A 48,142-nucleotide genomic window follows, 5' to 3' on the forward strand; every position below is an offset into this window, starting at 1 on the left:
GCCGTGAACGTCACCACCTGGGCCGGGTTCGTGTTCGCCACGCTCACCGTGCACACGCCGCTCACGCAGGTGAGCCCGTCGCCCGCGACGCTGCCCTTCCCGATCCCCGTGGTCCGCGTCGTCACCGTGTACGTCGCCGGCTGGAACGTCGCGGTCACCGTCCTGGCGCTCGTCACCGCCACCGAGCAGACCGGGCCGGAGACGCTGGTGCAGCCGGACCACGACGTGAAGACCGAGCCCGTCTCCGGCACGGCCGTGAACGTCACCACCTGCGCAGGGATCGTGTTCGCCACGCTCACGGTGCAGACGCCGCTCGCGCAGGTGAGCCCGTCGCCCGCGACGCTGCCCTTCCCGATGCCCGTGGTCCGCGTCGTCACCGTGTAGGTGGCCGGCTGGAACGTCGCGGTCACCGTCCTGGCGCTCGTCACCGCCACCGAGCAGACCGGGCCGGAGACGCTCGTGCAGCCGGACCACGACGTGAAGACCGAGCCCGCCTCCGGCATCGCCGTGAACGTCACCACCTGGGCCGGGTTCGTGTTCGCCACGCTCACCGTGCACACGCCGCTCACGCAGGTGAGCCCGTCGCCCGCGACGCTGCCCTTCCCGATCCCCGTGGTCCGCGTCGTCACCGTGTACGTCGCCGGCTGGAACGTCGCCGTGGCCGTGCGCGCGCTCGTCATCGCCACCGTGCAGACCGGCCCCGAGACGCTCGTGCAGCCGGACCAGGACGTGAAGACGGAGTCCGCGCCGGGGGTCGCGGTGAGGGTCACGAGCTGCGCGGGCGTCGTCTTCGGCACCTGCACGGTGCATCCCTCGGACGATCCAGAGGCGCACGCGATCCCGAGGTCGCCCGCGACGCTGCCCTTGCCCAGGCCGGCCGTTCGGACGGTGAGCGCGTAGCTCGTGAGGGCGAAGGTCGCGGTGACGTCCTTCGCCGCGTCCATCGTGACGGTGCAGGTCCCGGTGCCCGAGCACGGGCCCGACCATCCCTGGAACCTCGAGTCGACGTTCGCCTCGGCGCTCAGCGTCACCGTGGCCGGCGCGTCGAACGTGGCGCTGCACACGGTTCCGCAGTCGATCCCGGAGGGCGAGGAGACGACGCGCCCACCGCCCGTCCCGGAGCGCGAGACTCGCAGGGGCGCATGCGTGGTCACGAGCGCCACCCGTGCGCGGGTCGCTCCATCCGACGGGGCCGAGCCGTCCCAGATGCTGTAGGGCACGAGGACGCTGCCGGGCGGGCCGGCAGCGATCCGAGCTACGAGGCCCTGCTTCGGCGTCGAGCCGATCACGAAGGGATCGGCGTCGATGGGCATCCCCGACTCGCCCACGCGGACGCCGACCAGGGACTCGCCGGTCGTACCTCGGCTCGAGCAGACGGCGACGTGGTTCTTGCCGTCGTACGCCACCCCCCACGTGCCACATCGTGGTTCGGAGGTCAGAAGGAGTCCGCCCGGATCCAGCACCGCCCCGTCCGCAGTGATCCGCGTCGCGTACACGTTTCCCGTCACGCTGTCGCCCCACGCGACGAGATGCCGGCCCCCGCCGAAGGCGAGCCCGCCCGCGCCCTGCCGACCCGCAAGCGTGACGATCGGGAGCCCCTGGGGATCGAGGACCCGTCCGTCGATGGCCACGCGCGCTCCGTACACGTCGGAGCCGCCGGTGTTCCTTTCGTCGGTCCAGACCACGAGATAGCTCTGGCCGTCGAAGGCGAGCGCTGGCCCCGTTTGCCAGCCGGCAGCGGTAGAGACGGCGAAGCCGTTCGGGTCGAGCACGGTCCCACCCGCGGACACGCGAGCGCCATAGACGTCCCAGACACCCCCGTTGCGCCCGTCCTGCCACACCACGAGACAGCTCGACCCCGCGCAAGCGATCGCCGCCCTCGTCTGGGCGCCCGCCGCGTTGCACACGGCGATGCCTCCGGGGTCGAGCACCACGCCGCCGGTCGATACTCGCGCGGCGCGAATGTTCCAATCGGCGGTCGTGCGATCCTCCCACACCACGACGTAGCTCGAGCCGTCGAATGCCACCGCGGGCGCGGACTGGTCGCCCGTCGCGGTGGCGATCGGGATCGCGATGTCGTCGAGGACGGCGCCGCTCGCGCTCACGCGCGCCGCGTACACGTCCGAGCCCGCGCCGCTCCGGTTGTCGTGCCAGACGACGAGGTAGTTGGTCCCGTCGAACGCGGCGCCGCCGACGATCTGCGTGTTCGCGCCGCTCGTGAACGGGGAGCCGTTGGGAGTCAGCACCTGCCCGGTCCCGTCGACGAGCGTGCCGGAGATCTCCCATCCCTTGTTCGTGTGCCCGTCGCCCCAGACGACGAGACCGGACGCGCTCCCCCACGCGATCGCCGGGGCCTCCTGGCCGAAGAGGCCCGGCGTGAGGGAGAGCCGATCGAGCACCGCGCCGTCCGCGCTCACGCGCGAGCCGTACACCTGCGACCCCGAGCCCCAGCCGAGATCGCTCCAGACGGTCACCCAGTCCGTTCCGTCGAACGACACGGAGGGCGCGTACTGGTTAGGGCTGGCGGAGATGAGGAGGCCGTCGGGATCGAGCACCGTCGCGGCCACGCGTGCGCCGTACACGTCCGAGCTTCCGGGACTGTTTCGCTCATCTACCCACACGACGAGCGCGGCCGATGGACCGGTCGCGATCGCGGCGTCTCGCTGGGCGCCCGGCGCCGCAGAGACGACCGCCTCGCTCCCCTCCAGCACGACGCCGGCTGCGCTCACGCGGACGGAGTAGATGTCCGTGTCGCGGGGATCGAGCCCGCTACGGCCGTCCGACCACACGACCAGGTAGCTCTCGCCGTCGAAGGCGATCGCCGGAGACTCCTGCGTCCCCGCAGCGGCCGACACCGGGAACTCGGCCTCGACCGCGAGCGCGCCCCCGCCGCTCGCGCGCACCGCGTGAACGCGCGGCATCCCGCCCTGGAGGTCGCTCCAGGCGACGAGGAAGCCCCCACCTCCCCCCGAGACCGCCGGGGAGATCTGGTCGCCGGTGGCCGCGGAGAGCGGAACCCCTCCGAAGTCGAGCACCTCCCCCGCCGGGCTCACGCGAGCGCCGTAGACGTCGGAGCCGCCACCGCGCGCATCCTCCCAGACGACGAGGTACCGCTCGCCGTCGAACGCGACGGCCGGGGCTCGCTGGTTCCCGGGAGCGGTGGAGATCGGGAATCCGTGCGGATCGAGCAGCGTCCCGTCCGCGCTGACGCGCGCGCCGTAGATGTCCGGGTCGACCCCGTTCCGCTCGTCCTCCCAGACGACGAGGTAGCTCGTGCCGTCGAACGCGACGGCGGGCGCCCTTCGAACCACGCTGCTGGCGCCCGGGACCGGAGCGTCCATCCCCACCGCTGCGCCAACGATCGGACCGAGCGCGGAGACCGTCGAGCCGTCGGCGACGCGACCGGCGCTCGGCGCGCCTGGCGAGTCGCAGCCGACGGCGAGCGCGACGAGGAGGACGGGGATGACCCGACGCATGGAAATCTCCAGGGATGGACGGACGGTGCGCCTTTGCCTGACGGTGAATTTCACCGTACGCGACTGCTGACGACGGACGCAAGGCGAAAGCCCGACCAGCGCCACACCTACATCCGCCGCGAGTGGAGCTCTCGCATGCGAGGCGACGAAGCGTCCCGCGCACCGGGGACATCGCCCGCGCGACGTGACGCTTTCGCGACCCCCCGACTCCCAGAGCCCGAGACGCACCACCGCTGGGCGCGCGCCGCGCGTGGCTCGCCGCGAAGGACGCCCGCTCCGCCGGTGACCACCCGAGGGCCGACGCGCGTGAGCGGCGATCTCAGCGAGCCTGCGGAAGCGCCGCCCGCTCGTGCTCGAGCAACCACCGCTTGCGCTCCACGCCGCCCGCATACCCGGTGAGCGCGCCGTCCGCGCCGATCACCCGGTGACACGGGACCACGATGGAGACGGGGTTCCGGCCGTTGGCCGCGCCCACGGCTCGCGCCGCCGTCGGCCGGCCCAGCCGGGCGGCGATCTCCCCGTAGGTCCGGGTCTCGCCGAACGGGATCTCGGCGAGCGCGCGCCACACCTCGAGCTGGAACGGCGTGCCGCGGGGGCGAAGCGGCAGGTCGAAGGAGGTCCGCTCGCCCGCGAACCACTCGGCGAGCTGCCGGCGCGCCCGCTCGAGCAGCGCGTCTCCCCGGCCGTCGCGCGCGGCGAGCTCCGGCGCTCCCTGATCCTCCATGTAGACCGCGACGAGCGCGTCCGACTCCGCCACCAGCCGGAGCCTGCCCACCGGGCTGTCCATCACGAGCTCACGGTACGTCATATGTCCGCTCCTCCCGCCACCAGGGTCCACAGGTGCATCACCGCGTAGGCACGCCACGGGCGCCACGCCTCGGCGCGCGCCTCGGCGGCCCGGCCGGAGGCTTCGCCCAGCGCGCGGAGCACGCCGAGGTCCGCGGCGGGGAACGCGTCGGGGTCGCCGACGGCGCGCATGGCGATCACCTCGGCGGTCCAGGGGCCCACGCCGGGCAGCTCGAGGAGCCCCGCCCGCGCGGCCTCGCCATCGGCGCCCCTGTGGAGAGCGAGACCGCCGCCGGCGACCGACTCCGCCAGCGCCAGGATCGTCCGGGCGCGCGCGCCGGGCATGCCGGCGCGGGCGATCGGGTCGACCCCGGCCGCGGCCACCGCCTCCGGCGTGGGGGCGAGCCGGTCGAGCCCAGGGAAGGGCGTCGCGACGGGCTCGCCCAGCGCCGCGGCGAGCCGCCCGCCGACGGTGGTGGCCGCGGCGACGCTGACCTGCTGCCCCACCACGACTCGCACCGCCGCGTCGAACCCGTCGAACGCTCCAGGGACACGAAGGCCCGGGTTGCGCCGGAGGGAGCGCGAGAGGACCGGATCGCGGCGCAGCCACGCCGCAACGGCGTCGGGTCGTGCGTCCAGATCGAACAGCCCTCGCAGCCGTGCCACGAGCGGCATGAGCGCCCCCGCCAGCGAGAGCGACACCTCGGCTCGAAGGGCCGGCCGCGCCGGATCGCGCGTCACCGAGACCCAGCCCGTCCGGCCGCCCAGGCGCACCGTCCGGCGATAGGCGCCGGCCTCCACCTGCTCCACGCGCGCCGTGCACCGCGCCGCGAGGAAGCCGAGCATGGCGTCCCAGTCCAGCGGGGGGCGGAAGTCGAGGCGGAGCACGAGCGACGTCGCCGGGGCGCCGTCGCCGTGCGCGCGCCGGATCGCCGAGGGTGCGCGGCCGAAGCGCTGCTGGAAGAGCGCGTTGAAGCGGCGCAGGCTCGAGAAGCCCGCCGCGAAGGCCACCTCGGCCATCGGAAGCGCGGTGTCGTGGAGGAGCTGCTTCGCGAGCGCCATCCTTCGCGACTGCGCGAGCTCGATCGGCGTGACGCCCAGCTCGGCGGCCACCGCCCGGCGCAGGTGGCGGGACGTGACGCCGAGCGCCGCGGCGAGGTCGTCCACCGACGCCTCGTTGAGGAAGCCCTCCCCGATCCGCGACGCCGCCGCGGAGACGAGGCGGGGGACGGCGTCGACCGGGCCGCCCCCGGGGGCGAGCTCCGGGCGGCAGCGGAAGCAGGCGCGGAAGCCCTCGCGCTCCGCCTCGGCGGCGCGCGCGAAGAACACGCAGCGGTCACGTCGCGGCGTGCGTGCCGGGCAGACCGGGCGGCAGTAGATGCCGGTGGTCCGCACGCCCACGAAGAAGCGCCCGTCGAAGCGGGGATCCCGCGCGGCCAGCGCGCCAAAGCAGGTGTCGGCGTCGAGGTTCACGCCCCCTGTCTAGCGGCTCGCGCGAAGCGTGTCTGGCCGTTTTCGGACCTGGGGGCCACGGCACGATCCCGGGGCCCGCGAGCTCCCGGACCGGCGCCCGGCCGGGCCGGGCGACGGGCACGCTCGCGTTCCTGCCACCCGCCGTGAGGCGATGTGGGCGGCGCACTGCGGCGGGACGGCGGGCCTTCGCTCCACCGAGGCCGCGCGACCGGGTTTTCCAACGATCGGTGGAGCGGATAGCATCCCCTCGTGACCAGCGACCCCGTCGTGCTCGCGCTCCGCGCCGCCATCGCCGCGAACGACTCCGCCGAGCTGCGCGCCGCGCTCGGAGAGCACCTGCTCCGGTCCGGCGCGCCGCGAGAGGCGCTCCTCGAGCTCGAGGCCGGGCTCCGGCTCGCGCCCGGCTCCGGCCCGCTCCTCGACGCCGCGGCGCGTGGCGCGGAGGCGAGTGGCGACCCGGGCCGCGCCGCCGCATACCGGCTCGCCGCGAAGGCGATCGCGGGCGCCTCGGAGGCGGCCCCGCTCTCGCCGCCGGCGCCGATCCCCGCCCCGCCGGAGGCGGCTCCCCGCGAGCACGACGCCGAGGACGACCTCGACGAGGAGGAAGACGACGAGGTCGGGGACGATGCGCCGGCCCGCGGCGAGCGGCTCGCCGGTGGACCGAACCTGCGCCTCCTCTCCAGCGAGGGCGAGCCGATCGATGACGACGCGCCCCCGCCCGTGGCGTTCGCAGACGTGGGCGGGATGGACGAGCTCAAGGCGCGGCTCGAGCGGAGCTTCCTCGGGCCGCTCCGCGATCCCGAGACGTACCGGCGCTTCGGCAAGAAGATCGGCGGCGGGATCGTGCTCTACGGCCCGCCCGGCTGCGGGAAGACGTTCCTCGCCCGCGCGCTCGCCGGCGAGATCGGCGCGCGCTTCACCGAGGTGGGCCTGTCTCAGGTGCTCGACATGTGGTTCGGCGAGAGCGAGCGACGGCTCCACGAGCTCTTCGAGAACGCGCGGCGCCGCGCGCCGACCGTGCTGTTCTTCGACGAGGTGGACGCCCTCGGGCAGCGCCGCTCGCAGCTGCGCGGCACCGCCGGGCGCAACCTCGTGAACCAGCTCCTCTCGGAGATGGACGGGTTCGCGTCGCGGAACGAGGGCGTGTTCTTCCTCGCGGCGACGAACCACCCGTGGGACCTCGACCCGGCCCTGCGCCGGCCCGGCCGCTTCGACCGGCTCGCCTTCGTGCCGCCGCCGGATGCGGAGGCGCGGCGGCGCATCCTGGAGCTGAAGCTCGGCGAGCGGCCGGTCGCGCCCGGCACCGATCTCACGCGCGTCGCGCGCGTGACCGACGGCTTCAGCGGCGCGGACCTCTCCGCCCTGGTCGAGGCCGCCACCGAGCTCGCGATCGAGGCGACCCGCAAGAAGAAGGCGGAGCAGCCCATCGACGACGGGCTCCTCGCGCGCGCCGTCAAGGACGTGAAGCCCTCGACGCGCGCCTGGTTCGAGGTGGCGCGCAACCACGCGATCTACGCGAACGAGGGTGGGGCCTACGACGACCTCCTCGAGCACCTCAAGGCGATCAAGCTCGCATGAGCGAACCCGGCTTCCAGGAACGGATCGAGCGGGCGCGCGCAGCGCTCGAGGTGGGTCGCCTCGACGAGGCGGAGCGCGCCGCGCGCGGCGCCCTCGCCGTGGATCCCGCCGCCGAGGAGGGCCACGCGCTCCTCGCGCGCGTGCACCTCAAGCGCGGCGCGCACGCCGAGGCGCTGCGGGCCACGGAGGCGGGGATCGCCGCGACGCCCGACTCCGAGTGGCTCCACCAGCTCCGCGCCCTCGCGCTGAGCGCGATGGGGCGCGGTGACGAGGCGCTCGCCGCCGCGGACGAGGCGGTGCGCCTCGAGCCCGAGCTCGCGCCGGCGCACTACGTGCGCTCCGTCGTCCTCGAGGCGATGAAGGACCTCCCCGAGGCGCGCGCGGCCGCCGACCGCGCCGTCGAGCTCGACCCGGAGGACGCCCGCTACCACGCGCAGCTCGGCGATCTCTGGCTCGCGAGCGACCCCGCTCGAGCCGAGCGGCACTACCGGGAGAGCCTCGCCCTCGACCCGGCGCGCGCCGACACCCTCAACAACCTCGGCGTCGCGCTGAACGGCCAGAAACGTACGCGCGACGCCGCGCTCGCCTTCCGCTCCGCCGTGATCCTCGACCCGACGCACAAGGTCGCAAAGCAGAACACCCATGCCTCCGTGCGCAAGCTCGCGGGCGGCGGCGTGCTGTTCGCCGTCGCCATGGGGGTGACGCAGGGCGCGCGGATCGTGGAGCGGCTCGGCCGGGACACGAGCGAGACCGTGCGCTGGGTCGCGCTCGCGGTCGTGCTCGCGGGCATCGCCGCCACCTGGGGGATCTGGTTCTGGCGACGCACGGCGGGGATCCGCAAGCTCGCGGAGAGCGATCCGCAGCTCCACGCGATCTACGTGAGGCTCGAGGCCGACCGGAAGGCGGGGCGGCTGCGGTAGCGGAGCGCGTGCCCGACGGCGGCGCCCCGAAGGGAGCGATGGCCCTTCCGTCCTTCCCGCCCGGAAGGCGTCCAACGAGAATGCGGCGGACGCCATGTCCAGCGACCCGATCGCACGCTGCGAGGAGCGCGTCGCTTCCCTCGCTGCCTCCTCGCTCGCGCGGGCGCGCGACGAGGGCGATCTCGCGGTCCTGCTCGGCGGGGTGTGGACGATCGTCGAGGAGGAGCTCGCGGCCGGCCGTCCCGCCGGCAGCCCCGCGCCCGCGTGCGGTCCGGGATGCGCGGCGTGCTGCACGGTGAACGTCGGGACGCTCGCGATCGAGGGGGCGGTCGCCGCGGCCTTACTCCGGCGAGACGTCCCGGCGATCGAGCTCCCCACGCTGGCGGCGACGCTCCGCGCCTTCCACGACGGCGTCCGGTGGCTCGAGGACCGGGAGCGCATCGCGGGCAGGATCGCGTGCCCGTTCGCCGATGCAGCCGGGCGGTGCGCCATCCACGCGGCGAGGCCACTCGCCTGCCGCAGCATCAGCTCGCTCGATCCGGCCGAGTGCCGCCGCGCGCTCCGCGAGCTCGCAGACGACGAGCCGGGCCTCGTGCGGATGGACTGGCTGCAGAAGGCCCTCAACGACGCGGCGCGCGTGACCCTCTCCGAGGCGCTCGCCGCCCGCGGCCTGGACGGGCGCTTTCGCGACGTGTCCGGAATGACGGCCGCGTTCCTCGGCGACCCGGGGCTGGTCACCGCGTTCCTCGCCGGGCGACGGCTCCCGGTCGAGTGAACGCAGGCGCCTCCGCGGAACCGTCAACGTCCGCGCTGCGAGGCCTTGGGACCCTGCTTCTCCACGAACGGATTACGCGGCTTGCCGATGCGCCGCTCGGTCTCCCTCGGATGGCCCGCGACGTCGGAACCCGCCGACGCCTCCGGTCCCGTGACCTCCGCGGCCGCAGGCTGTGCGCGGCGCACGGGCTTTCCCTTCTTCTTCCGCTTCGGGCTGACGGGCATGATCGTCTCCTGGTTTTCACCCTTGTAGACGGGATGGCCCCGAGGGGCACGCGCAATCGGAAGGCGGGAGCGAGGGGGCGACCCGAGGCGCGCCGAGGTCGCGGCCCTCCGCCGGCGAAGAGACCCGGCGATAAAACCCGCTTACCGCACGCAGGTTTGCGCTGCCTGGCAGGCGTCAGGCCCCCCTGCTACAACCCAGCGCTCGATGCCCGGCGCCGACTTCGTCCATCTCCACCTGCACACGCTCTACTCCCTCCTCGACGGCGCGATCCGCATCAAGGACCTGCTCAAGACCGTCCAGGCGAAGGGAATGACGAGCGTCGCCGTGACCGACCACGGCAACCTCTTCGGCGCGGTCGACTTCTACAAGAAGGCGAAGGAAGCCGGCGTGAAGCCCATCCTGGGCATGGAGGCCTACGTCGCGGGCGACAAGGGCCGCCACGACCGCTCCGAGCGCGTCGGCCGCCACCTCATCCTCCTCGCCAGGAACGCGGAGGGCTGGGCGAACCTCCGCTTCCTCTCCTCCAAGGCCTTCACCGAGGGCTTCTACTACGACCCGCGCATCGACAAGCAGATCCTGCGCGACCACTCGAAGGGCCTCATCGGCCTCACGGCCTGCCTCGCCGGCGAGGTGCCGCGCCTCGCCCGCCAGGGCGACATGGACGGCGCGCGCCGCGTCGCGCGCGAGTACCGCGACATCTTCGAGCCCGGCTCGTTCTTCCTCGAGGTCCAGTCGAACGGGATGCGCGAGCAGCTCGACGTGAACGCCAAGCTCGCGCAGCTCGGGCGCGACGAGGGCATCCCGCTCGTCGCCACCGCCGACGCCCACTACGTCTCCCGGCAGGACGCGAAGGCGCACGAGGTCCTCATGTGCATCGCGTCCAACAAGACGTTCCAGGATCCGAAGCGCCTGCGGCACGAGACCGACGGGCTCTTCATCCAGTCGCCCGACGACATGGTCGCGGCGCTCCCGGACTTCCGCGAGGCGATCGACAACACGCTCCGCATCGCCGAGATGTGCAACGTCGAGCTGCAGCTCGGCAAGTCCTTCCTCCCGCGCTTCCAGCTCCCCGACGGCGTCTCCGAGGAAGACTGGATCGAGAAGCTCGCGAAGGACGGGCTCGACGCGCGCTTCCGCGAGATCGACGGCAAGTACCCGCACGATCGCGACGCCTACCGGCAGCGGCTCGAGATGGAGCTCGGCGTCATCAAGAAGATGGGGTTCAGCGGCTACTTCCTCATCGTCCAGGACTTCATCAACTGGGGGAAGCAGCACCAGATCCCGGTCGGTCCCGGCCGCGGCTCGGGCGCGGGCTCCATCGTCGCCTGGTCGCTCCGGATCACCGACCTCGACCCGCTCCGCTGGAACCTGCTCTTCGAGCGGTTCCTCAACCCCGAGCGCGTGTCGATGCCCGACTTCGACGTCGACTTCTGCCAGAACCGCCGCGACGAGGTCATCGACTACGTCCGCGAGAAGTACGGCAAGGACAACGTCGGCCAGATCATCACCTTCGGCTCGCTCAAGGCACGCTCCGTCATCCGCGACGTCGTCCGCGTGATGGGGCTCCCGTTCGCCGAGGGCGACAAGATCGCGAAGCTCGTCCCGGACCCGGTGCAGGGCAAGACGCCGCCGCTCAAGGAGCTCGTGTTCGGCAGCGACAAGATGCCGGCGGAGCCCCGGCTGGAGGACCTCTACAGGAAGCCCACCGTCATCTCGCAGTGGGTCGACGAGAAGGGCGTCCAGCACACCGTCACGACGAAGGACCTGCTCGACATCGCGATGAGCCTCGAGGGCCTGAACCGCCAGGCCGGGCTCCACGCCGCGGGCGTCGTCATCGCGGACAAGCCGCTCTGGGAGTACGTGCCGGCGTACAAGGACGACAAGTCCGAGATGCTGGTGTCGCAGTTCGCGAAGGAGGAGGTCGAGGCGGCGGGCCTCGTGAAGTTCGACTTCCTCGGCCTCAAGACCCTCACGGTCATCGACGACGCGCTCCGGATGGTGAAGCAGAACCACCCCGAGATGAAGGACTTCACCGCCGCCGACATCCCCATCGACGACCCCAAGGTCTACGAGCTCATCAGCCGCGGCGACACGGCCGGCGTCTTCCAGATGGAGTCCTCGGGCTTCACCGAGATGGTGATCAAGATGAAGCCCTCGCGGTTCGAGGACGTCATCGCCGCGGGCGCGCTCTACCGGCCCGGCCCCCTCGACCAGAAGCTCGAGGACGGCCGGACCATGGTCGACGTCTACATCGACCGCAAGCACGGCCGCGAGAAGGTGGTCTACGACCACCCGAAGCTCGAGCCGGTCCTGGAGCCGACCTACGGCGTCATCGTCTACCAGGAGCAGGTGATGCAGATCTCGCAGGTCCTGGCGGGCTACTCGCTGGGACAGGCGGACCTGCTTCGCCGCGCGATGGGGAAGAAGAAGGCCGAGGTCATGGCCAAGGAGCGCGTCGGCTTCCTCGCGGGCGCCGTGAAGAGCGGCGTCGACGAGAAGGTCGCCGGCGGCATCTTCGACCTCATGGAGAAGTTCGCGGCGTACGGCTTCAACAAGTCGCACTCCGCCGCGTACGGGCTCCTCACCGTCCAGACCGCCTGGCTCAAGGCGCACTACCCGGTCGAGTTCATGGCCGCGCTCATCTCGAGCGAGGCTTCGAACACCGACAAGGTCGTGCTGCACATCTCAGAGGCGCGGGCGGACGGCATCGAGGTGCTGCCGCCGGACGTGAACGAGTCCTTCAAGGACTTCGGCGCGTTCGGGCCGGCGGAGGCTCGAGCGGCCGGCAAGAAAGCCATTAAGGGCCGGATCCGCTTCGGCCTGGGCGCCGTGCGCGGCGTGGGCGACTCCGCCGTGCAGGCCATCCTCGAGGCGCGCAAGGAGGGCGGCCCGTTCAAGACCCTCTACGAGCTCGCCTCGCGGGTCGACTCGAAGAAGATCAACAAGAAGGTGGTGGAGGCGCTCGTGAAGTCCGGCGCGCTCGACTTCGAGGGCGTGCCGCGCTGGCAGCTCTACGCCGGCATCGACTCGGCCTTCGCCGCCGGCGCCTCCGCGCAGGCCGACCGCGCCTCCGGCCAGGCGAGCCTGTTCGGCGCGCTCCCCGCCGCGCAGGTCGAGCAGAAGCCACGCTACCCGCGGCCGGGCGACGTCATCGGCGAGCTCACCGTCGAGGAGTGGCCGGAGCGCGTGCGGCTCGCGTTCGAGAAGGAGGCGCTCGGCTTCTACCTGACCGGCCACCCGCTGCAGGGGTACGAGAAGGAGGTCCGGCGCTACGCGTCCACCACCTGCGCCGCGGTCGCGAACAAGCGGCACGGTGACAAGGTCTCGGTCGTCGGCGTCGTCGCTGCGGTGCGCGAGCGGATGAACAAGGAGAAGGGCACGCGCTTCGGCTTCCTCACCCTCGAGGACCTCACCGGCACGGTCGAGGTCGTGTGCTGGGCCTCGCGCCCCGCGACCGGCCAGCGCCCCGCGCAGAAGGGCTGGACGGACTGGGAGATCTTCTGCAAGTCGGACGAGCCGCTGCTCGTGCACGGCGAGGTGCGGATCAACAACCGCGAGGAGGAGAACCCGCGCGCGGAGATCACCGCCATCGACATCGAGCCGCTCTCGCTCGTGCGCAAGCAGAAGACCTCGGAGATCGTGCTCCGCATCGACGCGGAGCGGCTCTCCAGCGAGCGCGCGGCGGATCTCAAGTCGCTCCTCGCGCGCCACCCCGGCGCCTGCGCCGTCACGGTCCGGGCGGTCATCCCCGAGCAGAGCGAGACGACGGTCTCCGTGCCGCTGAAGGTGCAGCCGACGGACGATCTGCTCGAGTCGGCGCGGCGGCTCGGGTTCGAGGTGGAGCTGCGCTAGCTCGCGCCGCTCACCTCCGTGCGGCGCCGGCGGTGGGCACTCCGCGAGGCGCGAGGATCAGATCTCCGGCACGGCCTCGCGGCGCTCGATCGGGATGACGCGCGAGGTGCCTCGCCCGCCGCGCTCACGGACGGCGGCGAGCCGCCGGCGCCCGCGCCGCCAGACGATCCCCCAGCCCGCGACGGTGAGCGCCTCCACCGCCGCGTCGGCGAGGTAGATGCGCCGGATCCGCCCGCGTGCGGCGTAGAGGCCGCCTCCGCCGCCGAGCGCCGCCGCCGACGCGGCCCCTAGGAACGCGATCTCCTCCGTCACGCGCCGGCGCGCCCCCGCGAGCACCAGCGTCGCTCCCACCGCTGCGATGAGCGCGCCGACCGTCTTCACGAGCCAGCCCGCCTGCTTCGGCCCCGTGACGACCTCGAAGCTCCGGAGGTGGACGATCGGCCAGACTCCGGTCGCCACCCAGTACGTGCCCTGGGCGAGCGCCAGCTTGCGTGGAAACGAGGTCGGCTCCATGAGGCCAACCTGCGCATCGACCCGGGCCGGGCGCCCGGCGCCCGGAGCGTCAGCGGAGATCGCGCAGCATGCAGACGCGGCCGGGGCCGTCGGCGATCGTGCCGCAGGCGTAGCCCTGCGGGCAGTCCGCGCTCGTCTCGCAGCGGATCTCGCAGGTCCGGAAGGTCGGTCTGCCCGGTCCGCAGCCGGCGATGCCGCAGTACTCGACGCAGCGCTGCCCGGTCGCGCACCCGGTCTCCGGGCAGGGCTCGTGCAGCCCGGCAGCGGAGGCCTGCCGCGTCTCGCTCGGCGCGGTGCCGCCGGGAACCGCCGAGCCGCCCGTCCCGCCGCGCCGCGCGCACGCGCCGCCGAGCGACAGGGACGCTACCGCCAGCGCGACCGAGACTGCCCGCGCGCCGCTCATCGCTCCCGCACCAGCACGGCCCGTGGGTACGCGCAGCGGAAGCCCGCCTTCTCGAGGGTTCGCTGCGACGCGGTCCCGGGCTCCGTCGCCGAGGCGGCGAGATCGCTGCCCAGCGCGGCCGCCCACGCGAGCCGAGCGCGCACGAGCGAGAGCTGGATGCCGGCCCCGCGCCGCTCCGGCACGACGCCCGCACCCGACAGCGTCGCCACGCCGCGATGCGCGGAGGCGAGCGCCACCCCCGCGAGCGCGCCGCGCTCGAACGCGCCGAACGCGACGTTGCCCGGGGCCCGGGGCATCGTCAGGAGCCCCTCGAGCATCGACGCGTACTGCGGCATCCGCCCGAAGTACGCGACCGCGAACGTCTCGGCCCAGAGGCGCTCCTCCTCCCGGCGGATGGGACGGACCTCCACGGCCGGCGCGTCCGGCAGCGGCTCGGGCGCGCGGAACCAGATCTGGTGGAACCGCTCGATCCGGTAGCCCCGCCGCGCCAGCTCCGCGCGGAGCGAGGCGTCGGCCGGCGCGGCGATCTCGATCCGGATCGCGCCTCCGCCGCTCCCGAGGTGCGCCTCGATGCGGTCCACTTCCGCCGCGGTCACCGCGCCCGCGAGCCCCACCCCGAGCGCCGCCGAGAACGGCGAGCCCGTCCCCTTCGACACCACGAGCCCGCCCCCGATCTCGAGCGCGCCGCTCGGCCCGGGCTCGCCTGTCCGTGCGAGCTGCTCCGCCTCGGCGCGCTCGATGCGCCGGGCCAGCTCGCGCAGATCTGGGGAGGACATGACTCGAGTCTCGGCGCGGATCCCGCGCGTGTCCAGCGCGTTCGCGGCCGCTCGCCCGCTCGATCTCTCGCGGTCACGGAGCGTCTCCCTGGCTGCGACAGATCGCACGCTGCGCTCGCCCGTACCCACGGTTGGTCCCCGTGGCCGACCCGCGCAGAGTCCTTGGGTCGCCGGACACGAAGGCCCCTGATCTGGCTTGTGAAAACCCAAATTAGCTTTCAACCGGCCCGCGTCGGGTGACCAGTTGTTTTCAAGCCTGTAGTATGTGGGACCTGTCTCCACACCGAGACGACAGGGGGTGCAGTGTCATGATGCGCGCGAACGTTCGGGTCCCCGCCCCGCGGGGCGCCGCGGCTCATTGCGAGGGCGACGCCATGCTCCGCTGCGACCGTCAGGCCGAAGACATGCTCCGCGTGTTCTTCCCGGAGGCCACCGACGGCGCAACCATTCCGAGCGAGCTTCGAGGCCTCACCGATGGGGCTCAGCAGGGGCCGCCGGGGATCCGCCGAACGCTCGTGATGGAGGGCCACGGCGAGCGGCTCCGGATCGAGGTCACCGCGGTCGGGAAGGGCAAGACGCAGCTGCACCTCTGGCGGGAGCCGCTGCCGGAGCCCGTGCAGATCGGGCCCGAGCCGGTGCAGGCGTCGCCGGGAGACGGGCTCACCCAGCGTGAACGCGAGGTGGCCCTGCTCGTCGCCGACGGGCTGCGCTCGCGCGAGGTCGCGGAGCGGCTCGGGATCGCCTCGCAGACCGTGAAGAGCCACCTCAAGACGATCTTCGACAAGCTCGGCGTGCGGAACCGCGTCGAGCTGGCCCGCCGCCTGGTCCAGCACTAGGCGACGAGGCGCACGCCGCGGTCGCGGGCGGTACGCGAGAGCGCACCCCGCCGAGGCCCCGCCGCGACCCCTCCGACGCGCGCGCCGTCGCCGCGTCCCCCGCCCTTGCGATCGATCGCCCGCGGGGGGTAGCGTCGCCCTCCCACATGATCACGCTCCAGGACGTCCAGGCCGCGCTCGGCCGGATCCGGGATCGCATCTACGTCTCGCCGTGCGCCCGCAGCGAGACGCTCTCCCGGCTGACCGGCACGAGCGCCCACCTCAAGCTCGAGAACCTGCAGATGACCGGCGCCTACAAGGAGCGCGGGGCGCTGAACAAGCTCCTCCTGCTCTCGCCGGCGGAGCGCGACCTCGGCCTCATCGCGGCGAGCGCGGGCAACCACGCGCAGGCGGTCGCCTACCACGCCGGCCGACTGGGCGTGAAGGCCACCATCGTGATGCCGGAGACGACGCCGATCACGAAGGTCGCGAACACCCGCGCGCACGGCGCGCGGATCGTCCTCCACGGCGCGAACTACGACGAGGCGTACGCCGAGGCGCGGAGGCTCGAGCAGGTCGAGGGCCTCACGTTCGTCCACCCGTTCGACGACCCCGCGATCATCGCGGGCCAGGGAACGATCGGCCTCGAGATCCTCGACCAGGATCCGGAGGTCGAGACGATCGTCGTCCCGATCGGCGGCGGCGGGCTCGTGTCCGGCGTCGCGGTCGCGGCGAAGGAGCGCCGGCCGGGCGTGCGCGTCGTCGGCGTCGAGACCGAGGCCCTACCCTGCATGATCGCGGCGCTCGACGCGGGGAAGCCCGTGACGCTCGAGCCGGCGAACACCATCGCCGACGGCATCGCCGTGAAGCGCGCGGGCGAGCTCACGCTCGACCACGTGAAGCGCTACGTGGACGACATCGTCACCGTCTCGGAGGAGGAGATCGCGAGCGCGATCCTGTACCTCCTCGAGCGGGAGAAGACGGTCGCGGAAGGAGCGGGGGCCGTCACGGTCGCGGCGCTGATGCAGCGGAAGCTGCGGGGGGTCGAGGGCCGGAACGTCGTCGCGATCGTCTCGGGCGGCAACATCGACGTGAACCTCGTCGCCCGGGTGATCGAGCGCGGCCTCGTGAAGGACGGCCGGCTCGTCCGCATCAGCGTCGCGCTCCAGGACAAGCCCGGCCAGCTCGCGAGGGTGTCGTCGATCGTCGCCCATCACCGCGCGAACGTGATCGAGGTCCACCACACGCGCGCGTTCGCCTACCGGTTCGGCGACACCACCCTCCAGCTCACCCTCGAGACGCGCGGCCCCGAGCACGTCGAGGAGCTCCTCACCGCCCTGCGCGAGCGGGGCTATCAGGTCCAGCGCATGGGGCTGTAAGGCATGGCGAGCCGGGCGGATCGGAAGCCGGAGGCGCTCGCTGCGGCGCGGCAGGGCGCGCGGCGGCGGGAGCGGGCGCGCGCGCTCCTCATCGGCGCGATCGTGGCCGCGATAATCGGGTTCGGCGCGGGCCTCCTCGTGCGGATGTGGAGCGACAGCTCGCCCGAGGAGCGTGCCCGCGACACCGTCGGCGAGCTCCGGGAGCGCGCGCGAGAGCTCGCCCACTGACGCGCCCACGTCACGTCGGCCGTGCCGCCGCCTCGGTCCCTGGGACCCCTCGTGCGACGAGGGCGACCCGGGGAGGACGAAATTGGGCAGCGTCGTGTGCGTTGAACGGATCCGGCCGGTCGGTCATGATCCCGGCCTGGTCGCCGTGCCCCGCTCGTGGGAGCCGGCGAGGAGGTCCGCGCGCATGAGGGACGACCGCGCCGGGGCGCTCATCGAGGACGGAGAGCTCCAGGCCGGCGCAGAGGCGGTCGTCCGCGACTACGGCCCCCAGATCCTGGGGTACCTCACCTCGATCCTGCGCAACGACGCGGACGCGGCCGAGGTGTTCTCCCAGTTCACCGAGGACCTCTGGCGCGGCCTGCCCGGGTTCCGCGGGGAGTGTCCCGTGCGCGTCTGGGCCTACCGGCTCGCCTGGCACGCCGCGGCGCGCCACCTGCGCGATCCCTACCGGCAGCGCGGCCGGCGCCTCGAGACCACGGAGCTGTCGCGCATCGCCGACGAGGTCCGCTCGAGCGTGCTCCTCGGGCAGCGCGAGGCGCGCCAGCGCGGCATCGACCTCCTGCGCGCGCGGCTGTCGCCCGACGAGCAGACGCTGCTCGTGCTCCGGCTCGACCGCGGCCTCTCCTGGCGTGAGGTCGCGACGGTGCTCGCGGAGGAGGGCGAGGGCGTGGACGAGGCGGCGCTGCGGAAGCGGTTCGAGCGCCTCAAGGAGCGACTCGCCCGGCTGGCTCGGGAGGAGGGGCTCCTCGAGTAGGAGCGCGCAGGTCCATGGCGGACGGGATCTACCCGAAGCCCATCACCTCCCCGGAGCTGGCCGGGGAGAGCGAGGCCCTGTCGTCGCTGCTCATGGAGCTCGCGAGCGCGCCGGAGCGGGATCCCGGCGACCTCCCTCGCCCGATCGCGGCGGGGCAGCGGGTCGGCCGGTTCGAGCTCCTCCGCGAGGTGGGCCGCGGCGGCTTCGGCGTCGTCTTCGAGGCCCGGGACACCGAGCTCGGGCGGCTCGTCGCGTTCAAGGCCATGCGCCCGTCGCTCGCGCAGCCGGCGCTGCTCGAGAAGCCGCTGCGCGAGGAGGCGGAGGCGGCCGCCCGGCTCAACCACCCGAACGTCGTCACGCTGCACGACTACGGGATCCACGAGGGCACGCCGTACCTCATCCTCGAGCTCCTCCGCGGCGAGACCCTCCAGAAGCGGCTCCGGCGCGGCCCGATGGCGCCGCTCGAGGCCGTGCGGCTCGCGCGGGACGTCGCGCGCGGGCTCGTCCACGCCCACGCGAACGGCGTCGTCCACCGGGACCTCACGCCGGGAAACGTCTTCCTCACGGACGAGGGCGGCCTCAAGATCCTCGACTTCGGCCTCGCCCGCCTGCTCGACCGCGCCAGCCTCGCCGGCGGCACCCCGGCGTACATGGCCCCCGAGCAGCTCCGCGGGGAGCCCGGGGACGCCCGCGCGGACGTGTTCAGCGCCGCGGTGATGCTCTTCCAGACGCTCGCCGGCCGGCTCCCGTTCCCGCAGATCGAGGGCCGGAGCGCGGCGCTCGATCCCGGACCGCCGCCGCCGCTCCCCCTGCACGACGCGCCGCCCGAGCTCCCCGCGCTGCTCGCGAGCGCCCTGTCGAAGGATCCCGCCGGGCGACCGCAGAGCGCGAGCGCGCTGCTCGCCGCCCTGCAGCGCGTGGAGGAGGCGTACACCGAGCGCGCCGCCGCCGCCTCCCGGGCGCTGCGCCACCACCGGCTGCGCCGGCTCGCGGCGGTGCTGGGCACGATCGCGATCGCCGCGGCCTCTGGCGCGGCGGTGCTCGCGCTCCGGGCGCGCGCCGAGGCCGAGCGAGCCCTGCGCGCCTCGCGCATCGCGAGCGCCGCGGAGGGCGCCTCCGATCCGCTCGCGGCCGCGCTCCTCATGTCTGAGCTCGGCGACGATCCGCCCCCGCGCGCGCTCGAGATCGCGCAGCGGATCCTGTCGGAGCCGATCCCCATCGCCGTCCTCGACCACCCGCCCGGCGGGCTCGGGCTCGCGGTCAGCCCCGACGGGCGTCAGGTCGCCGTGGGCGTCGGGATGACGGCAGCCGGCGACGGCACCCCGGCGGCGGGCGTCGCGATCTGGAACGCGGACGGCACCGGCGGCGCGCGCGTCCTCACCGCCCCGGGCATGCACACGACCGCGCTCGCCTTCACGCCCGACGGGGCGCGCGTGGTGGCCGGCGCGCACGACGGCGAGCTGCGCGTGTTCCGCGCCGACGGGAGCGGCCCGCCCCTCGTGCTGTCCGCCGGGTCGAGCCCGCACGCGACGCTGGCGGTCGCGCCCGACGGCAGATCCGCCGCGGTCGGCGCGCTCGACGGGCGCGCGTGGATCGTCCCCCTCGACGGCACGCGCCCGGCGCGCCAGCTCATGCACGACGGCGCGGTCCTGGCGCTCGCCTACGGGCCCGACGGCGCGCGGCTCACCACCGGCGGCGGGGACGGGCACCTGCGCATCTTCGACGCGCGCTCGGGCGCGCTCCTCGCCCGCGTGACCCTCCCCGGCGGCGCGCTCTTCGCGCTCGCCTGGGCGCCGGACGGCCGCTCGATCGCCACCGCCTCCGAGGACGGGGTGGCGCGCCTCTTCACCGGCGACGGCACGCCCCGCGCGGCCTTCGGCGCGCCGGGCGTGCCGCTCTCCTCCGTCGCGTTCAGCCCCGACTCGCGGCGGATCGCGATCGCGTCGCAGGACGGCTCGGCGCGGATCTACCCCGTCACGTCGCCCGCGCGCGAGGTGCGCCTCCGCGGCCACCGCGGCGCCGTCACCGACGCGCGCTTCAGCCCGGACGGCGCGCACGTCCTCACCGTCGGAGCGGACGGCACGGCGCGGGTGTGGGCGGCCGACGGCGAGGGCGCGCCGCTCGTGCTCCGCGGCCACACGGCCTTCGAGGCGACGTTCTCCCCGGACGGCACGCGCATCTTCACGCGTGGGAAGGATCGGACGATCCGCGTCTGGAGGGCCGAGGATCCGCGGGCGCGGGGCGTCCTGCGCGGCCACGGCGAGCTCGTCGACACGGTCGAGTGGACGCACGACGGCTCGCGCATCGTCACCGCGGGGCACGACGGCACGGCGCGGATCTGGCCGATCCACGGGGATGGCGCGCCGCTCCTCATCTCCGATCCCGGCCGCGTGCTGCACTCGGCGGACCTGGACCGTGACGAGCGGCGGCTCGTGACCGCGTCGGAGGACGGCACGGTGCGGATCTGGGACGCGCAGGACGGAAGGCTGCTCCGCGAGCTTCGCGGCCACACGAGCTCGGTGCTCTCGGCGGCGTTCAGTCCGGACGGCACCCGCGTCGCGAGCGCCTCGCTCGACGGCACCGTGCGCATCTGGCCCGCCGACGGGGGCGGCGAGCCGCTCGTGCTCTACGGCCACGAGAAGGGCATCACCTCCGTGTGCTGGACTCCGGACGGCCGCTTCGTGGTCTCCGCCTCGCAGCTCGACGCGACGGTCCGCATCTGGCCAGTGGACGGCTCGCCCGCGAGCGTCATCCGCGCGGAGCGGAGCGTCTTCCGCGCGACCGTGACGCCCGACGGGACGCGCCTCCTCGTCGCCGAGGAGAACGGCCCCCTGCACGTGTACCGGCTCGAGCCGCTCGAGGAGCTGCCGCCCATCGCGGCGCTGCCGGAGGGGCTCTTCTCGGCGGCGGCGAGCCCGGACGGCGACCGGATCGCGCTCACCTCGCACGATGGCATCGTGCGCGTGTACCCGGCCTCCGGCGTGGGCGAGCCGCTCATCCTGCGCGGGCACGACGGCAGCGTGGGCCACGCGGCCTTCAGCCCGGACGGCACCGAGCTCGCGACCGCGTCGATCGACGGCACCGCGCGCGTGTGGACCGTGTCGTGGGGGCGCGTGCTCGCGCTCCTGCGTGCCTCGACGACCGCGTGCCTGCCGGTCGCGCACCGGGTCCAGATCCTCGGGGAGGGCGCCGCCGAGGCGGAGCGGCGCGCCGCCGCGTGCGAGCAGCGCCACGGCCGGGCCCCGGAGCCGCGCCGGCCTCCACGGAGCCCGCCGGCCGCCGGGCTCCCGCCGCCGCCCTCGGCGCGAGGAGGATGAACGTGAGAGCCCGCGTCCTCGCCCTCGCCTTCGTCGCCGCGCTGGCCGCCGCGCCTGCGCGCGCCGACGCCCCCACCCCGCCGCGCCTCCCGCCCCCTGCTCCGCTGCCGCCGCCCGCCGGCTCCGAGCGGGTCGAGGTCCGCGTCACGTTCCCGCCGTGGCAGTACACAGGCAGGTTCCGGCTCGAGACGGCGTCCGGCGAGCTCGTCGATCAGGGGACGGCGCGGGACGACGGCGGGTTCGCGTCGCAGGCGACCGTGGAGCGCGTGCTCGAGGGCGCCCGCGGGACGCTCGTCCTCCGCGTGGAACGCAACGCGAAGGTGCCGCGCTTCCCGGCGCTGTTCGGGCGATGGACGGTCGTGCGTGGCACGGGCGCGTACGCCCGCGCCGTCGGCCGCGGTACGTTCACGAGCTGTGCGTCCGGCGAGGTGGGCAAGGGGAGCCCCTTCGAGCTGCAGACGCTCGTGGGCCACGCGCGCCTCCGGTGATCCCCCTGGCCCCGCGGTGGGTCCCCGATGGACCCGCGGCGGCTCGCGTCACGAGACTCCTTCTCGCCGCTCTTCATCCATGGGTGGCCGTATCGCCCTCGGAGGAGTGGATCATGACGAGCGAGAAGCACGACACTCTCTTTGCCGGGCTGCCGCGAAGGCGGCGTCTCGCTGGACTCGTCACGATCGCCCTCTGGCTGGGGATCGGCGCCGCCTTCGTGACGGACATGGTCCCGACCCGGTCGAGCATCGACTGGCTGTACGGGGTCGAGGCGCGGCGCGATGCGTACGCCCGCGTCCTCGCCGCGCGCGCCGCGCAGCAGACCCCCGCGCCGCGCCGCGCTGCGCGCGCCGTCCCCGCCGCCGCGGCGGCCATCACTCGCACGGCATCGCAGGCGCACGCGCCGGAGGCCGCGATCTGCCAGGCGCCGTGACGGGGGCGGCTCCCGCCGGGAGGCCTACCCGCGCCGGCCGAGGAGCCACAGCAGGAGCGTGAGGACGATCGACAGGACGACCGACGTTCCGAGCGGCAGGTAGAGCCGGAAGCCGTCTCGCTCCACCGAGAGGTCGCCCGGCAGCCGTCCGAGGCGCAGCCCGGGGAAGCGTTCGGCGAGGATGAGCAGGACGCCGGCGATCGCGATCACCGCGCCCGCGAGGACGAGCATCCGGCCGAGGCCTCCGAGGCCACCCGCTGGCATGAGGCGATCCTAGCGGGAGCGAGAGCGAGTCGCGAGAGGACGGCCGAGCCACCGCGCCCGCGCGCCCTGCTTCACCCCGTCGCGACCCCGGGCAGCACCTCCTCGAGCGCCGCGAGGAACGCGTCCACCTGCGCGTCCGTGTGCCCGGCGGTCAACGTGACGCGCAGCCGGCTCGTGCCGCGCGGCACGGTGGGGGGCCGGATGGCGCGCACGTAGAAGCCGCGCTCGCGCAGCGCCTGCGAGGCGGCGACGGCGCGGGCCTCGTCTCCGAGGATCACCGGGAAGATCGGCGCCGCCACCCGCGCCACGTCGAACCCGAGCCGGGTAAGGCCCGCCTTCATCCGCGCGACGAGCGCGGCGAGGCGGGCGCGGCGCTCCGGCTCCGTCGCGACGATCCCGAGCGCGGCGAGCGCCGCGGCGGAGGCGGCGGGCGCGGGGGCCGTGGTGAACACGAACGTGCGCGCGCGCGTGACGAGCAGCTCGACGAGCCGCCGCTCCCCGGCCACGAACGCGCCGGCCGCGCCGAGCGCCTTGCCGAGCGTTCCCATGTGCACGTCGACGCGGTCGGCGACGCCGAGCGCCTCGGCGAGGCCGCCGCCGCGCGGCCCGAGCACGCCCTCCGCGTGCGCCTCGTCCACGTAGAGCATCGCGCCGTGCCGGTCGCAGAGGTCGGCGAGCTCGCGGAGCGGCGCCGCGTCGCCGTCCATCGAGAAGATCGCGTCCGTGACGACGAGCTTGCGCCGCGCGCGCGTGCGCGCGAGGAGGTCCGCGAGCTCCTCAACGTCGCAGTGCCGGTAGCGCACGAGCTCGGCGCGCGACAGGAGGCAGCCGTCCAGGATGGACGCGTGGTTCAGCACGTCGGAGAAGACGGCGTCGTCGCGCCCGACGAGCGCCGCGGGGACGCCCGCGTTGGCGTGGTAGCCGGAGCCGAACAGGAGCGCCGCCTCCGTCCCGGCGTGCGCCGCGAGCGCCCGCTCGAGCGCGCCGTGCACCGGGAGATCGCCCGCGACGAGGCGCGACGCGCCGCTCCCCGCCCCCTCGCGCTCGGCGGCCTCGGCCGCGGCGCGCCGGAGGCGCGGATCGGCAGCGAGCGCGAGGTAGTCGTTGGAGCAGAGGTTCACGAGCCGGCGGCCGCCGACCTCCACCTCGGGCCCCTGGGGCGAGCCGATGGGCTCGAGGGCGCGCCGGAGCCCCTTCGCCCCGAGCGCCTCGAGCTCGCGATCGATCCAGTCGAGCGAGCCGCGCGCCATCGCCTACGCGCAGCCGCCGCGCGGCGCGCCGACGACCGGGAGCGCCCGCTTCCCGCCCGGCTCGGCCGCCCGGCGGTTCCACTCCGCGTCGCTCGGGGCCGTCCCGTCGAACGACCAGGCGCGGCCGGTGTCGGGCGGGCGGAGCGAGAGCCCCTGGCCCTCCACCATCTCGACCGTCTCGCCCGGCCCGCGGCCCGCGCTCGTGAGGTAGTTGCCGACCATGGTGCCGTTCGCGCCGGCCCGGAAGATGAGGTGCTGCCGCGCGCCGAGGTTCACCTCGCGGCCGCCCATCACGAAGATGTGCGCCGCCGGCATCATGAGCCGGAACACCGCGATCGCGGCGAGGCACTCCTCCGCCGTGATCGCCTGCACGTGCTCCATCGGCGTGCCGGGCCGCGGGTTCAGGAAGTTCATCGGCACGCAGTCGATGCCGAGCTCGCGGATCGTCTCGGCGAGCTCGACGCGCTGCTCCGGCGTCTCGCCCATCCCGAGGATGCCGCCCGAGCAGAGCTGCAGGCCCTGCCGCTTCGCGGCGCGGATGGTCTCGAGCTGCTCGTCGTAGGTGTGCGTGGTGCAGACCTTCTCGAAGAAGCTGCGCGCCGTCTCGAGGTTGTGGTGGTAGTGCATGAGCCCGGCGGCCTTGAGCCGGACGAGCTCCGGCTCGCGCACGAGGCCGAGCGACGCGCACGGCTCCACCGCCGTCTCGGCGCGCAGCTTCCGCACCGCCTCCTCGATGGTCGCGAGCTCGCCCTCCTTCGCGACGCGCGTACCGGAGGTCACGATCGAGAACTCGCGCGCGCCGGCGCGCTCCGCCGCCTTCGCCTGAGCGACGATCTCCTCGGCCGGGACGAGCGGATAGACCGGCGCGTCCGCCTCGGGGAAGTGCGCCGACTGCGAGCAGAACCCGCAGTTCTCCGGGCAGCGGCCGCTCTTCGCGTTCGTGATGCCGCAGAGCGCGACCTCGTCCCCGTGGACGGCCCGGCGCACGGCCTCGGCGCGATCGAGCAGCGCCTCGAGCGCGGGGCCGGAGGTGTGGCGGATGAGCGTGCGCGCCTCGTCGGCGCCGATGGGCGTGATGCCGGGCGGGAGCTGGGTCTCTGCGGTCTCGCACATGGGAGCCGCACGATAGAGGCCGCGGATCCGGTCGTCAACCGACCGGGCAGGCAGGGGTTTACGACGCGGCGCGCCGCCCGCGCGCGAGCCGGCGTGGGGGAGCCGGCGGCTGCGTCGCCTCCGGAGGAGTGGCTAGCTTTCGGATCGGGAGGGAAACAATGCTCTGGACGATCACGATCCTGCTCGTCGTGCTGTGGGCCATCGGCATGGTCTCCGGCGCGGCGCTCGGCTGGTGGATTCACCTGCTGCTCATCCTCGCGGTCATCTCGCTCATCTTCGCCGTCATGCGCCGCGGCTCCGCTGCGATCTGACCCGGGCGGCGGCGTCGTCCCGTACGGCCGGCGCCGCCGCGTCGTTCCCGCCGGTCGCTGACCGGCCAGGCGTACCAGCGCCAGCGCGGCCGTCGCCCGGCCGGGAGCCCCGCGCCGGCGTCACGCGTCGTTCGGCTGCGCGGCCACGGCCGGCTCTCTCCTGGCCAGCCCGGCCTTCTCGAGGATCATCTCGGCCGGGCAGAACCCGGTGAAGGCGCTCTGCAGCAGGTTCACGCCGACGAAGGCGGTGAGCCACAGAAAGCGCGCCGACACGAACAGGGGACTGCCTGCGACCCCCAGGACGAGAGAGGCGAGGACGAAGGTTCCGGCGATGACGCGAACGCCGCGATCCACGGTCATGCGTTGAGCTCCTTGGGACGTCGAGGCGGGACGCCCTGCGCGATCGGAGACGACGGGGCGCGAAAGGATTCCGGGCGTCCCGCGATGGTCAGAGCGGCGTGATAGCTGAACGCATGGCCCGCCCCGCCCCGAAGGCGAAGACCGTCTACGCCTGCGCCGAGTGCGGCCAGACGAGCCCGAAGTGGCTCGGCCAGTGCCCTGCCTGCAAGCAGTGGAACACGATGCAGGAGGAGCTCGCCGCCCCTGAGCCGAAGGGTGCCGTGCCACGCGGGTGGGGGGTCGCCAGCTCCGCGAAGCCGATCGCGCTCAGCGAGGTCGAGGCGCGCGACGAGGAGCGGCAGCGCACCGGCATCGGCGAGCTCGACCGCGTGCTCGGCGGCGGTGTCGTCCCGGGCGCGCTCGTCCTGCTCGGCGGCGACCCGGGCATCGGCAAGTCGACCCTGCTCCTCGCGGCGCTCGACCGCCTCGCGCGCGCCACCCCCGACCGGACGGTGCTGTACGTCTCCGGCGAGGAGTCGGCGCGCCAGGTGAAGCTCCGCGCCGACCGGCTGGGCGTCGGCGCCGGGAACCTCCGCGTCCTCGCGGAGACCGACGCGCAGAAGGTGCTGCACGCGGCGGAGGCGCTCGCGCCCGCCGCCGTGGCGGTGGACTCGATCCAGACGCAGTACCTGCCCGAGCTGCAGAGCGCGCCGGGCACCGTGACGCAGATCCGCGAGGTCGCCGCGCGGTTCATGGCGTACGCGAAGACGACCGAGACGCCGGTCTTCCTCGTGGGCCACGTGACGAAGGACGGCGCCATCGCCGGCCCGCGCGTCCTCGAGCACATGGTGGACACGGTCCTCTACTTCGAGGGCGGGGGCGCGCACCCCTACCGCGTGCTGCGGGCCCACAAGAACCGCTTCGGCTCGGCGAGCGAGATCGGGGTGTTCGAGATGAAGGCGGGCGGGCTCGCCGAGGTCACGAACCCATCGGCGCTGTTCCTCGCCGAGCGCCCCGAGGACGCGCCGGGCAGCGCCGTGACCGCGGTGCTCAACGGGACGCGCACGGTGCTCGTCGAGATCCAGGCGCTCGTGGCGCCGACCGGCTTCGGAACCCCGCGCCGCACCGCGCTCGGCATCGACTCGAACCGCGTCGCGCTCCTCGCGGCGGTGCTCGAGAAGAAGGTCGGGATGGAGATCCTGGGCTGCGATCTCTTCGTGAACGTCGCCGGGGGGCTCTCGGTGGACGACCCCGCCGCGGATCTCGCCGCCGTGGCCGCGCTCGCCTCGAGCTTCCGGGATCGCGCGCTGCCGCGGCGTACGCTCGTGCTCGGCGAGGTCGGCCTCGCGGGCGAGGTCCGCGCGGTGTCCCAGCCCGAGATCCGGCTCGCCGAGGCCGCCCGGCTCGGGTTCGAGCGCGCCATCGTCCCCGCCGCGAGCGCGCGGCACGCGGAGGTGCCGTCGGGGATCGAGATCGTCGGCGTGGACACGGTCGCCGACGCGCTCGACCGGCTGGGGTGACTGCCGCGCCAGCGCACCAAGCTCGTTCGACGAGGCACACGAAACCGGAGCCGAGGCGGGCTACCGCAGCGACGCGCGCCGAGGCGCTCCTTCGACGGAGCCGCGCACAGCGGCGCCTGGCAGTGCGCCGCAGGCGCAAGGAGCGAGGACGCCCGCCGCAGGCCCGGGATCGTGCGCCGCAGTCAAGCCGACTGGACGGCCTTGCGCCACTTCGCCAGATGCCCCTCGCGCTCGACCGGCTTCATCTTCGGGTCGAAGCGCTTGCCCACCTTCCACGCCTTCCGGATCTCCTCGCGGTCCTTCCAGAAGCCGGTGGCGAGGCCGGCGAGGAACGCGGCGCCGAGCGCGGTCGTGTCGATCATGCGCGGCCGCTCGACGGGCACGTCGAGCAGGTCGGCCTGGAACTGCATGAGCAGGTCGTTCTGCGAGGCGCCGCCGTCCACCTTGAACACCGGGTAGGCCTTGCCGGCCTCGGCGCGCATCGACTCGGCGAGATCGTAGATGAGGAAGGCGATGCCCTCGAGCGTCGCGCGGGCGAGGTGCGCTGCGGTCACGCCCCGGTCGATGCCGCGGATGACGCCGCGGGCCTCGGGCCGCCAGTGGGGTGCGCCGAGCCCGGCCAGCGCGGGGACGAACACGAGGTCGCCCGTGTCCTTCACCTGCTTCGCGAGCACCTCGACGTCCGGCGTCTTCTTGAAGAGGCCGAGCCCGTCCCGCAGCCACTGCACGGCGGCCCCCGCGATGAAGGAGGAGCCTTCGAGCGCGTACGTCACCTCGCCGGCGACGTCCCAGGCGACGGTGGTGAGGAGACCGCGCGACGACAGCACCGGCTCCTTCCCGACGTTCTGGAGCAGGAACGCGCCGGTGCCGTAGGTGCACTTCGCCTCGCCGGGCTGGAAGCACGCCTGGCCGAACAGCGCCGCCTGCTGGTCTCCCGCCATGCCCGCGACCGGGATCCCGTCCGGCAGGACCTTCACGTTCCGCGTGACGCCGTAGACGTGCGAGGAGGGGACGATCTCGGGGAGCACGTTGCGCGGCACGCCGAACAGGTCGAGGAGCTCGCGGTCCCACGCGCGCGTGCGGAGGTCCATGAGCAGCGTGCGGCTCGCGTTCGACACGTCCGTCACGTGGGTGGCGCCGTTCGTGAGCCGCCAGACGAGGTAGCTGTCGATGGTCCCGAACGCCGCCGCGCCGGAGTCCGCCCGCTCGCGCAGGCCGCGGACGTTGTCGAGGAGCCAGCGCATCTTGGTCGCGGAGAAGTAGGGGTCGATGACGAGCCCGGTCTTCTCGCGCACGCGCGGCTCGTGCCCCTCCGCCTTGAGGAAGGCGCAGACGTCGGTGGTGCGCCGATCCTGCCAGACGATCGCGTGGTGGAGCGCGCGCCCCGAGATCCGGTCCCAGGCCGCGGTCGTCTCGCGCTGGTTCGTGATCCCGATCGCGGCGATGTCGCGACCGGTGAGGCCCGCCTCGCGCAGCGCCCGCTGGACCGTCGCGATCGTCGACCCCCAGATGTCGTCGAGGTCGTGCTCCACCCAGCCCGGCTTCGGGAAGATCTGCCTGAACTCCTGGTTCACCCGGGCGCGGAGCCCGAGCCGCTTGTCGAGGACGAGGACGGTCGTCCCGGTCGTCCCCTGGTCGATCGCCATGACGTAGGAAGCCATGCTCACCTCGCGCGCGGGCGCCGCCCCGTCCCGCGCCGCCTCGTGCCACCGTCCTGCTCCCGCGTCCCGGCCCCGTCCTCACCGCGCGCCCTCCGTCCAGGCGCCGCCGAGCCGCGCGCGCCCGGCACGGGGAGGCCGGTCAGGAAGCGCGCGGTCACGTCCGCGCAGAGGTCGCGCTCCACGTCGATGCCGACGAGGTGCCAGCTGTCCTCGAGGATCACGAGCTCCGCCGGCCCGCTGCCGATGCGACGCGCGAGCCGCCGGGACCCGCCGACGGTCACGGTGTGATCGTGCGCCCCCGCCACGACGAGCGCGGGCGCGGCGATGCCCGGCAGCTGCCGGTCCACGTGCTCGGCGAGCGCGGTGAGCTCCGCGACCGCCGCGAGCGGCACGCCGCCGAGGGTCGGGCCGCGGTTGCGCTCGCGCATCTCGGGATCGTGCACGTCCGAGCCGGCCTCCTTGGGGACGACGAGCCGGGAGAGCGGACCGAGTCGCGCCAGCAGGGCGCCGAGGCGGCCGTGGAGCTGGAGCTCGAGCGCCGGCGCGAGGAGGACGAGGCCGTCGACACGCTCGGGGTGATCGTGGGCGAGCGCGCAAGCGACGAGCGCGCCCATGGAGCAGCCGACCACGAAGGTGCGCCGCGCGCCCTCGAGCCGGGCGAGCTCGCGGCGCGCCTTGGCGACCCACTCCGGCCACGGCACGCCGAGCAGCTCCCGAGCGTCGCCGCCGTGCCCCGCCATTACGGGCGCGAGGCAGCGCATGCCCGCCTCGGCGAGGCGGCGCGCGACGACGTGCATCTCGAAGGTGGAGCCGGTGAGGCCGTGCAGGAGCAGCACGGCGTCCGGGCCGCCGCGCAGCTCGAACTCCCTCCCGTGCTCGATCCCCGTGCGTGCCAACCGAACGATCGCTTACCCCTGGACGGGCCTCGTTTCAATGCTCCCGGTGCGGCGGCCCCGTCCAGGCAGCGCTCCCGGCGCCGGCATGCTAACACCGCTCCATGCCCGACAAGCCCGGCGCCCCGCCGCACGCGATCCAGCTCCAGCTCGAGATCGACCCCGTCACGGCGAACGGCGTCTTCGTGAACATGGCGATGGTGAACCACACCGAGACCGAGTTCACCCTCGACCTCGTCTACATCCAGCCGCAGGCGCCGAAGGCCACCGTCCGCTCGCGGATCATCACGACGCCCAAGCACATGAAGCGGCTCATGCTCGCGATCCAGGACAACGTCGCGAAGTACGAGGCGCGCTTCGGGGAGCTCGACCTCGGCGACACGCCACACTTCCCCCACGGCGGCGCGGTGGCGTAGTGCGGATCTCGTCGCCGCTCCTCGGCACGATCCTCGAGCTCCCGGAGCGGCCCGCGCGGATCGTCTCGCTCGTATCGTCGGCGACCGAGGCGCTCTTCGCGCTCGGCGCCGGCGCCGCGGTCGCGGGCGTCACGCCCTACTGCGCGCGGTACGTGCCGGGCCTCGCCGCGCCCGTGGTGGCCGACTACGTCTCCGCGGACCCGGAGGCGATCCGCGCCGTGCGCCCGGACCTCGTCGTCGCGACCGACGGCGTGCAGCTCCCGCTCGCGCGCCGGCTCGCGGCGGCGGGTCTCCCGGTCGCGCTCCTGCCCGTCCCGCAGAGCCGGTTCGGGATCCTGGAGAACACCGTCGCGCTCGGGGCGCTCGCCGGAAGGCTCGCCGAGGCGAGGGCGCTCTGCGACCGGCTCGAGCGCGCGTGCGCCGAGCTCGTCGCCTCCGCGCCGGCGCCGCGGCCTCGCGCCTACGCGGAGCTCTGGTTCGGGCGCCACGTGCGGCGCCCGGGCGGGCGCGCGTTCGTGCACGACCTGCTCTGGCTCGCCGGGCTCGATCCGGTCCACGGCGATCGGCCCGACGCGTACGCCCCGCCGGACCTCGACGAGGTGCCACGGCTCGCGCCCGACTGGGTGATCGTGTTCTCGGAGCCGGAGCACCCCATCGACGCCGAGGCGCTCGTGCGCGAGCGCGGCTGGGATCGGGCGTTCGCCCCGCGCCTGCTCGCGTCCACCACCGAGCGCGGGCGGAACCTCATCCACGACGGACCGTCCTTCGTCGACACCGCGCGCTGGCTGCGCGGCGCGATCGCCCGCTGAGCGGCCGCCCCGCGACCGCCGGGGCCGAGCCTGAACCTCCGTTCCGTGCTCGGCCCCCGTGCTGTCGCGGGGTTCGGACCGGCACGCGCGCTGCTCTCCAGCCGCCTCGCGCGCACGACCGCGCGCCCGAAACGGAACGGAGAGAACGATGAGCGACACGAACGACAAGGGTGGCGGCCGGAAGCTCGCCGTCTACGCCATCCCGGACAGCGCGAACGGCGAGCGGACCTGGTGGCCGAAGATCGGCGTCGCGTTCATGAACCGCGACGGGAGCATCGCGATCCTGCTCGACGCCCTGCCCCTCGGGACGAACAAGCTCCAGGTGCGCGAGATGCGCGAGGACGGCCGGCCCGCGGGGAACGGGGCGCCTCGCCGCGTGGGGCTCGAGACGGTCGAGGTGCGGCCGTGAGGCGCGCACTCCTCGTCGCGGTCACCGCCGCCGTGCTGCTCCTCGCCTCCCCCGCGCTCGCGGGGAAGAAGGCGCTCGCCCCGGGCGAGCGGATCGATCTCAACCGCGCGAACGTGGCCGAGCTCATGCGCCTGCCCGGCGTCGGCGAGAAGCGCGCCCAGGCGATCGTCGCTCAGCGGACCCGGCAGCCGTTCCGCCGGCCGGAGGACGTGCTCGTCGTGAAGGGGATCGGCCCCGCGTGGCTCGCAAAGGTGAAGGCGAACGTCACGGTCGGAGCGCCCTCGCCGGGCGCCGCGTCGACCACCGCGCGGCGCTGAGAGGTCGTGAATCAATCTCCGGACCGAGCGGGCGGACGAGACGCAAGCAGCGCGAGGCGCGACGACCGAGCATACCCGTAGGGTATGTGAGGGAGGAGCAACGAAGCGATGCGCCGCGGATCGTCCGCCGCGGCGACGGGAGGCGATTGGTTTACGGCCTCTGAACCCCCGCGGATCCTCGGGAACCCGGCCGGCGCCTCCACTCTCCGGCCGGGTCTCCGCGCGCGGCCCTGCGGGAGGCTGCTTGACACCCGGCGCGGGCGGGCGCTACTCGTGGCGTCGTTTCAAGCGGCACGGAGGACAGGGAAGCCGGTCGAAGTCCGGCGCGGTCCCGCCACTGTAGCCGGGTGAAGGTGCCTCGGAAGTCACCACTGCCGCAGACGCATCGCGGTGGGAAGGTGGAGGTACCGCGCGGAGCGTCCCTCCGCGGCCCGGGAGCCAGGAGACCTCCCTCCGAGCCTGTCGCGCATGGTGCGCGGCCTCGCCGTTCGCGGCGAGCAAAGATGCATCGGGTCCGGAGGAGACCCGACACTTGGGCTCGACTTCCCGTTCACCGGGGCGCCCGTGCGCCCTCATCGCCGCGCTGGCGCTCGTCCTCGCGCAGCAGGCGCGCGCCGACGGCGCCGCGCAGGACGCGGCCCCGCCCGAGGGCGAGCCGCCCGTGCGGCTCCCCGAGGTCGAGATCCGCGTGCCGCGCGCGGAGGTCGAGAAGGATCCGACCGCCTCCGCGACGGTCGTGTCCGCGAGCCGCTTCGAGGGCGAGGCGAAGGACGTGGCGCAGCTCCTCGCCACCGCCCCGGGCGTCTCGGTGACCCGCTACGGCACGCTCGGCCAGCTCGCCACCGTCTCGGTGCGAGGCGTCGCCGCCGACGGCGTGAAGGTGCTGCTCGACGGGCTCCCGCTCGGCACGGCCGGCGGCGGGGTCGATCTCTCGACCATCCCGCGCCAGTGGATCTCGCGCATCGAGGTGGTGCGCGGCGCGGCGGGCGCGCAGTTCGGGGCGGGCGCGCTCGGCGGCGCGGTGAACGTCGTGATGCGCCAGGGCGAGCAGGGCGAGCTCGCCGCAGAAGCGACCGCCGGCGCGTTCGGCACCTACGCGATCTCCGCCGACACCGTCGCCGCGGTCGGGCCGTTCTCGCTCTTCGTGGCCGCCACCGGCGAGGACACGCAGGGCGACTTCAGCTACCTGTTCGACGACCGGCCGTCGCTGCCAGGGAGCCCGCTCGAGGACCGGACGCGGCAGAACAACGGCGCGCGGCGCGTCGGCGCGATCGGGAAGCTCGGCGGGGTCGCCGGCGGCTTCCGCGTCGATGGCCTCGCGCAGCTCACGTCCGGGAGGCGCGAGCTTCCCGGCTCGCCCTACCAGCCGACGCCCGGCGACTGGGAGGAGGACGGGCGGGTGCTCGCGATGCTGCGGGTCGCGCGCGAGGTGCGCCCTCGCCTCACGCTCGCCGCTCGTGTGTTCGGCCGGCGCGACCTCCTCGACACGCGGCTCGCCGCGACGGGCCCGGACCCCACGCGGCAGCGCGGCGGCGCCGGCGGGCTCGAGCTCGAGGCGGGGCTCTCGCACGGGCCGGGCGTCCTCACCGCCGCCGCCTCCGCGGAGGTGGAGGGCTACTCGAGCGACGCGCTCGGCGGGACGCGGAACCGGGCCGGCTTCGCGGGCGCGCTCGCGGAGGACCTGCTCCTCGCCGGCGGCCGGCTGCGGATCGGTCCGTCGGTGCGGGCGGAGCGGACCGGCGGATACTCGGGCATCTCCGCGAAGCTCGGCGCGGCGTTCGAGCTCGCCCGCGGCCTCGCGCTCCGGGCGAGCGGCGGACGCACGTACCGCGTACCGAGCTTCGCCGAGCTGTACCTCGAGCAGGGGCTCCTCGCCCCGAACCGCGACCTGCGGCCGGAGACGGGCGCCGGCGCGGACGCGGGGCTCGTCTACGACGGCGCGCTCGGGCTCCTCTCCGTGGGCGGCCACGCGACCGTCTACGACGACATCATCACCTACGAGCCGGCGAGCGTCGGCAGGTTCCGTCCGTTCAACACCGGCCGCGCGTTCGTCGCGGGCGTGGAGGCCGAGGCGGCGACTTCGCCCTGGCGGCGCGCGCTCGGGCTCGCCCTCTCCGGCGCGTACACCTTCCTCCCGACGGAGGTGCTGCGGGGCAGCTCCGACGTGCTCGGGAACGCGCTGCCCCGCCGGCCGCGCCACCGCGTCTACGCGCGCGCCGCGATCTCGCCCGGCAGGCTCGGCGCCCACTTCCAGGTCGAGCACGTGCGCGACCAGTACCTCGACATCCGGAACCAGGCCCGGCTCCCGGATCAGACGATCCTCGGCGCCGGCGCCTCGGTGCGAATCCTTCGCGAGCCGCTCGTGGCGCTGCACCTCGAGGTCGAGAACCTCGGCGACGACCGGACGCTCCTCGACGGCTACGGCAACCCCCTCCCCGGCCGGACGTGGATGGTCACGCTCCGCGCGGGGACCTCTCGACGTGAAAGGACCCCATGACCCTCCGCTCCCCCCTCGCCGTCGCGCTCGCCCTCGCGCTCGCCCTCGGCTGCAAGAAGGACCTCGTCTGCCCCTCTGGCGAGGTCGAGTGCGGCGGCCGCTGCGTGTCGCTCCTCACGGACGCGGCGAACTGCGGGGCGTGCGGCGCGGCCTGCGGCGCCCTCGAGGTGTGCGGCGCCGGGAGCTGCGGCTGCGCGCCGGGCGTCGGCGTCTGCGGCGGCGCCTGCACCGACCTCGCCCGGGACGCGCAGCACTGCGGCGCCTGCGACGTCGCCTGCGGCGCGGCGGACTACTGCACGACGCAGGGGGACGCCACCGCCTGCACCGCGGCATGTCCCGATGGGTTCACGGCGTGCGGACGGTCGTGCGTCGAGCTCGCGACGGACCGCCAGAACTGCGGCGCGTGCGGCAAGGCCTGCGGCGCGGGGGAGTCGTGCCGCGACGGCGCCTGCCGCGCCGAGGTGTTCGTCGCCTGCTACGCGACGGGGGACGTGCGGCCGGTGACGGTCGACCTCGCCCCCGCCGGCGCCCCGCGCCTGTCGCGCGGCGGTCCCACGGCGCTCGCGATGGGCGCGGACGTGCTCTACACCGCGAACGGCTTCCCCGCCGGGGTGGGCGTCGTGCCCATCGACGCGAGCCTGCCGACGAGCCTCACCGTGCTCCCCGGGAACGACCTGCAATACCTGACGACGTACGCCGGCGCGGTGCTCGCCGCGAACTCCGGCGTCGGCACGCTCGTGGTCCTCGACGCGGCGGGCGGGGTGCTCGACGAGATCGTGCTCCCCGGCGACGCTCCGAACCCCCACGGGCTCGCCGTCGCGGGGACGACCGCGTACGTCGCGCTGTACGGCAACGGGCCCACGGGCGACCAGACCGCCCCGGTCGGCCAGCAGATCGCGAAGATCGATCTCTCCGGGCTCGCCGAGTGCGCGAAGCCGGATGCGCCGGCCTGCGGCGCCGGCGGCGCCTGCGCCGCAGGGCGCGAGTGCCGAGACGGCCGCTGCCGTGCGCGCTGCGGCGAGGTCAAGGGCACGATCGACGTCCTCGCGGTCCCGGGCAGCTCCGACGCCCCGGGCTACCCGTTCCCGAACCAGGTGGCGACGGTCGGAGGCCGCGTGTTCGTGTCGCTCCCGAACTTGAAGTTCGCGGACTTCGGCGGGGGCTTCGCCGGCTACTTCGCGCCGGCCGGCAACGGGCGGCTGCTCGTCATCGACACCGCCGCGAGCGACGCGACCTCGATCGTGGACCTCGGGCCCGGCTGCAAGAACCCGGGCGACGTCGCGGTGCTGGGCTCGACGGTGTGGATCGCGTGCGGCTCGTTCTCCTTCCCGACCGAGGCCCCGGGCGCGGTCGTCCCGGTCGACGTCTCGGGCGCGCCGAAGGTCGGCGCGGCGGTCGACGCGAGCGCCATCGTGCCCGGGAACCTGGCGTTCTGCGGCGGACGGGGCTACGTCACGGATCAGAGCTCGGGCAAGGTGCTGCCCTTCGACCCGGCGTCGCGTGCCACGGGCGGCGCGACCGAGGTCTGCCCGGTGAATCCGGACACGCACTTCGCCTGGGTGTCCGACATCGCATGCAGCGAGTGATCCGCGCCGCCACCCTGGCCCTCGCCGTCGCCGCGCTCGCCCCGTCGCGCGCGGCGGCGGACGATCCCCTGCGCCCGAGCGGCAAGGGCGCCGCGGAGGGCGGCGCGATCTGGGTGGGGCCGCGCCCGAAGGCGCCGCCCCGCCGGATCGTCGTGCTCGCGCCGAGCCTCACCGACGTCGTCGTCGCCCTGGGCCACGCCGACCGCCTCGTCGGCGTGACGCGGCTCGACGACTCCGCCGAGGTGAAGGACCTCCCGCGGGTGGGAGGGTTCCTCGACCCGAGCCCGGAGGCGGTGCTCGCGCTCTCTCCGGATCTCCTGCTGTGGGTGACGGACGGGGGCGCCCTCGGCGCGGTGCGGCGCATCGCCGAGCTGTCGGCCGCGTCGCGGCACCCTTTCCCCATCCTCGCCATCCCGATCGTGAACGTCGCCGACGTGCTCGCGACGCCGCGCCTCGTGGGCGACGCGCTCGGGGATCCCGCCGGCGGCGAGCGGCTCTCGCGATCCCTCCGCGCGGCGGTGGACGACGTGCGCCGCCGGGCGCGGGACGTGAGGCGGAAGCGCGTCCTCTTCGTCGTCGGGCGCGAGCCGCTCGTGGTGGCGGGCCCGCGGAGCTTCCCCGACGAGCTCCTCGCGATCGCGGGGGCCGAGAACGTCGTCCGCGGCGAGCGGCCCTGGCCGGTCTACCCGCTCGAGAAGGCGGTCGTGGACGACCCGGAGCTCGTCGTGGACGGCGCGGCGCGCGAGCCGGCGGAGGGCATCGCGCGCCTCTCCGCGATCCCCGCGGTCCGCCGCGGCCAGGTGTTCCGGATCCCGAACGACGATCTCCTCCGGGCCGGGCCGCGGATGGTCCGCGGCCTCGACGCGCTCTTCCGCGGGATCCATCCCGAGGCGAGCCGGTGACCGTGTCCCCCGCAGCTCGGCTCGCGCTCGCCCTCGCCGCCGGCGTCGTCGCCGTCGCCCTCGCGGTCGCCCTCTCCTGCGCGCTCGGCGCCCAGCCGATCTCCATCTCCGCCGCGCTCGCGGGCCGCGATCCCGACGCCGCGATCCTCCTCGGCCTGCGGCTGCCGCGCGCGGTGCTCGCCGCGCTCGTCGGCTGCGCACTCGCGGCCGCGGGCACCGCGCTCCAGGCGCTGCTGCGCAACCCGCTCGCCGAGCCGTTCGTGCTCGGTGTCTCCGGCGGCGCCGCCCTCGGCGGCTCGATCGTGCTCGTCGCGGCGGCGGGGCTCGCGCACGTCGCGGGGGGCGCGGGCGAGGCGCTCGCCGCCGCCCCGCCGGTCGCGGCCGGCGCGGTGCTCGGGGCACTCGCCTCGACCGCGCTCGTGTTCGGGCTCGGCCGCGTCGCCGGGCGGCTCGTGCCGGAGGCGGCGCTCCTCGTCGGCATCGTCTTCAACGCCTTCGTCGCGGGCGTCATCACGCTCATCAAGCTGCTCGTCCCGCCCGAGCAGGCGAGCCGGCTCATGTACTGGCTCGTCGGGGCGGTCGGCTACGAGACGTCCGGCACGCTCGCCGTCGGGGCCGTCCTCATCGCGCTGTCGGTCGGGGCGCTCGTCGCGCTCTCCGCGCGGCTCAACGTCCTCACGCTCGGGGATGAGGAGGCGGCCTCGCTCGGCGTCGACGTGAAGCGCGCCCGCGCGGCGGTGTTCTTCGCGGCGAGCGCGGCGACCGGCGCGGCGGTCGCGCTCGCCGGCATGGTGGGCTTCGTCGGCCTCATCGTCCCGCACCTCGTGCGCCGCGTGGTCGGCCCCGACCACCGCCTGCTCGTCCCGGCCTCGGCGCTCTTCGGCGCGGCCTTCCTCGTCCTTGCCGACGCGCTCGCGCGGCTCGCGTTCCTGCCGCTCGGCACCGAGCCGCCGGTCGGCGCGGTCACCGCCTTCCTCGGCGGGCCGTTCTTCCTGTGGCTCCTCCGCCGCACCGAGCGGCCGTCGGAGGCGGCGTGACCGCGCCCGCGCCGGGCCCCATCGTCGAGGTGCGCGGCGCCTCGTTCGCCTACGGTGCGCGGAACGCGCTCGAGGACGTCTCGTTCACCGCTCGCGCGGGCGAGTTCGTCGGGCTGCTCGGCCCGAACGGCGCCGGCAAGTCGACGCTCGCCCGGCTCGTCGCGGGCCTCGCCGCGCCCTCGTCCGGCACGGTCCGCCTGGCCGGGCTCGATCCCCACGCCGCGCCGCGGCGCGAGGTCGCACGGGTGTGCGCGCTCGTCCCGCAGGAGCCGCACGTCGGCTGGCCGTTCACGGTGCGCGAGGCAGTGATGATGGGCCGCACGCCGCGCCAGGGGCTCCTCGCCGTCGCGACGCGGCTCGACCACGGCGCCGTGCAGGGCGCGCTCGAGGCGTGCGACCTCGTCCACCTCGCCAGCCGCCGCCTCGACGCGCTCTCCGGCGGCGAGCGGCGCCGCGTGTTCTTCGCGCGGGCGCTCGCGCAGGAGGCCCGCGTGCTGCTCCTCGACGAGCCCACCGCATTCCTCGACCTCGGCCACCAGGTCGCGGTGATGCGGATGGCCCAGCTCGCCGCCCGCGGCGGCCTGTGCGTCGTCGCCGTGCTGCACGACCTGAACCTCGCCGCCGCCGCCTGCGACCGGCTGGTGGTCCTCTCCGGCGGCCGCGTCGTCGCGGAGGGCCGTCCGGCAGACGTCCTCACCGACGCGCGGGTGAGCGAGGTGTGGGGGGTGCCGGTGTGGCGCGGGGAGAACGGGGCGACGGGGAAGCCGATCGTGCTGCCGAAGGTGTGAGCGGCGCTCCGCGCCCCGCGCGCACGCCCGAAAAGCGGGCAAGACCCTAGGCGCAGCACGCCGCGCGCAGGGAGGGGCCCCGTCGCAAAGCGACGGGGAGGGATGCAATCCCTCCCGGCGGGGAACCTGCGCGCACCCGCGACAGCGGGCGCGCAGGTTCACGGGCCCCGCCGACAGGGGGTGGGGCCCCGACGACGGCGGTCAGCCGTCGGCGGGGCGGGGGACAGCGTCCCCCGCACTAATCGAACAGATAGAGCTTGAGGGAAGCCGCGATGGTCCTCGCCGACGTCGCGTCCAGGCTCTGCCGGTACCCCACGTCGAGCGCGACGCCGCCCCGCGTGACGATGCCCGCGCCGAGCGACCACCACGACGTGTCGATCACCTCGTCGCGCGCCCAGCCGGCCCGGAGCGGGACGAGGCCGCCGAGCAGCACCTCGGCGCCGACGCCGTAGCGGTTCTTGGTCGTCTCGGCGCGATCGAGGTCGGCGCGCCAGTCGGCGGTGACCTGGAACGCGCGATCGTTGCCGAGCGTGAGGCCCGCGCCGACGCCCATCGGCGCGATCGCCTCGTTCGCGATGGGCACGAGGTTGTAGCCGACCGCGCCGAGCGACAACCACTCGCCCACCTGCCAGAAGAGGCCGGCGTCGCCGGTCGCCGCGCTCACCTTGTCGTTCGCCCGGAGCGAGAGCCACTTCGCCGCGACCCCGAGGTAGAGCTTCTCGGCGATCGGGCCGGCGAGCGCGAGGTGGACGATGTTCCCCGTGTAGTCGCCGTCGATCGCGCGCAGGTACGAGACGCCCGCGGCCACCGGCGACGAGAGCGAGTCGACCACCGAGCCGCCGAAGAGCTTCGCGACGCTCGTGGCACCGCGCCGATCGACGAAGCCGCCCGTCTCGACCGAGTAGCGCCGGCGCGCCCCGATCGTCGCGGGGTTCACGAGGATCCCGTCGTTGCCCGCCGCCATCCCCACGCCGGCGGAGAGCGCGAGCGTACGCGGACCGGCGAGGTCGGGGACTCCACCCGCCGGAGGCAGCTCGGCGGCGGCGGCCTGGGCGGCGACGAGGAAGACAGCGAGGGCGCTCAGGGTTCGCGCGTGCACCGGGCGAGGATACGGGGAGGTCACGCCCCCGGCAAGGATGCTTGTGGCCGTTTTCGGGAACGCGCTACGGTCGAGTGGGACCCGCTCGAAGAAGGAGGACGCCCATGCGCAAGCGCGACACGGATCGCTACCGCGCGCAGCTCGAGGAACAGCTGAGCGCGCTCCTCGGGCAGTCCGAGCGGGCGGTCCACGAGATGTCGGGCGGCGAAGGCCGCCAGATCCCCGACCCGAACGATCGCGCCACGGCCGAGGAGGGCCGCAACTGGGCGCTCCGGCTGCGCGACCGCGACCGCAAGCTCATCTCCAAGATCCAGGAGGCGCTCGCGCGCCTCGAGGCCGGCACCTTCGGCCGCTGCACGTCCTGCGGACACCCGATCGCGTCCGCGCGGCTCCGTGCACGCCCGGTGACGGACCTCTGCATCGGCTGCAAGACCGAGGCGGAGCGGCTCGAGCGCTAGACGCCCGGCTGCGCAACCGCCCGCAGGCCGTCGCACCGCCCACCGCCTCGCGGCGTCGTGCGGCGTCGACGAGCGGGCGGTCGAGGTCGTCCCTCGACTCCGCGTCTCGGCTGACGCCGATACGCTACGCTCGGGATGAGCGGCCTTTCGGAGTCGAGGTCGGGTTCGCCGTTCGACGTCCGTGCGACGAGCCCGCCGGGCCGCCGCCCCCGATGGACCACAGACGGACTTCTGCCGCGCGCGGAGCGGGGCTAGATTGCCGGCACCATGGAGAATCGGACGATCCGCAAGGCCGTCATCCCCGCAGCGGGCCTCGGCACGCGCTTCCTCCCCGCGACGAAGGCGGTCCCGAAGGAGCTGCTCCCCATCGTGGACACGCCCACCATCCAGTACATCGTCGCCGAGGCGGTGGCGGCCGGCGTGCGCGACGTGATCCTCGTCGTCGCCCGAGGCAAGGAGTCGATCGTCGATCACTTCGACATCGCCGCCGAGCTGGAGGCGCACCTCGAGCGCACCGGCAAGCACGAGCTCAAGAAGCAGATGCGGTCGATCGCCCAGATGGCGAACGTCATCACCGTCCGGCAGCAGGAGCCGCTCGGCCTCGGCCACGCGGTGCTCTGCGCCCGGGACGTCGTCGGCGACGAGCCGTTCGTCGTGATGCTCGGCGACGACGTCATCGACGCGAAGGTGCCGGGCGCGAAGCAGCTCGCCGACTGCTACGCGCGGCACGGCCTCGGCACGGTGGCGCTCATGGAGGTCCCGCGCGAGGAGACGCCGATGTACGGCATCGCCGCCGGGAGCGAGATCGAGCCGCGCACCGTCCGGGTGGACCGCCTCGTCGAGAAGCCGAAGCAGGACCCGCCCTCGAACCTCGCGGTGATCGGCCGCTACGTGCTGCCGCCGCGCATCTTCCAGGTCCTCGAGCAGGTCCATCCCGGCGTCGGCGGCGAGATCCAGCTCACCGACGCGCTCGCGGTGCTCGCGCGCGAGGAGGGGCTGCTCGGCTACCGGTTCGAGGGAGACCGATATGACGCCGGCGACCGATTGGGGTATCTCAAGGCGAACCTCGCGTTCGCGCTGAAGCGCCCCGAGCTCGCGGGCCCGCTCCGCGAGCTCATGAAGGAGATGTCCCGTTGACGAAGCGCCTCCTCGCCGCCCTCGCCGTCGTCGCCATCGCGCTCCCCGCCGCCGCGTACGTCCTCCCGGTCTCCAGCATCCTCGCGCGCCTCGCGGCGAGGCGCGCCGAGCTCTCGCTCGCCTCGCTCGAGGCCCAGGGCACGTTCCAGGCGGAGGGCCCGGACGCACAGAAGCTCGCGCAGGCGGCGGGGGTCGAGCTCCGCGGCCGGGAGCTCAGCGTGCCGGCGCGCTTCCTCATGAAGGTGCCGGGCCGCTGCCGCCTCGAGCTCGCGCCGCTGGACGTCCCCGAGGCGAGCCGGCCGTACGTCGCGATCCGCGACACCCGCGTCGTCGGCTCGCGCGGCCTCGCCGAGCTCCCCGCCGCGGTCGCGCTCGTCCGCTCCACGTGCGCGCTCCTCGGCCCGTCGCTCGCCGGCGGAGGCGCCGGCGCGTACGCGAGCGCCCTCGGGCGCCGCGGCGTCTCGACCTCGGAGGTGTCGCTCGGCCGGTTCGACGGCCGCCTCGCCTACGTGGTCGGCGCGCGGGCGACGAGCAAGGACGCGAAGCCCGTCGCCTACGTGGACAAGGAGACGTTCCAGCCGATGCGGCTCGTCTCGGCCGAGGGCGGCGCCATGCTCGACGTCCGCCTCCTCGGCTGGGGCTCACCGACCGGCGGCGACTGGTTCCCGCGCGCCGTCGAGGTCTGGAAGGGCGACGCCGTCCAGCTCCGCTTCACGACCGAGAAGGCCGCCGCGAACCCGCGGCTCGCGGATCCGCTGTTTCCGTAGAAGCGGGGGCTGCGCCCCCGCCCCTGCTCGGCGGGGCCGTGAACGGTCGCGCCCGCTTCGCGGGTTCGCGACCGTTCCCCGCCGGGAGGGACTGCGTCCCTCCCCGTCGCTTCGCGACGGGGCCCCTCCCTGCTGAGCGCGTGCGGCCCGGCGCGGCGTGCGCCACCGCGGTGGCGGCTCCGCCGCGAACGCGGCGGCGCCCCGGCGGGCTCGCTTCGCTCGCCGCCTGCCTACCCAGCGACCCGATCCGCCTCGTCCGTCTCGCCCGTGTCCGGCTCCACGTCCGTGCGGTACTTGCGCAGCACGCGCTTGAAGTTGGAGCGGTCCATGCCGGCCTTGCGGGCGGCCGCCGAGATGTTGCTGTCGCAGTGGCGCATCAGCGTCTCGACGTAGCCCTTCTCGAACCGGCGCAGCGCCTGCTCCTTCGCGGCGGCGTAGGACATCGTGAGCCACACCGCCTCGTCCCCGCTCGCGGGCGCCTCGCGCACGAGCGGCGCGGTGCGGCCGGTCACGGCGGGCGGGAGGTCCGAGGCGCTCACCGCCTCGCTGCGGCAGAGCACGACCGCGCGCTCGATCGCGTTCTCGAGCTCGCGCACGTTGCCCGGCCAGCGGTAGCCGCAGAGGAGCTCGACCGTCTCCGGCGACAGCGTGCGCACGCGCTTGCCGAGCCGCTCCGCGTAGCGGCGCAGGAAGTGGTGCGCGAGCAGCGGGACGTCGTCGACGCGATCCCGGAGCGGCGGGAGCGGGATGTTGATGACGTTGAGCCGGTAGAACAGATCCTCGCGGAACCTCCCGGCCTTCACGAGCCGCGGCAGGTCGCGGTGGGTGGCGGCGACGACCCGCACGTCGACCCGCACCGAGTCGGCCGACCCGACGCGCTTGAGCTCGCCCTCCTGCAGCACGCGCAGGAGCCGGACCTGGGTCGCCATCGGGATGTCGCCGATCTCGTCGAGGAAGATCGTCCCGCCGTCGGCGGCGTCGAACAGGCCCTTCTGGTCGCGCTGCGCGCCGGTGAACGCCCCCTTCACGTGGCCGAAGAGCTCCGACTCGAGCAGGGTCTCGGTGAGCGCGCCGCAGTTCAGCGCCACGAACGGCTGGGCGCGGCGCGGGCTGCGCGCGTGCAGCGCCCGGGCGACGAGCTCCTTGCCGGTGCCGCTCTCGCCGGTGACGAGCACGGTGGTCGCGCTGTACGCCACGGCCTCGATCATCCGCACCACCTCGCGGATGGGCGCGGAGTTGCCGACGAGCCCCTCCGGCGCCGCGCCCTCCTTCTCGCGGAGCTGCGTCTCGAGCCGGCGGTTGCGGTCGAACAGCATCTTGCGCTCGGCCGCCTTGGCGACCGCGCGCGCGACGAGCTCGACGTCCTCGAACGGCTTCGTGAGGTAGTCGTAGGCGCCCGAGCGCACCGCGGACAGCGCGGTCTCGACCGTGGCGTGCCCGGTCATCATGATGACCTCGACCTCGGGGCGGCGGTGCTTCACCGCCGACAGCAGCTCGAGGCCGGAGAGCTGCGGCATCTTGATGTCGAGCAGCGCGACGTCGAAGTCCTCGTGGGCGAGGCGCTGCGTCGCCACGATGGGCGAGTCGAGCGCGACGACCGAGTAACCCTGCTGCTCGAGCAGGGCCTGGAGCGCGCGGAGGAGCGTCGGCTCGTCGTCGACCACGAGGACGCGTACGGGCTTGGTGTCTGTGCCATCGGCCATGGTGAGGTCCCCTCGGTTCAGTGCTTCGGCTGCGCCGCCGGCAGGTCGACCACGAAACAGGCGCCCCCCTCAGGGCTCGGCTCGACGCGGATCGAGCCGCCGTGGTCCTCGGCGATCTGGTAGCAGATGGAGAGGCCGAGCCCGGTGCCCTTCCCCTCCGGCTTGGTCGTGAAGAACGGCTCGAAGATCCGCTTCGCGATCTCCGGACGCACGCCCGGCCCGGTGTCGGCGATGGACACGCGCACGCGCCCGGGAGCTGCGCCGGGGCCGGCGGCCACGGTGAGCCGCCCCGCGCCGTTCATCGCCTGGATCGCGTTCACGGCGAGGTTCACGAAGATCTGCTGGAGCTGGTTCGCGTTCCCGAGCGCGGTCACCGGCCGGTAGTCGCGCACCACCTCGACCCCACCGTCCTTCATCTGCGGACGGAGCAGGAAGAGGGCGTCGTCGGCGACCTGCGCGAGCTCGACCGGGCCCTTCTCCTCGCCGCGCGGGCGGCGCGAGAAGCGCAGCAGGCTCTCGACGATCCGCTTGGCGCGCATCGCCGCGTCCTGGATGAGCTTCAGGTTCTCGAGGTCGGCCGGCGGCCGATCCTCGCGGCTCATGAGCTGCGCGAAGGCGAGGATCCCGCCGAGCGGGTTGTTGATCTCGTGCGCGACGCCGCCGGCGAGCTGGCCGATGGCGGACATCTTCTCCGCCTGGAACAGCCGCTGCGTCACCTCGCGCTCCTCGGTGACGTCCTTCATCACCACCACGAACGCGGCGTCCTCTCCCGTGAACGGGAAGGACCGGACGAGCCAGGTGCGATCGTCGTGGACGGCCTCGGCGCCGCCCGTCGCGACACGGCACCGCGACGGGCAGGGCAGCGCGCCGAACGCGTGGCCGGCGCAGCGCAGGCCGGGGAGCTCGTTCACGGCGACGCCCGCGGCGCGCGCGAACGCCGCGTTCGCGCGGACCACCTCGCAGCCGCCGCCCTTCACGATCACCACCGGATCGCCGAGCGCGTCGAAGCAGGCGCGCCATTCCTCGGCGGCGCGCACGAGCGCCACCTGGCGCGCCACGAGCCGCGCGTCGAGCTCGCGGTTCATCCGCTCGAGCTCTGCGTTGCGCGCGGCGAGCTCGCCGGTGAGCCGGTCGTTCTCCTCGATCGTCCAGAACTGGTCGACCGCGCTCCGCACGGTGATGAGCAGGTGCGCGTCGTCCCAGGGCTTCCAGATGAAGCGGGAGATCTCGGAGCGGTTCACCGCCTCCTCGATGGCGGCGGAGTCGGCCTGACCGGTGAGGAGGACCCGCTGGACCCGCGGCCAGCGCTCCTTCACCCTCCGCAGCAGCTCGATGCCCGACATGCCCGGCATCCGGTGATCCGAGACGACCGCCTGCACGGGCTCGCGCTCGAGGATCTCGAGGGCGGCCTCCGCTCCGGCCGCCTCCAGGATCCGGCAGCGCGCGCGGCGGAGGACGCGCTGGAGCGCACGCCGGACGAGCTCGTCGTCCTCGACGATGAGGAGGGTGCACTCCCGGCCGGGCCCGGGGTGCACGCGTCCCGCCGAGATGACCTGCGCGTCCATCACGGGGTGCCCCCACGGTGCATCGTCCGGTCCACGGGGGACGGACCCGGAGAGCAGTGTTTTCGCTGCGTTGAACGCGCTCGGACCCGGGTACCGGTGCGCTCCGGGTCAACGTATACCCTTACCCTGACAGTAACGCCACTTCGCGCTCAGTCGTTGGCGGGAGGGACAGGGGGCGGCGTCGAGCCGGGGGACTGGTAGAGACAGATGGTGTTCCGTCCGGCACGCTTCGCCTGGTAGAGCGCCTCGTCCGCGAAGCGGAGGAGGCGCTCGTGCGCGGTGACGTCCTTCGAGGGGAAGAACGCCACGCCGAGCGAGGCGGTGACGCGCAGCTCCGCCGGCCCGCCGGGCGCGTCCGCCGGGACCGCGTACGCCTTCGCGCCGAGCGCGCGCCAGATCCGCTCCGCGACCGAGAGCGCGCCGGGCAGGTGCGTCTTCGGCAGGATGACCGCGAACTCCTCGCCGCCGTAACGGCAGCAGATGTCCGGATCGCGGATCGACGCGCGCACGACGGCGGCCGTCTCGCGCAGCACCGCGTCGCCGGCCGGGTGCCCGTGCCGATCGTTCACGGACTTGAAGTGATCGAGGTCGATCATGATGAGCGACACCGGATCGGCGTAGCGGTGCGCGCGGCAGAACTCCTCGTAGAGCCGCTCGTCGAAGAAGCGCCGGTTCTTGAGACCGGTCAGCGCGTCGGTGACGGAGCGCTCCTCGAGATCGCGCTGGGCGCGGCGGAGCTGATCCTGGAGCGACTTGATGCGCAGCATCGCCGCGCAGCGGGCGAGGACCTCCGCCTCGGCGAACGGCTTCGCGAGGAAGTCGTCCGCGCCGAGCCGCAGCCCGGCCACCTTGGAGTCGACGTCGCACCTCGCCGACAGGATCATGACCGGGACGAAGGGCTCCTCCGGCTGCGCCTTGACGGTGCGCAGCACCTCGAGCCCGTCCACGTCCGGGAGCATGAGGTCGAGCAGCACGAGATCGGGCGGCTCCGCGCGGATGGCGCGGATCGCCTCACCGCCGTCGCGCGCGATCCGCACGCGGTAGCCCTCGCGCCGCAGCACGGACACGAGCCACTCGACCTGGCTCGGCGCGTCTTCGACGACGAGGATCTCCGGAGCTGCCACGCGGTGCGACTCTAGCCGAGATCCTTTGGCCCCCCAAGGATGGCCGGCGGCCCGCCCCCCGGTCCGTGCGACGCGGGCCCGCGCGCACACCGGCGCCGCGCGCACACCGCCGGATCCCACCCGGGCGTTTCCGCCGCCTCCGGCGCGCCCTAATCAAGTGACCATGAGCCGCCGCACGCGCCCCGACGCGCAGGAATCCATCCTCGCCGCCGTGCTCTCGCGGGCCGCCGCCGCGGCGCCCAGGGGCCTCGTCGTCCTGGACCTGGACTCGACGCTGCTCGACAACCGCCCGCGCCAGGCGCGCATCCTCCAGGACTACGGCCGGGTCGCGGGCCTGCCTGCGCTGCTCGAGGCGCGCCCCGAGCACTGGCAGGGCTGGGACCTGCGGCTCGCGATGGGCAACGCGGGGCTCACGCCCGCGGAGGTGGACGCGCACGCGGGGCCGGCGCGGCGCTTCTGGGCGGAGTGGTTCTTCACGAGCGCTTACTGCCGCCTCGACGGCGCGCTCCCCGGCGCCGCCGCGTTCGTCCGCGCGCTCGCGAGCACCGGCGCGCGCATCGCCTACGTCACCGGCCGCCCCGCCCGCATGGCCGGCGGCACGCTGCACGTCTTCCGGCGCGAGGGGTTCCCGCCGCCGGACGGCGCGGGAGTCCACCTGCTCATGAAGGACGACCTCGCCCTCGGCGACGACGCCTGGAAGGAGGTCGCGGCCGCGCGCGTCGAGCGGCTCGGTCCGGTGGTCGCCGCGTTCGACAACGAGCCCGCGCACGTGAACCTGTACGCGCGCCGCTTCCCGGAGGCGCTCGTCGTCCACCTCGACACCGATCACTCCGCGCGACCGATCGCGCTGCTCCCGGGGATCCCGGCGATCGCGGACTTCCGCTGCGCGATCACCGGCGACGCGGAGTCAGCCGCCGCGGGAGCCCCGTGACCGGGTCCTGGACGACAGTTCGATTCGCGATCTGCGGTCTCGCGAATCCCGCTGTCGTTCAGCCATGTTCTGACGGGGGCTGCGCCCTCATCATTCATCACGTCCTGAGGCTGCCGACCGTGCCCGCCGTTTCCGTTCGACGAGCGGCCCAGCGCGCAGGCCGGTGGGGCATCGACGAGGTGAGCTCGTGCGGCCCGGGAACGCGCCCTTCGGAGAGCGGTACGCGGGCGGCAAGCGCGCGGCGAGCGTTGACCGCGGGGACCCGGGCCGAGGGGTCGGACGCCTGGCGGAGGCGCGGCGCCGCGACGCTCCGCCCGACGGCAGCTGGAGAGCCGTCGCTCCGGCGCGCGGCCGCGCGAGCGCCGTCCGGGCGCCGCGTCACTCGTCCTTCGTTGGCGCGCGCAAGCCTCACGGCGCCCACATTCCCAGCTGCATGGCGGGACGCGGGGGCGCCCCGCCGGCGCACTCCAGCGGCGTCGGTCCGTCGCCCGGGTTGCGGCGGAAGCGCTCCATGTGCTCGCGTCCGAAGGTCCTCTCGGCGTGAAGAAGGTTATGAGCGCGGCAGGCGAGCCGTAGATTGTCGATCGTCGAGGGCCCCCCGAGCGCGGCGGGTTGGATGTGGTCGAGCTCGAGCTTCCAGCGGCTGTTGCAGCGGCACCCGTCCGGACCGACCCAGGCGCAGCGCCCGCCGTCGCGCTTCCACACCGCGCGGCGCACTATCGCTGGGATCGTGGAGGTCGCCTTCGGGGACGTCGCCGCGGTCGGCTCCGGGCGCTGCTTCTTCCGCTCCGGCGCCACCGCGCCCTTGCGCTTGCCGTGCTTGTCGATGGCGCAGCGGACCGCCTCGTGGAGCACCGCCGCCAGGTCGCCGTCCGGGATCTTGTGCGAGAGAAGGGACCGGAGCGTCTCGAGGTCCTCCTTGCAGGAGCGGTCGAGGGTGACGCGGAGCGACCAGTGGCTCTCGGTGACCGCCACGGTCTCCGGCCTGCGCCTCGGCCTCTCGCTCTCGACCTCGCGCGTGGCAGGCGACGTCGAGCGCGCATCGGGCACCGGC

Annotated in this window: 44 protein-coding genes and 1 riboswitch; of the genes, 26 read left to right on the forward strand and 18 right to left on the reverse strand. The window is 74.3% G+C overall.

The window, feature by feature from the left end; translation table 11 throughout:
• From MNY62_RS17570 to MNY62_RS17580, 3 genes are all read right to left on the reverse strand, one after another.
• A partial coding sequence (locus MNY62_RS17570; protein WP_242345496.1) for an InlB B-repeat-containing protein occupies window positions 1-3,476 on the reverse strand: 3,476 nt, incomplete at its 3' end.
• 319 nt (window positions 3,477-3,795) lie between these two features.
• On the reverse strand, window positions 3,796-4,284 hold the full coding sequence (locus tag MNY62_RS17575; RefSeq protein WP_242345497.1) for a methylated-DNA--[protein]-cysteine S-methyltransferase: 489 nt from the start codon (window positions 4,282-4,284) through the stop codon (window positions 3,796-3,798).
• Complete coding sequence (locus MNY62_RS17580; protein WP_242345498.1) at window positions 4,281-5,735, reverse strand: AlkA N-terminal domain-containing protein; 1,455 nt, start codon at window positions 5,733-5,735, stop codon at window positions 4,281-4,283. The genes MNY62_RS17575 and MNY62_RS17580 overlap by 4 nt, the downstream gene beginning before the upstream one ends.
• 249 nt (window positions 5,736-5,984) lie before the next feature.
• On the opposite strand from MNY62_RS17580, the gene MNY62_RS17585 reads away from it, so the two are divergent.
• The 3 genes from MNY62_RS17585 (at window position 5,985) to MNY62_RS17595 (ending at window position 9,008) form a co-directional block, all read left to right on the forward strand.
• Complete coding sequence (locus MNY62_RS17585; protein ID WP_242345499.1) at window positions 5,985-7,313, forward strand: ATP-binding protein; 1,329 nt, start codon at window positions 5,985-5,987, stop codon at window positions 7,311-7,313.
• Window positions 7,310-8,233: a tetratricopeptide repeat protein gene (locus MNY62_RS17590; RefSeq protein ID WP_242345500.1), complete on the forward strand. Its 924-nt coding sequence runs from the start codon at window positions 7,310-7,312 to the stop codon at window positions 8,231-8,233. Before MNY62_RS17585 ends, MNY62_RS17590 begins: the two co-directional genes overlap by 4 nt.
• A gap of 94 nt (window positions 8,234-8,327) precedes the next feature.
• A complete protein-coding gene (locus tag MNY62_RS17595; RefSeq protein WP_242345501.1) occupies window positions 8,328-9,008 on the forward strand; it encodes a YkgJ family cysteine cluster protein in 681 nt (226 codons plus the stop codon).
• A gap of 23 nt (window positions 9,009-9,031) precedes the next feature.
• Here the strand turns inward: MNY62_RS17595 and MNY62_RS17600 are convergent, their stop codons facing one another.
• The gene (locus MNY62_RS17600; RefSeq protein ID WP_242345502.1) at window positions 9,032-9,232 is read right to left on the reverse strand and encodes a hypothetical protein; all 201 of its coding nucleotides are present in this window, start codon (window positions 9,230-9,232) and stop codon (window positions 9,032-9,034) included.
• Between the two features lie 205 nt (window positions 9,233-9,437).
• Here MNY62_RS17600 and dnaE point away from each other — a divergent pair, with 205 nt between their 5' ends.
• Window positions 9,438-13,085, forward strand: a complete 3,648-nt coding sequence (dnaE, locus tag MNY62_RS17605) for a DNA polymerase III subunit alpha (RefSeq protein WP_242345503.1) — start codon at window positions 9,438-9,440, stop codon at window positions 13,083-13,085.
• A 57-nt stretch (window positions 13,086-13,142) separates the two neighbouring features.
• Here the strand turns inward: dnaE and MNY62_RS17610 are convergent, their stop codons facing one another.
• The 3 genes from MNY62_RS17610 to MNY62_RS17620 are packed head-to-tail and all read right to left on the reverse strand — an operon-like array spanning window position 13,143 to window position 14,777.
• Window positions 13,143-13,598, reverse strand: coding sequence for a hypothetical protein (locus MNY62_RS17610; protein WP_242345504.1), 456 nt, complete (start codon window positions 13,596-13,598; stop codon window positions 13,143-13,145).
• A gap of 49 nt (window positions 13,599-13,647) precedes the next feature.
• Window positions 13,648-14,001 (reverse strand): hypothetical protein, encoded by a 354-nt coding sequence (locus MNY62_RS17615; protein WP_242345505.1) that lies wholly within the window; start codon window positions 13,999-14,001, stop codon window positions 13,648-13,650.
• Window positions 13,998-14,777, reverse strand: a complete 780-nt coding sequence (locus tag MNY62_RS17620; protein ID WP_242345506.1) for a GNAT family N-acetyltransferase — start codon at window positions 14,775-14,777, stop codon at window positions 13,998-14,000. The genes MNY62_RS17615 and MNY62_RS17620 overlap by 4 nt, the downstream gene beginning before the upstream one ends.
• 374 nt (window positions 14,778-15,151) lie before the next feature.
• Between MNY62_RS17620 and MNY62_RS17625 the strand changes: the two genes are divergently transcribed.
• The 7 genes from MNY62_RS17625 (at window position 15,152) to MNY62_RS17655 (ending at window position 22,192) form a co-directional block, all read left to right on the forward strand.
• On the forward strand, window positions 15,152-15,613 hold the full coding sequence (locus MNY62_RS17625) for a helix-turn-helix transcriptional regulator (protein ID WP_242341451.1): 462 nt from the start codon (window positions 15,152-15,154) through the stop codon (window positions 15,611-15,613).
• A gap of 146 nt (window positions 15,614-15,759) precedes the next feature.
• Window positions 15,760-16,971 (forward strand): threonine ammonia-lyase, encoded by a 1,212-nt coding sequence (locus tag MNY62_RS17630; RefSeq protein ID WP_242345507.1) that lies wholly within the window; start codon window positions 15,760-15,762, stop codon window positions 16,969-16,971.
• A 3-nt stretch (window positions 16,972-16,974) separates the two neighbouring features.
• A complete protein-coding gene (locus MNY62_RS17635) occupies window positions 16,975-17,199 on the forward strand; it encodes a hypothetical protein (protein ID WP_242345508.1) in 225 nt (74 codons plus the stop codon).
• Between the two features lie 184 nt (window positions 17,200-17,383).
• Window positions 17,384-17,953 carry an RNA polymerase sigma factor gene (locus tag MNY62_RS17640; RefSeq protein WP_242345509.1) on the forward strand — a complete coding sequence of 190 codons (570 nt, stop codon included), beginning with the start codon at window positions 17,384-17,386 and terminating at the stop codon, window positions 17,951-17,953.
• 14 nt (window positions 17,954-17,967) lie between these two features.
• Complete coding sequence (locus MNY62_RS17645; RefSeq protein WP_242345510.1) at window positions 17,968-21,270, forward strand: protein kinase domain-containing protein; 3,303 nt, start codon at window positions 17,968-17,970, stop codon at window positions 21,268-21,270.
• Window positions 21,271-21,272: 2 nt separating this feature from the next.
• A complete protein-coding gene (locus MNY62_RS17650; protein WP_242345511.1) occupies window positions 21,273-21,758 on the forward strand; it encodes a hypothetical protein in 486 nt (161 codons plus the stop codon).
• A gap of 113 nt (window positions 21,759-21,871) precedes the next feature.
• A complete protein-coding gene (locus tag MNY62_RS17655; RefSeq protein WP_242345512.1) occupies window positions 21,872-22,192 on the forward strand; it encodes a hypothetical protein in 321 nt (106 codons plus the stop codon).
• Between the two features lie 24 nt (window positions 22,193-22,216).
• Here MNY62_RS17655 and MNY62_RS17660 read toward each other — a convergent pair whose 3' ends face one another.
• The 3 genes from MNY62_RS17660 to bioB all read right to left on the reverse strand — a co-directional run bounded on the left by MNY62_RS17660 (window position 22,217) and on the right by bioB (window position 24,819).
• Window positions 22,217-22,456 (reverse strand): DUF2905 domain-containing protein, encoded by a 240-nt coding sequence (locus MNY62_RS17660; RefSeq protein ID WP_242345513.1) that lies wholly within the window; start codon window positions 22,454-22,456, stop codon window positions 22,217-22,219.
• Between the two features lie 71 nt (window positions 22,457-22,527).
• Complete coding sequence (gene bioF / locus MNY62_RS17665) at window positions 22,528-23,706, reverse strand: 8-amino-7-oxononanoate synthase (protein WP_242345514.1); 1,179 nt, start codon at window positions 23,704-23,706, stop codon at window positions 22,528-22,530.
• 3 nt (window positions 23,707-23,709) lie between these two features.
• Window positions 23,710-24,819: a biotin synthase BioB gene (gene bioB, locus MNY62_RS17670; protein WP_242345515.1), complete on the reverse strand. Its 1,110-nt coding sequence runs from the start codon at window positions 24,817-24,819 to the stop codon at window positions 23,710-23,712.
• A 158-nt stretch (window positions 24,820-24,977) separates the two neighbouring features.
• Between bioB and MNY62_RS17675 the strand changes: the two genes are divergently transcribed.
• A complete protein-coding gene (locus MNY62_RS17675; protein WP_242345516.1) occupies window positions 24,978-25,130 on the forward strand; it encodes a lmo0937 family membrane protein in 153 nt (50 codons plus the stop codon).
• Window positions 25,131-25,250: 120 nt separating this feature from the next.
• On the opposite strand, the gene MNY62_RS17680 is transcribed toward MNY62_RS17675, so the two are convergent.
• A complete protein-coding gene (locus MNY62_RS17680) occupies window positions 25,251-25,490 on the reverse strand; it encodes a YgaP family membrane protein (RefSeq protein WP_242345517.1) in 240 nt (79 codons plus the stop codon).
• A 113-nt stretch (window positions 25,491-25,603) separates the two neighbouring features.
• Between MNY62_RS17680 and radA the strand changes: the two genes are divergently transcribed.
• Window positions 25,604-26,989: a DNA repair protein RadA gene (gene radA, locus MNY62_RS17685; protein WP_242345518.1), complete on the forward strand. Its 1,386-nt coding sequence runs from the start codon at window positions 25,604-25,606 to the stop codon at window positions 26,987-26,989.
• A 182-nt stretch (window positions 26,990-27,171) separates the two neighbouring features.
• Here radA and glpK read toward each other — a convergent pair whose 3' ends face one another.
• Both glpK and MNY62_RS17695 read right to left on the reverse strand, forming a co-directional pair.
• Complete coding sequence (gene glpK, locus MNY62_RS17690) at window positions 27,172-28,650, reverse strand: glycerol kinase GlpK (protein WP_242345519.1); 1,479 nt, start codon at window positions 28,648-28,650, stop codon at window positions 27,172-27,174.
• Window positions 28,651-28,652: 2 nt separating this feature from the next.
• Entirely contained in the window at window positions 28,653-29,546 is an 894-nt protein-coding gene (locus MNY62_RS17695) for an alpha/beta hydrolase (RefSeq protein WP_242345520.1), read from the reverse strand.
• Window positions 29,547-29,647: 101 nt separating this feature from the next.
• Here MNY62_RS17695 and MNY62_RS17700 point away from each other — a divergent pair, with 101 nt between their 5' ends.
• From MNY62_RS17700 to MNY62_RS17740, 9 genes are all read left to right on the forward strand, one after another.
• Window positions 29,648-29,959 carry a DUF3467 domain-containing protein gene (locus tag MNY62_RS17700; protein WP_242345521.1) on the forward strand — a complete coding sequence of 104 codons (312 nt, stop codon included), beginning with the start codon at window positions 29,648-29,650 and terminating at the stop codon, window positions 29,957-29,959.
• Complete coding sequence (locus MNY62_RS17705) at window positions 29,959-30,768, forward strand: ABC transporter substrate-binding protein (RefSeq protein WP_242345522.1); 810 nt, start codon at window positions 29,959-29,961, stop codon at window positions 30,766-30,768. The genes MNY62_RS17700 and MNY62_RS17705 overlap by 1 nt, the downstream gene beginning before the upstream one ends.
• Window positions 30,769-30,916: 148 nt before the next feature.
• Window positions 30,917-31,177: a hypothetical protein gene (locus tag MNY62_RS17710; protein ID WP_242345523.1), complete on the forward strand. Its 261-nt coding sequence runs from the start codon at window positions 30,917-30,919 to the stop codon at window positions 31,175-31,177.
• Window positions 31,174-31,494, forward strand: coding sequence for a helix-hairpin-helix domain-containing protein (locus MNY62_RS17715; RefSeq protein WP_242345524.1), 321 nt, complete (start codon window positions 31,174-31,176; stop codon window positions 31,492-31,494). Before MNY62_RS17710 ends, MNY62_RS17715 begins: the two co-directional genes overlap by 4 nt.
• A gap of 302 nt (window positions 31,495-31,796) precedes the next feature.
• Window positions 31,797-31,943: riboswitch (cobalamin riboswitch) on the forward strand.
• Between the two features lie 83 nt (window positions 31,944-32,026).
• Window positions 32,027-33,991, forward strand: coding sequence for a TonB-dependent receptor plug domain-containing protein (locus MNY62_RS17720; protein ID WP_242345525.1), 1,965 nt, complete (start codon window positions 32,027-32,029; stop codon window positions 33,989-33,991).
• Entirely contained in the window at window positions 33,988-35,577 is a 1,590-nt protein-coding gene (locus MNY62_RS17725) for an MXAN_6577-like cysteine-rich protein (RefSeq protein WP_242345526.1), read from the forward strand. Before MNY62_RS17720 ends, MNY62_RS17725 begins: the two co-directional genes overlap by 4 nt.
• Window positions 35,565-36,479 carry an ABC transporter substrate-binding protein gene (locus MNY62_RS17730; protein ID WP_242345527.1) on the forward strand — a complete coding sequence of 305 codons (915 nt, stop codon included), beginning with the start codon at window positions 35,565-35,567 and terminating at the stop codon, window positions 36,477-36,479. The genes MNY62_RS17725 and MNY62_RS17730 overlap by 13 nt, the downstream gene beginning before the upstream one ends.
• Window positions 36,476-37,516 (forward strand): FecCD family ABC transporter permease, encoded by a 1,041-nt coding sequence (locus tag MNY62_RS17735; protein WP_242345528.1) that lies wholly within the window; start codon window positions 36,476-36,478, stop codon window positions 37,514-37,516. Before MNY62_RS17730 ends, MNY62_RS17735 begins: the two co-directional genes overlap by 4 nt.
• Complete coding sequence (locus MNY62_RS17740; protein ID WP_242345529.1) at window positions 37,513-38,304, forward strand: ABC transporter ATP-binding protein; 792 nt, start codon at window positions 37,513-37,515, stop codon at window positions 38,302-38,304. Before MNY62_RS17735 ends, MNY62_RS17740 begins: the two co-directional genes overlap by 4 nt.
• Window positions 38,305-38,542: 238 nt before the next feature.
• Here MNY62_RS17740 and MNY62_RS17745 read toward each other — a convergent pair whose 3' ends face one another.
• Entirely contained in the window at window positions 38,543-39,403 is an 861-nt protein-coding gene (locus MNY62_RS17745; protein ID WP_242345530.1) for a hypothetical protein, read from the reverse strand.
• Between the two features lie 104 nt (window positions 39,404-39,507).
• On the opposite strand from MNY62_RS17745, the gene dksA reads away from it, so the two are divergent.
• The 3 genes from dksA to MNY62_RS17760 all read left to right on the forward strand — a co-directional run bounded on the left by dksA (window position 39,508) and on the right by MNY62_RS17760 (window position 41,765).
• The gene (dksA, locus tag MNY62_RS17750; protein ID WP_242345531.1) at window positions 39,508-39,861 is read left to right on the forward strand and encodes an RNA polymerase-binding protein DksA; all 354 of its coding nucleotides are present in this window, start codon (window positions 39,508-39,510) and stop codon (window positions 39,859-39,861) included.
• Window positions 39,862-40,128: 267 nt separating this feature from the next.
• Complete coding sequence (galU, locus tag MNY62_RS17755; RefSeq protein ID WP_242345532.1) at window positions 40,129-40,998, forward strand: UTP--glucose-1-phosphate uridylyltransferase GalU; 870 nt, start codon at window positions 40,129-40,131, stop codon at window positions 40,996-40,998.
• Window positions 40,995-41,765 (forward strand): LolA-like protein, encoded by a 771-nt coding sequence (locus MNY62_RS17760; protein WP_242345533.1) that lies wholly within the window; start codon window positions 40,995-40,997, stop codon window positions 41,763-41,765. Before galU ends, MNY62_RS17760 begins: the two co-directional genes overlap by 4 nt.
• A gap of 230 nt (window positions 41,766-41,995) precedes the next feature.
• Here the strand turns inward: MNY62_RS17760 and MNY62_RS17765 are convergent, their stop codons facing one another.
• The 3 genes from MNY62_RS17765 to MNY62_RS17775 form a co-directional block, all read right to left on the reverse strand.
• Window positions 41,996-43,468 carry a sigma-54-dependent transcriptional regulator gene (locus MNY62_RS17765; protein WP_242345534.1) on the reverse strand — a complete coding sequence of 491 codons (1,473 nt, stop codon included), beginning with the start codon at window positions 43,466-43,468 and terminating at the stop codon, window positions 41,996-41,998.
• Window positions 43,469-43,485: 17 nt separating this feature from the next.
• Window positions 43,486-45,033, reverse strand: coding sequence for a sensor histidine kinase (locus tag MNY62_RS17770; protein ID WP_242345535.1), 1,548 nt, complete (start codon window positions 45,031-45,033; stop codon window positions 43,486-43,488).
• Window positions 45,034-45,182: 149 nt separating this feature from the next.
• The gene (locus MNY62_RS17775; protein ID WP_242345536.1) at window positions 45,183-46,157 is read right to left on the reverse strand and encodes a diguanylate cyclase; all 975 of its coding nucleotides are present in this window, start codon (window positions 46,155-46,157) and stop codon (window positions 45,183-45,185) included.
• Between the two features lie 163 nt (window positions 46,158-46,320).
• On the opposite strand from MNY62_RS17775, the gene MNY62_RS17780 reads away from it, so the two are divergent.
• On the forward strand, window positions 46,321-47,088 hold the full coding sequence (locus MNY62_RS17780) for a hypothetical protein (protein ID WP_242345537.1): 768 nt from the start codon (window positions 46,321-46,323) through the stop codon (window positions 47,086-47,088).
• 408 nt (window positions 47,089-47,496) lie between these two features.
• Here MNY62_RS17780 and MNY62_RS17785 read toward each other — a convergent pair.
• The coding region (locus tag MNY62_RS17785; RefSeq protein ID WP_242345538.1) for an HNH endonuclease at window positions 47,497-48,142 on the reverse strand (646 nt) is incomplete at its 5' end.

It is taken from the genome of Anaeromyxobacter terrae (assembly GCF_022690685.1).
In the GTDB taxonomy this organism is placed as follows: Bacteria; Myxococcota; Myxococcia; order Myxococcales; family Anaeromyxobacteraceae; genus Anaeromyxobacter; species Anaeromyxobacter terrae.

What these genes read in the sequence shown, in the direction of transcription:
- MNY62_RS17575 (WP_242345497.1), bottom strand. Translation starts at nt 4,284, where the DNA reads ATGACGTACCGTGAGCTCGTGATGGACAGCCCGGTGGGCAGGCTCCGG.
- MNY62_RS17590 (WP_242345500.1), top strand. Translation starts at nt 7,310, where the DNA reads ATGAGCGAACCCGGCTTCCAGGAACGGATCGAGCGGGCGCGCGCAGCG.
- MNY62_RS17595 (WP_242345501.1), top strand. Translation starts at nt 8,328, where the DNA reads ATGTCCAGCGACCCGATCGCACGCTGCGAGGAGCGCGTCGCTTCCCTC.
- MNY62_RS17600 (WP_242345502.1), bottom strand. Translation starts at nt 9,232, where the DNA reads ATGCCCGTCAGCCCGAAGCGGAAGAAGAAGGGAAAGCCCGTGCGCCGC.
- dnaE (WP_242345503.1), top strand. Translation starts at nt 9,438, where the DNA reads ATGCCCGGCGCCGACTTCGTCCATCTCCACCTGCACACGCTCTACTCC.
- MNY62_RS17610 (WP_242345504.1), bottom strand. Translation starts at nt 13,598, where the DNA reads ATGGAGCCGACCTCGTTTCCACGCAAGCTGGCGCTCGCCCAGGGCACG.
- MNY62_RS17615 (WP_242345505.1), bottom strand. Translation starts at nt 14,001, where the DNA reads ATGAGCGGCGCGCGGGCAGTCTCGGTCGCGCTGGCGGTAGCGTCCCTG.
- MNY62_RS17620 (WP_242345506.1), bottom strand. Translation starts at nt 14,777, where the DNA reads ATGTCCTCCCCAGATCTGCGCGAGCTGGCCCGGCGCATCGAGCGCGCC.
- MNY62_RS17625 (WP_242341451.1), top strand. Translation starts at nt 15,152, where the DNA reads ATGCTCCGCTGCGACCGTCAGGCCGAAGACATGCTCCGCGTGTTCTTC.
- MNY62_RS17630 (WP_242345507.1), top strand. Translation starts at nt 15,760, where the DNA reads ATGATCACGCTCCAGGACGTCCAGGCCGCGCTCGGCCGGATCCGGGAT.
- MNY62_RS17635 (WP_242345508.1), top strand. Translation starts at nt 16,975, where the DNA reads ATGGCGAGCCGGGCGGATCGGAAGCCGGAGGCGCTCGCTGCGGCGCGG.
- MNY62_RS17640 (WP_242345509.1), top strand. Translation starts at nt 17,384, where the DNA reads ATGAGGGACGACCGCGCCGGGGCGCTCATCGAGGACGGAGAGCTCCAG.
- MNY62_RS17645 (WP_242345510.1), top strand. Translation starts at nt 17,968, where the DNA reads ATGGCGGACGGGATCTACCCGAAGCCCATCACCTCCCCGGAGCTGGCC.
- MNY62_RS17655 (WP_242345512.1), top strand. Translation starts at nt 21,872, where the DNA reads ATGACGAGCGAGAAGCACGACACTCTCTTTGCCGGGCTGCCGCGAAGG.
- MNY62_RS17660 (WP_242345513.1), bottom strand. Translation starts at nt 22,456, where the DNA reads ATGCCAGCGGGTGGCCTCGGAGGCCTCGGCCGGATGCTCGTCCTCGCG.
- bioF (WP_242345514.1), bottom strand. Translation starts at nt 23,706, where the DNA reads ATGGCGCGCGGCTCGCTCGACTGGATCGATCGCGAGCTCGAGGCGCTC.
- bioB (WP_242345515.1), bottom strand. Translation starts at nt 24,819, where the DNA reads ATGTGCGAGACCGCAGAGACCCAGCTCCCGCCCGGCATCACGCCCATC.
- MNY62_RS17675 (WP_242345516.1), top strand. Translation starts at nt 24,978, where the DNA reads ATGCTCTGGACGATCACGATCCTGCTCGTCGTGCTGTGGGCCATCGGC.
- MNY62_RS17680 (WP_242345517.1), bottom strand. Translation starts at nt 25,490, where the DNA reads ATGACCGTGGATCGCGGCGTTCGCGTCATCGCCGGAACCTTCGTCCTC.
- radA (WP_242345518.1), top strand. Translation starts at nt 25,604, where the DNA reads ATGGCCCGCCCCGCCCCGAAGGCGAAGACCGTCTACGCCTGCGCCGAG.
- glpK (WP_242345519.1), bottom strand. Translation starts at nt 28,650, where the DNA reads ATGGCTTCCTACGTCATGGCGATCGACCAGGGGACGACCGGGACGACC.
- MNY62_RS17700 (WP_242345521.1), top strand. Translation starts at nt 29,648, where the DNA reads ATGCCCGACAAGCCCGGCGCCCCGCCGCACGCGATCCAGCTCCAGCTC.
- MNY62_RS17710 (WP_242345523.1), top strand. Translation starts at nt 30,917, where the DNA reads ATGAGCGACACGAACGACAAGGGTGGCGGCCGGAAGCTCGCCGTCTAC.
- MNY62_RS17725 (WP_242345526.1), top strand. Translation starts at nt 33,988, where the DNA reads ATGACCCTCCGCTCCCCCCTCGCCGTCGCGCTCGCCCTCGCGCTCGCC.
- MNY62_RS17730 (WP_242345527.1), top strand. Translation starts at nt 35,565, where the DNA reads ATGCAGCGAGTGATCCGCGCCGCCACCCTGGCCCTCGCCGTCGCCGCG.
- dksA (WP_242345531.1), top strand. Translation starts at nt 39,508, where the DNA reads ATGCGCAAGCGCGACACGGATCGCTACCGCGCGCAGCTCGAGGAACAG.
- galU (WP_242345532.1), top strand. Translation starts at nt 40,129, where the DNA reads ATGGAGAATCGGACGATCCGCAAGGCCGTCATCCCCGCAGCGGGCCTC.
- MNY62_RS17765 (WP_242345534.1), bottom strand. Translation starts at nt 43,468, where the DNA reads ATGGCCGATGGCACAGACACCAAGCCCGTACGCGTCCTCGTGGTCGAC.
- MNY62_RS17770 (WP_242345535.1), bottom strand. Translation starts at nt 45,033, where the DNA reads ATGGACGCGCAGGTCATCTCGGCGGGACGCGTGCACCCCGGGCCCGGC.
- MNY62_RS17780 (WP_242345537.1), top strand. Translation starts at nt 46,321, where the DNA reads ATGAGCCGCCGCACGCGCCCCGACGCGCAGGAATCCATCCTCGCCGCC.